Origin of the sequence: Streptomyces sp. NBC_01017 (assembly GCF_045162795.1) — a bacterium.
Taxonomy (GTDB): Bacteria; Actinomycetota; Actinomycetes; order Streptomycetales; family Streptomycetaceae; genus Streptomyces; species Streptomyces machairae.
The window spans coordinates 9,841,365-9,897,708 of record NZ_CP108683.1 but is presented as its reverse complement, the minus strand read 5'-3'; the positions used below and the strand labels follow the sequence as shown (position 1 = coordinate 9,897,708).

Genomic DNA, 56,344 nt, shown 5'->3' with positions numbered 1-56,344 from the left:
GGGACGTCTTCCGCCCCACCGTGCGGGCCGTGCCGCTGGAGCTGCGCGGCTCCATGGACTCGGCAGAGATCTACCACGAGCTGCTCGAACACCGCTGGTACCTGTCCGAGCGGGCGCAGCACGACATCGCCCTGGACATGGTGGTCGAGGACTACATCACGAACATCCTGCCCAAGGCCCGGGAGACGCTGCAGCCGACGACGTCCGACTGAGGTCCGGCTGAGGTCCGACTGAGGTCCGGCTGAGGTCCGGCTGACTCAGTCGTGCGGCACCACGGCCACCGGGCAGTCCGCGAGGTGCAGCATGCCGTGCGCCACCGAGCCGATCCGGGCGCCCACGGCCGTGCGGTGGGCACGGCGCCCCACGACCATCAGCTGGGCCCGCCCGGAGACCGACAGCAGCACCTGCCCGCCGCTGCCCATCTCCACGTGCTCGACGACAGCGACGTCGGGGAACCGCTCCCGCCACGGCCGCAGCGCCTCGCCCAGGGCCTTCTTCTCGTACGGCTCCAGTCCCCCGGCCTCGTCGAGCAGCTTCAGGGAGCCCGGGCTGTAGGCGAACAGCGGCGGCAGGGTCCAGGCCCGCACGGCGCGCACGGTCGCGCCACGCGCCGCGGCCGTCTCGAACGCGAACCGCAGCACGGCGGCGCTGTCCTCGGGGTCGCCCTGCTGACCCACGACGATCTCGCGCCCGGCGGCTTCAGCGGACGGCTCGTCCCCGGCCCGTACCCGCACGACGGGCCGCGTGGCCCCGGCGATCGCCTGCTGCCCGACGGAGCCCAGCAGGAACCCGACGACACGGCCGTGGCCGCGCGAGCCCAGCACCAGTATCTCGGCCTCGCCCGCGGCGGCGATGAGCGTCTCGGCGGGCGGGCCCTGGACGATGTCGGTGGTCACGTCCAGGCCCGGGTGCCGCTCGGTCACCGTGCGGGCCGCCTCGGCCAGTCCCTCGCGCGCCCACTGTGCGTGGGTGTCCTCGTCCCCGGTGTCGATCGCGTCGTGCGGCTGGAACCGCCAGGCGTGCACCACCCGCAGGGGGAGCCCCCGGCGGACGGCTTCGCGGGCGGCCCAGGCCAGCCCGGCGAGGCTCTCCTCCGATCCGTCCACCCCTGCCGTGATCGGGCGCGTCATTCCGGCTGCCTCCTCGTGTCGCGGTCACGTCCGTCGAGCCCAGTCTTCACTACGCTGCGCCCATGGCTTTGGAGTGGGAGCAGGTGAACGTGGACGCGGCCGACGCCGTGGCCCTCGGCCGCTGGTGGGCCGAGGCTCTCGGCTGGGTCGTGCTCAACGACTCGGCCGACGAGTTCGAGATCCGGCCCGAGCGGGACCGGCTGCCCGGCCTGATCTTCGGGCCCGTCCCCGAGGGCAAGACCGTCAAGAACCGCCTCCACCTCGACTTCCGCCCCGACGACCAGGACGCGGAGGTCGCCCGCCTCCTCGCCCTCGGCGCGCGCCACGCGGACGTCGGGCAGAGCGGCGACGAGCCGTGGGTCACGCTGGCGGATCCCGAGGGCAACGAGTTCTGCGTGCTCGGCCCACGACGCACCTGAGCGCGGTCGGCGCCCGCATACCTGAGCGAAGCGGGCGGATCGAACATACGATGGCCGGAAGTCGGCTCGGCGACCGCGCCTCCTGACGCTCGCCGCCGCGCCGTGAACGCGAAGCCCGGGGTGGGAGACGTATGGCACAGGCGTCCGACGCAGCGCGGACCGTCATCCTGACCGTGGACGACGACCCGGGAGTGTCCCGGGCGGTCGCCCGCGATCTGCGGCGGCGCTACGGCGAGTCGCACCGGATCGTGCGCGCGGAGTCCGGCGAGTCCGCGCTGCAGGCGCTGCGCGAACTGAAGCTGCGCGGCGATCTCGTGGCCGTGATCCTGGCCGACTACCGCATGCCCCAGATGAACGGCATCGAGTTCCTCGAACAGGCCCTGGACGTCTACCCCGGCGCCCGCCGCGTGCTGCTGACCGCGTACGCGGACACGAGCGCGGCGATCGACGCGATCAACGTCGTCGATCTCGATCACTACCTGCTCAAGCCGTGGGATCCGCCCGAGGAGAAGCTCTACCCGGTCCTGGACGACCTGCTGGAGGCCTGGCGGCGCAGCGACTACCGCCCGGTGCCCAGCACCAAGGTGGTCGGCCACCGCTGGTCGGCGCGCTCCTCGGAGGTACGGGAGTTCCTGGCCCGCAACCAGGTGCCGTACCGCTGGTACTCCGCCGACGAGCCCGAGGGCAAGCGGCTGCTGGCCGCCGCAGAGCAGGACGGGCAGCGGCTGCCCCTGGTCATCACGCCGGACGGGACGCCCCTGGTGGCGCCCGAGGCACCCGAGCTGGCCTCGAAGGTGGGGCTGGCCACGATGCCGACGGCCGACTTCTACGACCTCGTCGTCATCGGCGGCGGCCCGGCCGGGCTGGGCGCGGCCGTGTACGGGGCGTCCGAGGGGCTGCGGACCGTGCTGGTGGAGCGGTCGGCGACGGGCGGGCAGGCCGGGCAGAGCTCCCGAATCGAGAACTACCTCGGCTTCCCGGACGGCGTGTCGGGGGCGCAGCTCACCGACCGGGCCCGGCGGCAGGCGGCGAGGTTCGGCGCCGAGATCCTCACCGCGCGCGAGGTGACGGGGCTGGAGGTCAGCGGGGCCGCCCGGATCGTACGGTTCTCGGACGGCTCGGCGGTCGCCGCGCACAGCGTGATCCTGGCGACGGGCGTGTCGTACCGGCAGCTGGCGGCGCCCGGCTGCGACGACCTGACCGGGCGCGGGCTGTACTACGGGTCGGCGCTCACGGAGGCGCCCGCCTGCCAGGGCCAGGACGTGTACATCGTCGGCGGCGCCAACTCCGCGGGGCAGGCGGCGATGTACCTGGCGCGGGGCGCCAAATCGGTGACGCTGCTGGTCCGCGGCGAGTCCCTGTCGGCGTCCATGTCGCACTACCTGGTCCAGCAGATCGAAGAGGCACCGAACATCTCGGTGCGCCCCCGGACCGTCGTCGAGTCCGCGCACGGCTCCGACCATCTGGAGCAGCTGACGCTGCGCGACGCGGACAGCGGGCGCACCGAACTGGTTGATGCCCAGTGGATGTTCGTGTTCATCGGCGCGGCCCCGCTGACCGACTGGCTGGACGAGACGGTGCTGCGGGACCAACGCGGGTTCATCCTCGCCGGGCCCGACCTGGCCTCCGACGGGCGGCCGCCGGCCGGCTGGGAGCTGGACCGGCCGCCGTACCACCTGGAGACCAACGTGCCCGGCGTGTTCGTGGCGGGCGACGCGCGCTCGGAGTCCGCCAAGCGCGTCGCGTCCGCCGTCGGGGAGGGAGCCATGGCCGTCATGCTCGTCCACCGCTATCTGGAGCAGTCATGAGCGGGCAGTCGATGCCGTGCAACGCCCAGGAGATCGGGTCCCTGTTCCTGTTCGAGAAGCTCACCCCCGAGCAGCTCGGCAGGCTGTGCGACGAGGGGCGGGTGGAGCAGTACGAGCCCGGCCCCGTGTACACCGAGGGTGACCCCTCGACCTGCTTCTACGTGATGATCGAGGGCACGGTCGTGCTGTCCCGCCGGGTCGCCGGGGACGACGTGGAGGTGACGCGGACCTCGCAGCGCGGGGTGTACGCGGGGTCCATGCAGGCGTATCTGGGTGACCGGGTGCGGCAGGTCTACAACAACTCCATGCGCGTCACGGAGCCGACGCGGTTCTTCGTGCTGCCCGCGGACACCTTCGCGGAGATCATGCAGGAGTGGTTCCCGATGGCGGTGCATCTGCTGGAGGGGCTCTTCTTCGGTTCGAAGAGCACGCAGCAGGCCATCGGGCAGCGCGAACGGCTGCTGGCGCTCGGCTCGTTGTCCGCCGGGCTCACGCACGAGCTCAACAACCCCGCGGCGGCGGCCGTACGGGCGACCGCCACGTTGCGCGAACGCGTGGGCAAGATGCGGCACAAGCTCGCCATCATCGCTCAGGGTTCGTACTCCCCCGAGGTCATCGCCAACCTCATCGAGATCCAGGAACGCACCGCCGAGCGGGTCGCCAAGGCCCCCACGCTGAGTCCGCTGGAGGCCGCCGACCGGGAGGACGCGCTCACCGACTGGCTCGACGACCAGGGCATCCAGGACGGCTGGCGGATCGCGCCCACCTTCGTCCAGGCCGGCCTCGACGTGGACTGGCTGGACCAGGTCGCGACGGCGGTCGACGAGGAGATCCTGCCGAGCGCGATCGGATGGCTCAACTACACCGTCGAGACCGAGCTGCTGATGGACGAGATCAACGACTCGACCACCCGCATCTCGCATCTCGTCGACGCCGCCAAGCAGTACTCACAGCTCGACCGCGCGCCCTTCCAGAACGCCGACGTGCACGAACTCCTCGACAGCACCCTGCTGATGCTGTCGGGCAAGATCGGCCCGCAGATCAAGGTCGTCAAGGAGTACGACCGTTCGCTCCCGAGGGTCCCGGCGTACCCGGCGGAGCTCAACCAGGTGTGGACGAACCTCATCGACAACGCCGTCTCGGCCATCAACAGCGCGGGCGGCGAAGGGACGTTGACGGTGCGGACGGCTCCGGATCACGACCGGCTGCTGGTGGAGTTCCGTGACACGGGCGTCGGCATCCCGGCGGAGAACCGGGGGCGCATCTTCGATCCGTTCTTCACGACGAAGCCCGTGGGTGAGGGCACCGGGCTCGGGCTCGACATCTCCTGGCGGATCGTGACCAACAAGCATCACGGCACGATCCAGGTGCAGTCCGAACCGGGCGACACCCGCTTCCAGGTCCTGCTTCCACTCACGTCCGAGGAGGCTTCATGAACGACGTCAAGGGCATCGATCCGAACGTGCCGCCGAGCGGCAGTGGGTGCCCGGAGTGCGACGAGGCCGGCGGGTGGTGGTTCCATCTGCGGCGGTGTGCGCAGTGCGGGCATGTGGGGTGCTGTGACAGTTCGCCCGCGAAGCATGCGACGGCGCATTTCCGGGATACCGGACACCCTTTCGTGCAGAGCTTCGAGCCGGGTGAGAGCTGGTACTGGAACTACGGCACGAACGAGATGTACGAGTCGGGGCCCGAGCTCGCGGCACCGGACAGCCATCCGGCCGAGCAGCCCACCCCGGGGCCCGCGGGGCGGGTCCCTGCCGATTGGGCGAACACGTTGCGCGCCTGAGGGCCACGAGCTCTGTCAGAGGTGAGTGACAGGATGTATCCGTGTCGCAGACCTCTTTCACCACGCCGCTCATCGGGCGAGAGGGCGAGTTCGCTCGCCTCTCCACGGCGCTGGAGCGTGCCCGGGACGGTGAGGCCCGGGCCGTCCTGATCGCCGGGGACGCCGGGGTCGGCAAGACGCGGGTGCTGGACGAGGTCGCGGGGCGGGCGGCTCGGGACGGGATGATCGTCCTCACCGGGCACTGTGTCGATCTCGGTGATGTCGGGCTGCCGTATCTGCCGTTCACCGAGGTGCTGGGCGTGCTCGCCGGTGACGAGCGGCTCGCGGAGGTCCTCGCCGCGCATCCGGTGGTCGGACGGCTGCTGGGCGGCGACACGGACGCCGTGAGCGACCGGCTGCGCCTGTTCGAGGGCGTCGCCGGGCTGCTGGCCGATCTGGCGGACGTCGCGCCGCTGCTGCTGGTGCTGGAGGACCTTCACTGGGCCGACCAGTCGTCGAGGGATCTGCTGCGGTTCCTGCTGAGTCGGGGCATCCTGCAGCGGCCGGCGGGTGGGGCGCCCGCCCATCGGCTGGCCGTGTTCGCGTCGTACCGCGCGGATGACCTGCACCGGCGTCATCCGCTGCGCCCGCTGCTGGCCGAACTGGTGCGGCTGCCCGCCGTGGAGCGGCTGGAGCTGCGCCCGATGGCCGACACCGAGGTGGCCCGGCTGGTGCGCGCCGTCCAGGAGCGGCCGCTGCCGGACACTACGGTCCGGCGGATCGTCGAGCGGGCCGAGGGCAACGCCTTCTACGCCGAGGAACTGGTCGCGGCGACGGACACCGAGGCCGGCGGGGTGCCCAGTGGGCTGGCCGATGTCCTCCTCATCCGGTTCGAGCAGCTGTCCGACACCGCCCAGCAGGTGCTGCGGACGGCCGCCGTGGCGGGGCGGCGCGTCGAACACGACCTGTTGCGGGGTGCCGTGGGCATTCCGGAGGAGGAGCTGGAGTCGGCGCTGCGTGAGGCCATCGGGCGCCAGTTGCTCGTGGCAGGGGAAGGCGACACGTACGCCTTCCGGCACGCGCTCGCGCGTGAGGCGGTGTACGCGGATCTGCTCCCTGGTGAACGGGCCCGGCTGCACGGTGCGTTCGCCCGGCTGCTCGCCGGACGCGGCCGTCCCGACGAGACGGCGGCCGAGCGCGCCCACCACTACCGCGAGAGCCACGATCTGGCCGAGGCCCTGGCCGCCTCGCTGGAGGCCGCCGACCACGCGCACCGGGTCGGCGCGCCCGCCGAGGAGCTACGGCACCTGGAGAGCGCCCTGGACCTGTGGTCGTCGGTGGAGCCGTCCGCGCGGCCGTCGGGCGACGGCACCGACCGGGTGACGCTCACACTGCGCGCGTCGGCCGCCGCCGCGCACGCCGGTGAGTCGCACCGCGCGGTCTCCCTCACCCGCTCCGTGCTCGCGGCCCCCGGCCAGGACACCGACACCGAACTCGCCGCCCGGGTCCGCTACACGCTCGCCGGGAACCTGCTCGGCGTCGACAGCCTGACGGCGGCCTTCGCCTACAGCAGCGAGGCGCTCGCCCTGATCCCGGCGGAGCCCCCCTCGCGGACGTGGGTGTGGGCGGCGGCCACGCACGTCCTTGCGGCCCGCCAGGTCGGGGAGAACGAGACCGCCCTGCGGGTCGCCCGCGAGGCCCTGCGCACCGCCGAGAAACTCCAGGTGACGGACGCCCGGGCGGACCTGCTCATCTCGTTGGCCGTTCTCGAGGCCGGTGGCCGGCGCACACCGCAGGGGCGTGCACGGCTGCGCGAGGCCCGGGATCTGGCGCGGCGTTCGGGCAACGCCCCGGTGGAGATGCGCGCCCTGTTCAGCCTCGCCGTCGGCTGCTTCGAGTCCGGGGACCTCGACGAGTCGCTGCCCTGGCTGACGGAAGGGCTGGACCGGGCCCGGCGTGCCGGGTTGCTGTCCTCGCTGTATCCGCTGGAGATGCGGTACCTGCGGCTGCTCGTGCTGTACACGCTGGGCCGCTGGGACGAGTGCGTGAGCGTGGCGGCGGCCGACGCCGGCGTGCTGCCGGCGGCGGGCGGATACACGACCGGTCCCGCGCTGTACGTAGCTCTGGCGCGCGGTGACTTCGCGGCCGTCGAGGATGCCCGCGCGCTGCTGGCGGGGCCCTTCGACTGGATGGGCACGCTCATCGCGGGTATCGCGCTCACCGACGCCGCCGCGTGGCGCGGTGACGCGGAGGCGGCGGTGGAGCGGATGCGGTCCTCGGTCGCGGCGCTCACCGACGACGCCGGGGCGCTCCCCGATGCCACGGTCCGGCTGGCCGCCCTCGCGCTGTCCGCGGTCGCCGACCGGGCGGCGGAGCTGCGCCTGACCGGCGACGAACCGGGGCTGCGCCGCTGGGCGGCCACGGCGACCGAACTGGTCGAGCTGGCGCGGGGCACGGCGGCACGCGGCGGGGACAGCAGGCCTCAGGGTCCGGAAGGCATGGCGTGGCTGGCCCGCGCGGAGGCGGAGTGGGCGCGGACGGTGTCCGGGCCTGACGTGCGGGCGTGGGCGAAGGCGGTGGCGGCGTTCGACTACGGCGACGAGTACGAGCGGGCGCGCTGTCGGGTGCGGCACGCCGAGGCCCTGCTGGCGTCGGACGAGCGCGAGGCGGCGGCCACCGAGGCCCGGACGGCACGGGAGACGGCGAAGCGGCTCGGTGCGACGCTGCTGCTGGAGCGGGTGGACGCCCTGATCCGCCGGGGCCGCCTCGCGGACACCTCCGCCGACCGCTCCTCCCTGCTCACGGCCCGCGAGCAGGACGTGCTGCGGCTCCTCGCCCTCGGCCGCAGCAACCGGCAGATAGGCGAGGAGCTGTACATCACCGGCAAGACGGCGAGCGTCCACGTCTCCAACATCCTCGCCAAGCTGGGCGCAGCGAGCCGTACGGAGGCCGTGGCGATCGCCTATCGGGAGGGTCTGATCACCCGCGAGGAGGCGGTGGGCTGACGCCCCGTCGTGCACGTCAGCCTGTGGTGTCGCAGTCCAGGGCGGTCAGGTCGACGGCGTCGGCCATCGCCTGCATGCCCTTGTCGTTGGGGTGGATGTGGTCGCCGCCGTCGAGGGCGGGCAGCATCCGAGCGGGGTCGTAGGGGCTGCGCAGGATGCGGTCGAAGTCGGTGACGGCGTCGAACTCGCCGCTGGTGCGGATGAACTCGTTGACCTCCTGGCGCACTGCCTCACCGGCCGGGTCCCATTCGAGCCAGCCCTTGTAGGGGCCGACGGTCGCGCCGACGACGCACTTGCCGGCCGCGTGCGCCCGGTCGATGATCTCGCGGTAGCCCTCGATCAGGTCGTCGGCCGTGACGCCCGTATGGGCCTTGATGTCGTTCACGCCCTGGAAGAGGAACACGGTCCGCACGCCCGGCTGGGACAGGACGTCCCGCTCCAGCCGGTTCAGCGCGCTCTCGCCGGGGCCGTCCGCGAGGACCTTGTTCCCGGAGATCCCCTCGTTGGCCACGCCCTTCACCGCCGTGTCCGAGCGTTGCAGTCGCCGGGCGAGGTAGTCGGGCCAGCGGCGGTTGAGGTCGGTGGTGGACTGCCAGCCGTCGGTGATGGAGTCGCCGAGGGCGGCCACCGCTCCGGTGCCGGCGCGGGCGCGCACGGAGACGGCGTCGAGATAGAACCAGGAGCCGGTCGGGACGGTCCAGGCGGCGCCGCCCTCCTCGGCGGTGTGGTCGCCCTGGGTCGCGTAGGACGACTGCATGGCCATCCAGTGGCCGGTCGCCGGGCCGCCCGCGTCCGGGCTGTGCAGGCTGACGACGAGGTTGGTCGCGGCGGGCAGCCTGCCGGGCAGCGGGTCGCTCCACACGGTCTCGCCGGCCGGCACGGTGACCGTGCGCTTCCCGCCGAAGGCCAGCCGCCGGTTGCTGCCGGACCGCAGCTCGGCGCCCTGTTTCTGGATGCCCGCGTACACGCTGTCGAAGGTCATCGGCCGGTCCCCGAAGGCGTTGGACAGCCTGATCCGCGTGTCGGTGCCGCCCACGCTGGTGTGCACGACGAGCCGGTAGCTGCGGCCGGCGACGCCGTCCGCCATGCGGTCGGCGCTCGCCGCCCAGGTGACGACGCCGCTCGCGTCGGCGGTCGCCTCTGCGGGCGGCGACTGGCAGGCGACGACCGTCAGCAGGACGGCGGCCAGCGGGAGCCCGGCCCTCACTTGGCGAAGTCCTTCAGCGTGACCGACGCGCCGGTTCGCAGGGTGACCGTGCGGGACACATCGCCGTACGCGACCGTCGTGGTGCGGCCGCCGACGCTGTGGATCCGGGCCTCGGTCGGGCGTCCGTCGCGCCAGCTCAGGTCGACCTCGAAACCGCCCCGCACGGGGACGCCCCTCACATGGCCCGAGTCGGCCCAGGCGTCGGGGAGCGCCGGCAGGAGCTCGACGTGGCCCGGCCGCGAGTACAGCAGCATCTCCACCATCGCGGCCGGCGTGCCGAAGTTGGCGTCGATCTGGAAGATGCCCCGGCCGCGCTCCACCTCGTAGATGTCGAAGAGGTTGAACGCGGTGCCGTTGCTGCCGTCGGTCGAGGGGCGGAGGTTGTTGACCACCAGCTGGTAGGCGTTCTCCGCGTTCTTCAGGCGGGCCCAGCACAGGCTGCGCCAGGCGTTGGCCCAGCCGAAGCTCTCCATGCCGCGCGCGGTGAGCAGGGCGGTGGCGCCCGCGACGATGTCGGCCGGGGTGGAGCCGTCGGGGCGGATGCGGTCGCCGGGGAACAGGTTGATCAGCGGGGACAGGTGGCGGTGGGTCGTCTCACCCAGGTTGTCGGGCGACATCCACTCCTCCAGCCAGCCGGTGGTCGGGCTGACCTGCGGCAGGTACAGCTTTCTGCGCAGTGAGGCGATCGTATCCGCGTAGTCGGTGTCCCGCCCGAGAGCGGCGGCCGCGGTGCAGTAGTTCCCGAACAGTGTCCACACGACTTCCTGAGCATAGGTGATGCCCTTGGCGTCCTGTGGGCCGTGCTCGGGAGACCAGTCGCTGTCGTCCACGAGCACCTCCTTCGACGTGCCGGGGAGGGTGACGGTGAGCAGCCGCGCCTCCCAGAACTCGCACGCGCCCTTGAGGAGGGGGTAGATCTTCTTCAGGTACTCGCGTGACCCGGTGTACTCGTAGTGCTCCCACAACGTGGTGCACAGCCAGGCGTTGCCCGCCGGGTGCCACCACCAGCCGCTGCCGCCGTAGGGGTTGGTGGAGAAGGCGACGGCCCAGCCGGCGTTCTTGCCGCTGGAGTTGCGGTAGCGGTTGCGCGGGTCGTTGAACAGGCGACGGGTGGTGTCGTTCCAGGAGGGGAGCTGGGCGACGCAGTAGTCCGTGAAGGCGTCGAAGCAGGGGGAAAGGCCCGTGCGGTCGGCCATCCAGTAGTTCATCTGGATGTTGATGTCGGTGTGGTAGTCGCCCATCCAGTCCGGGTCGTTGCCGTCCAGCCACAGGCCCTGGAGGCCCATCGGCAGGCTGTCGCGCGAGCCGGTGATCATGAGGTAGCGGCCGTACTGGAGGTAGGCCGCTTCCAGTTCCGGGTCGGGTTCGGGATCGCGGCTGCGGGCGTGCAGGCGCTCCCAGGTGTCGAGTTCGCGCTGGGCGTCCGTGGACGTGCCGAGGGAGAGGCCGAGCCGTCCGTACAGGGCGCGGTAGTCGGCGACATGGGTGCGGCGCAGGGCGTCGGCGGACTCCGCGACGGCGGCGCGGACCTTCGTACGGGCCAGGCGCTCCGGGTCGAGGGAGGGAGCACGGAAGCCGGCTGCGGCGTCGGGCGCATAGTTCGTGCCCGCAGTGACCACCACAGTGAGGTCCTTGCAGCCGGCGAAGTCGATACGGGTGCCGTTGACGGTGACCCTGCCGCCGCTGCCGCGGGCCTTGACGGCGGCGCCGTAGCGCAGGCCGTTGGGGAGGGCCGCGCCGAACGACTCTGCGGCGGTCGGCTTCTCGCCGTGGGTGCCGGTGAGGGTGATGGAGCCGGTGTAGCGGCCGCCGCCGCTCTGGGTGAAGCGCAGGACGATGACGTCGTCGGGGTGGCTGGCGTACATCTCGCGCCGGTAGGTGACGCCGGAGCGGACGTAGGAGCTGGTGACCAGGCCCTGGGCGAGGTCGAGGGTGCGGCGGTAGCCGGAGACGGCGCCGAGGTCGTGGGCGGGGATGTCGACGGTGAGCCTGGCGAGCAGCGTGAAGGAGCCGAAGTCGGAGCGGCCGTAGGGGAACTGGCCGTCCTGGTCCAGGGTGTCGTTGAGGCCGCCGGTCCACATGGTGGCGTCGGTGATCAGGAGGAGCTCGCGGCCGGGGTCGTTGCTCGCGAGGGCTCCGATGCGGCCGTTGCCGAGGGGCAGGCCCTGTTCGATGAGTGAGCCCTCGTCGCCCGGTGCCTGCCACCACAGCCGCTCGCGAGCGGCGTCGGCGGGGAGCGGGACTTCGGCGGGGCGGACAGGAGCGGCGGAGGCGGTGAACGTGGGCAGCGTGCCGAGGGCGGCGGTGAGGCCCGCGGTGGTGGCGAGGGAGAGGAGAGTTCTTCGGCTCGGCTCGTTCGGGCTGGTGTTCATGCGGGGCTCCGGATGCGTCTGGGCCGGGGCCCGGCGCGCTGCCGGGCCCCGACGGAGGGAGGTCAGAGAGACTTCTGCACGTCGATCCGGTCGATGTCCGGCGCGTAGCCGGTCCCGCTGTCGAACGTGATCGTGTTGGCCCCGGCCTTCAGCTTCACCGCCACGTGGACGCTGTTCACCGTGCCCCAGTCGCCCGTGGACGCGAACTTGTGCGAGGTGCCGCCGCCTCCGTTGGCCGAGACGGAGATCGAACGGGCGTCACCGCTGACGTAGGCGACCTTGATCTGGTAGGTGCCGGCCTTGGGGACCACCACGTCGTCGAGAGTCAGCTTGCCGCCGGTGTAGAGGTTGCCGACCTTGCGGCCGTCGGAGCAGGCGGAGCAGTCGGCTACGGAGGCGTTGCCGCTCAGGGTGCCCGCCTCGGCCTCGTAGGCGGTCCAGGCGAGGTCGGTGCCGCGCGGGGTGACGGTGAACAGGCGGGAGCCGTGCGCGGGGAGTGCCTGGGTGATCTTGTCGGTGTAGGAGCCGAGGTTCTCCTTGTTCCACACGTCGCGCACCGAGGCCTTGCCCTTGAAGCCCAGGGTCGGCCAGTTGGCGGTCACCGAGGCGGGCGCGTCGGACAGGTTGAACAGCGCGACGGTGTAGGTGCCGTCCGGGTTCTTCGCGGCCCACACCTGCTGCGGGTCGGAGGCGGTGACGGGCTCGGCGGGCGGGGCGCTGCTCTGGTTGAGCGCGATGACCTCGCGGTTGGTCAGCAGCGACAGGCCGTAGGAGTCGAGCTCGGTGAGGTCGTCGCCGGTGAAGAGCGGGGACTTGGCTATCGCCCAGAGGGTGGCGTAGCTCTGCCGCTCGGCCTTGGTGAGGCCGTCCATCTCGCCGTTGCCGACGTTCAGGGAGTCGAGGTCGTTCCAGCCGCCGGGGCCTGCGTGGGCGGTCCAGGCCGGGGCGTCGTCCCAGCGGTCGTCGACCGAGTTCTCCCAGGTGACCAGGGTGTTGCAGTAGCACTCGACGTCGGTGTCGATGCGCCAGCCGTTGGAGTACTTCTTCCAGTCCTCGACGTGTCCGTAGTCGAGGGACCAGGACAGCTCCAGGTGGATCGGGCGGCCGGCGGTCTTGATGGCCTTCTGCCAGGCGGCGACGTCGGCGACGTTGTTGTAGTTGTCGCCGCTCTTGAAGGAGCCGGGGCCCACGCCGTCGAGCTTCAGGAAGTCGTAGCCCCAGTCGGCGAACATCTGGGCCTGGGAGTCGATGTACTTCTGCGCGCAGGGGTTCGAGAAGTCGATCTTGTAGGCGCTGTCCCAGCCGTTGGTGGTGCGCAGGTCGTCGTAGACGATGTCGCCGGTCGTGCAGCCCGCGGCGTTCCAGATCGGGTTCTTGCCGTCGTTGTACGCCCCTTTCTCCAGGCCGACCGGGAGGTAGATGCCGGGCTTGAGGCCCTTGGCGTGGATGCGGTCGGCGACGGCCTTCATGCCGCTGGGGAAGCGCACCGGGTCGGCCTTCTGCCGGCCGTACTCGTCGAACTGCGACTTCCAGGACCAGTCCATCCACCAGCCGGCGTCGATGTTGACGTACTCGTAGCCGTACTTCTTCAGCTTGGCGGCCATGGCGTCGGTCTGCTTGATGACGTTCGCCTCGGACAGGTAGCTGTAGTCGCCCTTCGGGTTGAGGTCCGGGTACTTCGACGACTGCATGGTCCAGCTCGTCCAGCCCATGTAGGGCTTGGCGGCCACGGTGGTGGCCGGGGCGGCCGGGGGCGCGGGGGTCTCGGCCTGCGCGGCGGGGACGGCGGCCGTGACACCGGCGGTGAGGGCCAGGACCACCACGGCTCTCAGGGCGCGTGCGGGCATGACGGAGTACGAGGATGACCTCATGGGTCGTACCTCCCTGGGTTGGTTCAGCGGTTCTGGCGCTGGTCGTCGGCTCTGATGAAGGACTGGATCGCGGTGGCCGCGGCCCCGCGCGCCCACTCCTCGAAGGGCAGCGGGCGGGTCTGTACGTCGCACCGGGCGGCGGAGCCGAAGGCGGCCGCGCCGAAGGCGTCGCGGATCTGTTCGGCGAACAGGTCGTAGGCGGCGAGTCCCTCGCCGGAGATGATCACCCGCTCGGGGCCGAGCAGGTTGGCCACGGTGGCGATGCCGCGTCCGATCGCCTCGCCGGCGCGCGCGTAGGCCTCGCGCGCTCCGGCGACACCGCGGTGGGCGAGGGCCACGGCTTCTGCGGTGTCGGCGACGTCGACGCCGGTGGTCTCGCGGATCCGCCGGACGATCGCGGCGTCCCCCGCGATGGCCTCCACGCAGCCGCGGTTGCCGCAGTGGCAGGGCGGGCCGGCCGGGTCGACGGTCACGTGCCCGATCTCCCCGGCCACGCCGTGCGCACCGGCGACGACGCGGCCGTGCACCACGAGGCCGCAGCCGATGCCGGCGCCGACGGTCACCACGGCGAAGTCGGAGAGCCCCACGCCGGCGCCGAACCACTGCTCGGCGACGGTCAGGGCCCGTACGTCGTTGTCGACGGTGACCGGCAATCCGGTGGTCGCGGAGGCGAGTTCGGCGAGGGGCACGTCCCGCCACTCCAGGAACGGGGAGTAGCGGACGGCTCCGGCGCCGCGGTCCACGTCACCGGAGACGGCGATTCCGAGGCCGAGGACCGGGACGCCCGAGCCGCCCGCCTCGGCGAGCAGTTCGCCCGCCAGTTCGGCGACCGAAGCCAGCACGCGCTTGGGCTCCCGGTCCGGGAGCGGGGCGTGGCGGGCGACGCGGATGCGGCAGCACAGGTCGGTGAGGACGGCGATGACCTCGTCGCCGGTCACCTTGACGCCGATGAACAGCGCCCGTCCCCCGTCGACCCGCACCGGGTTGGCGGGGCGGCCGAGTGCGGGCCGGGCCGGCTCGTCCGCGTCCTCCACGAGGTAGCCGGCCTCGATGAGGGGCCGGACCGCCTTGGTGACGGCGGCCGGGGACAGTCCCGCCCGCCGGGCCACCTCAAGGCGGGTGAGCGGCCCATGGCTCAGGACCGTGGTGAAGATCTGCGAGGCGGCCGGCGTGTTCGCCGGGAACGTCTCGGCACGGCGGATCGAGGACATGACCGGAACCTAGATGGCTTATTTTCCGCCGTCAATAAAAGAAGCAGGATTCCCTGACGAACACTGCAGGACTCCCACCCGGTGATCCCTGCCTGTCCAACTGTGCGTCGTCTGTGGCGATCTGACGGGATGCGAGAGGGTTGCCCCGCACGAAGCTGATCGTTCTCGTATGAGCAGCACATCGACAGAAACGTGAGGAATCCGGATGGTCTCAGCAACGGTGGTCAGAGGTACGGCGGTGGCGGCGGCCGTGATGTCTCTCCTGGCGGTTCCCGCCCACGCCGCGCCCGGGCGACCCGGCGCCGCCGCGGTCGACGCCAAGGCAGCCGCCCTGCCCGCCCCGGACGTCGACGGCATCTGGAACGTCCTGCGCACGGCGCGGCGGCAGGGCGCACCCGGCGCGATCGCGCGCCTCGACGACGGCGGCACGGCCCACTGGGCGGCCGTGGGCGTCGCCGACCGCAAGTCGGGCCGGGCCATCAACAACGCCGACCGGTTCCGCATCGGCAGCGTCACGAAGACCTTCTCGGCCGTCGTCCTGCTGCAACTGGCCGAGGAGAAGCGGCTCAAGCTGGACGCCCCGGTCAACCGCTATCTGCCGGGGCTCCTGCCCGACGACGGCATCACGGTCCGGCATGTACTCAGCCACCGCAGCGGCCTGTACGACTACACCAACGAGATGTTCGCGCGGACGGTTCCCGGCTTCGAGGCGGTCCGTACGAAGGTGTTCACCTACCGGCAGCTGGTGAACCGGTCCCTGAGCAAGGCACGGACCACGAAGCCGGGCGGCGCGTACTCCTACTCCAACACCAACTTCGTCGTCGCCGGGATGCTCATCGAGAAGCTGACCGGGCACTCCGTGGGCACCGAGTACCGGAACCGGATCATCGAGCCGCTGAAGCTGCGCGACACCTTCTACGTGCACCCCGGCAAGAAGATCCCCGGCCGGCACACCCGCGGCTATCTCACGCCGGACACGGCCGGCGCGGCGCTCGTCGACGCCACCGAGCAGACGGCGTCGTGGGCGCAGAGCGCGGGCGCGGTCATCTCCAGCACGCGCGACCTCAACACGTTCCTGTCGGCCCTGCTCGGCGGCCGGCTCACCTCCCGGGCACAGCTGGCCCAGATGCAGCGCTGGGTACCGGCGGGCGGCGTGCAGTCGTACGGGCTCGGGCTGCGGCGCCGCGATCTGTCGTGCGGGGTCTCCGTGTACGGCCACACGGGCGCCGTGCAGGGCTACTACACGTACGCGTTCGCCTCCAAGGACGGCAGGCGCAGCCTCGCCGCGCTCGCCAACACCTCCAACAACGGCACGGTCCTCAACTCCATGATGGGCACCCTGGAGTCCGCGTTCTGCGGCAAGCAGACGAAGCCGCAAAAGCGTGCCGCCGTGGTCGAACGGCACGAGGACATCGAACCCGGGATCCGGCTCCCGCTGGGCCCGAACGCGGGCTGAGGGCGAGGACGGGGCGGGAACCCGCGAGATCCGGTGGACGTTTCCACGACAACACCACCGGCATCCCCACCGGATCTCGAACGACCCACCAGGACAGCCCGATGAGCGAGTTGGTTCCCGGGGGCAATCTGCCCCTCCCGGGCGGCAGCGTGACCGTCCGGGTGCCCGGCCCCTTCGACGTGTCCGCGCTGGTCACCGACGACAGCGGCAAGGTCCGCGGCGATGCCGACTTCGTGTTCTACAACCAGCCGTCCACGGCGGGCGCCCGGCTCCGGGGCGACACCCTGACCGTCGACCCGCCGCGCCTGCGCCCCGGGGCCACCCGGGTCACGGTGGTCGTCAGCCCCGCCGACCCGGGCACTCCCCTGGGCCGCCTGCCGGCCCCCGTGGTCCACGTCAGCGGTCCGGGCGGCCGCGCGATCGCCCGGTTCGCCCCGCCGCGCCCACGGCAGGAGACCTTGCTGCTGCTCGCGGAGATCTACCGGCGCGGCGACGGCTGGAAGCTGCGGGCGCTGGGGCAGGGGTACGCGGACGGGCTGGCGGGGCTGGCGCGCGACTTCGGGGTGGACGTCGTCGAGGACGCGACGCCGACCCCGGTCGCCACGGCACCCGCAGCGATCACTCCGGCCGGACCGGCGGCCCGGTCCGCGATGCACACCCTGTCCGCCGTCGCCGCCCCGCACGCCCCCTCCCCCGATCGCGACGGCTTCCTGGGCCTGGTCAACTCCGCGCGCGCCAGTGCCGGTTCACCGCCCGTCACCGTCGACGCCCGCCTGGCCTCCGCCGCGCAGGCCCACGCCTCCGCCATGGCAGCGGCGGGGCAGCTCGGCGTCGAGGGCCGCGACGGCGTCTCCGTGTACCAGCGCATCACCGGCGCCGGGTATGCGTATCTCACCGTCGGCGAGCACCTGGTCTCCGGCCCGCGCACCCCCGCCGAGTTCGTCGCCTACTGCCTGCGCACCGAACAGCCCCGCCGCACCCTGCACGACCCGGCCTTCACCCACGCCGCGCTGGCGCACGTCACGGGCGGCCGCTCGGGCGACACGTACTGGACGGCGCTCTGGGCCAGGCCGTTGGCCCCCGGCGACCTGTCCCGCACCGTGACCGAGGTCGTCGACCTCACCAACCGGGAGCGGGCCCGGGCCGGGCTGCGTCCCCTCGCCGTCGATCCCGCGCTCAGCACCGCGGCGCAGGCCTACAGCGTCGACATGGCGGCCCGTGCCTTCTACTCCCACACCTCGCCCGAGGGAAGCCAACCCTGGGACCGGGCGGCCGCCGCGGGCTCCCGCATGCGCTCGATCGGCGAGAACATCGCGTGCGGCCAGCGCTCCGCGGCCGAGGTCGTGGAGGGCTGGATGAACAGCCCGGGCCATCGCGCCAACATCCTCAAGCGTGACTTCACCCACATAGGAATCGGCTTCGCGGGCGGCGGGCCGGCCGGCACGTACTGGACCCAGCTCTTCGGCGCCTGACGGTCCGGGGAATCCGACACGCCGCGATCTAGGCAGAACGGGAGCCTCCGGGACAGGATGCCCGCATGAAGGGTGACCTCTTTTCCAACGAGCACATGGTCCAGCCCGCCACGGCGCCGGGCATGACGATCGAGAACGCCAAATGCATCAAGTACGCGGTGAACGGCGAGATGCACGCCCGCCAGGGCGCGATGGTCGCCTACCGCGGCAACCTCCAGTTCGAGCGCAAGGGTCAGGGCGTGGGCGGCATGCTCAAGCGGGCGGTGACCGGTGAGGGGCTGCCGCTGATGGCGGTGCGCGGGCAGGGCGAGGCCTGGTTCGCGCACGAGGCGCAGAACTGCTTCGTCGTCGACGTCGACCCCGGCGACGAGTTCACGGTCAACGGCCGCAACGTCCTGTGTTTCGACGCCTCGTTGTCGTACCGGATAGCGACGGTGAAGGGTGCCGGCATCACCGGCGGCGGCCTGTTCAACAGCGTCTTCACGGGGCAGGGCAGGCTGGGCCTGGTGTGTGAGGGCAATCCGCTGGTCATCCCGGTCTCGCCGCAGTACCCGGTGTACGTCGACACGGACGCCGTCGTCGGGTGGACCGCGGGCCTGGACACCTCGCTGCACCGCTCGCAGTCCCTGGGCTCGATGCTGCGCGGCGGTTCCGGGGAGGCCGTGCAGCTGATGCTGCAGGGCCAGGGCCATGTCGTCGTACGGCCGAGCGAGGCGACCCCGCAGAAGTCCCAGCAGCACTGATCCCGCCCCCGTGAGGTGATCTGCGCCTCACGAGCAACCCCGTCCGCCTTGCCGACGTCTTGATCGACAACAAGTGAAGCCCTGGCCGCCCTTTCCGGCCAGGGCCGGTTTTCAACGCTCTATACACGCCATGTATACCGATTGTGTATACGCACTGCGTATACACAGAGAGTAGAGATGGCGTGTATATCGATCGAGAGGCATCGATGTACGGCAAGGCATTCGCCCCGGAGTACCAGGGAGCCCTGACCAAGCTGTCCGTGAACTCCTCGCTGACCGACGTACTGGCCGCCGGCACCGAGCAGTTGAGAGCGGCCGAGCAGGCCGGGCAGCACGGCGAGGCGGCACGTTCAGGGCTCGCGGTCGCCGAGGCGCACCGCCGGCTGGGGCAGATCGGGGACGCGGACCGGGCGTGGAAGGCGAGCTACCGCGCCGCCCGGGAGGCCGGCGACACCCCGGCGATGGCCTGGGCGCTGTGGAGCGGCGGCACGCTGGCGCGACAGCGCGGGGCGTTCCCCCTGGCCCGGCGGCTGCTTCAGCTCGCGGCGGACTTCGGCGAGCGCGGCGGCGACATCGTCGTACGCGGCTACTCCCTGGCCGGGCTCGCCGAGACCGGCCGCATCCAGGGCGACTACGACGCCGTCCACCGGCTGCACGAGCAGTTGCTGGCCGAGGCGCGGCGGCGAGGCGAGGCGCGGCACACCGTGTGGGCCCTTGAGGGCATCGCCCAGATCCACCGCAACACCGGCTCGTACGACACCGCGTACGACCTGTTCGAGGAGGCGGCCGAGATCGCCGCGGGCGCCGAGGACCGGCGTGGCCACGCCTGGGCGCTGCGCGGACTCGCCGACGTCGTCTCCGTGCGCGACGGCGACACGCCACGGGCACTGGCCCTGCTGTCCGAGGCGGAGACCACGTGCCGGGCGATGAAGCTGTCCAGCGCGCTGGCCTACAACCACAAGATGCGCGGCAACGTCCTCTACCGCGCCGGGCGTTACGCCGAGGCCCGGGACCTGTACGAGCAGGCGCTCGCCGAGTTCCGTGCCATGAGCGAGCCGCGCGGCCAGGCGCTGTCCCGGCTGGGGCTGGCCAAGTCGCGGGCCCAGCTGGGGCGCGACCGTGCCGAGACCGCCGCCGAACTGGCCGAGCTGGCCGGTGTGCTGGAGCGGATCGGGCTGCGGCACGCCCGGGAGATGGTGGCGCGGGCGCAGAAGGAGTTCGGCGTCGGCGAGGATGCCATGGCCGGCGCCGGGGCGGGGGTCGTACGGTGACGGCGTCCCCTTCCGCTCTCCGGGCTCCGTCCGGCATCCAGGAGCACCCCTCCTCCCTTCAGGCCCCGCCCGACGCCCGCCAAGTCCTCGACCGCTGCCGCGCCTTGGTGCGGCCCGCACTGCGGGAGGCCGTGGAGCGGACACATCCGTGGGTCGGTGAGATGGCCGCATACTCCTTCGGCTGGTGCGAGGTGGGCGGCGCGCCCGCCGCAGCCTCCGGCGGGAAGGGTGTACGGCAGGCGCTGGCCGTGCTCGGGGCCGAGGCGGCCGGCGCGGCCGGGCGGCTCGCGGTGCCCGGGGCGGTCGCGGTGGAGCTGGTGCACGCCTTCTCCCTGCTGCACGACGACATCATGGACGGCGACACGTCCCGGCGCCGCCGCCCCACCGTGTGGAAGGCGTACGGCACGGGACCCGCCGTCCTCGCGGGTGACGCGCTGTTCGCGCTCGCCGTCGAGACGCTGGCCGCCGCACCGGCGGGCCCGCGGGCCGTACGGCTGCTGTCCGCGGCGTTGCAGGACCTGGTGCGCGGGCAGGCGGACGACCTGCTGTTCGCCACGCGTCCGTGGACGGGGCCGGAGCGCGTGCGGCCCGATGAGTACCGGACGATGGCCGAGCACAAGACGGGTGCCCTGCTGGGCTGTGCGGCCGCGCTGGGCGCCCTGCTCGGCGGTGCGCCGCCCGCGACCGTCGCCGCCCTCGACCGGGCGGGGCGGCATCTGGGCATCGCCTTCCAGGTGGTCGACGATCTGCTGGGCGTCTGGGGCGACCCGGCCGTCACCGGCAAACCGGTGTACGGCGATCTGCGGGAGCGCAAGAAGACGTTCCCCCTGCTGGCCGCGCTCGACTCGCCCGCCGGCGGCCCCCTCGCCGCGCTCCTGGAGTCGTCCGCCGACCCCGCCGAGGTGGCCTCGCTGATCGAGGAGGCGGGCGGCCGCTCGGCCGCGCTCGCGGAGGCGCGACGCCATGTGACCGCCGTGGAGGCCGCTCTGGCCGACGTACCACTCCAGGCCGGCCCCGCCGCGGAGCTGCGGTCGCTGCTCGACTTCCTGGTGCGACGCGACCTGTGAGGGCCCGGCTCGCGGCGGGCGGTGATCGCCCGACCATCATCGCGCCCGCGGCGAGCCCACGCTGACCGGCGTCATGTGACCGCCGCGCAGCCCCTCAGGCCGACGTACCACCGCAGGCCGATCCCTCCGGGGAACTGCGGTCGCTGCTCGACTTCCTGGTGCGACGCGACCTGTGAGGGCCCGGCTCGCGGCGGGCGGTGATCGCCCGACACCGTGGCGCCCGTGGCGAGCCCGAGTTGACCGGCGCCGCCTCCCGCGTCAGGGTGCCAACGGCGTGGACCCCGCCCCACGCCGGAAAGGTGACTGCCTTGATCGGGATCTCCGACGTCGAAGCCGCGGCCGACCTCATCGCCGGCCACGTCGTCCACACGCCGACCGTGCCCAGCCCCGGCCTGTCGGCCCTGCTCGGCGTCCCGGTGACGGCCAAGCTCGAACTGCTGCAGCGCACCGGCTCGTTCAAGGCCCGCGGGGCGACGGCGAAGCTGCTGTCGCTGACGGGGGCCCAGCGCGCGGCCGGGGTCGTGGCGGTCAGCGGCGGCAACCACGGAATCGCCCTCGCGATGACGGCCGCGGTCCTCGATGTGAAGGCGACCGTCGTGATGCCGCGTTCGGCGCCGGCCCGCGCCGTGGAGATCGCCCGCGGCGCCGGAGCGTCCGTGCGGCTGACGGACGACATGGACGGAGCGTTCTCTCTCGTCACACGGCTGCGGGACGAGGGGCTGACGCTCGTCCACCCCTTCGACGACCCGTTGGTGATCGCCGGCCAGGGCACCGTCGGGCTGGAGTTCGCCGACGACGCCGGTGACCTCACGGACGTGATCGTCAGCGTCGGGGGCGGCGGACTCGTCTCCGGCGTCGCGGTCGCGCTGCGGGCCCGCCGTCCGGACGTACGGATCTGGGGCGTGGAGACCGAGGGAGCCGAGGCGATGTCCGAAGCGCTTGCGGCGGGCGGGCCGGTGCCGGTGGCGCTGTCGTCGATCGTCTCCACGCTGTGCGCGCCGGCCGCGTCCCGGCTGACGTACGACCATGTGTCCGCCTTGGTCCACGAGGTGCTCGTGGTCCCGGACCGGGAGGCGGTGCGGGGCGTGCTCGACCTCGCCGAGCACGCCAAGCTGTGGACCGAGCCGGCCGCCGGCTGTCTGCTGCCCGCGGCCCGGCGCGTCCTGGAGCGGGTCGAAGACGGCGCGCGGCTCGGGCTGGTGGTGTGCGGGGGCAACGCGACAACCGGGGATGTGCTGCGCTGGACGGCGGATTTCGGTGTTCACTGAAACGCCGTCTCGAATTCCTTACTTTTTCGTCAGGTTACTCACGCGTAAGAACCAAAGGAAAGGAACGGCGCTTTAGTTGAGGTTTTCGTTGAACGCTTCCTGTCCCGTCTCTCGTACTTCCTGTGAGAAATGAGAATCAGGGGTTCAGCGAGGGATGACCATGGTCAAGGCGCGCGTCTCCACATCCGAGTTGGTCGCCGGGAGGTACCGGCTCGTCGATGTCGTGCACAGCGAGACGAACCGCGTCAGTTACTACGGCGAGGACATCGAGACCGAACGCCCGTTCCTCCTCACGCAGATCGGGCTCCCCGACGCACCGAGCCCGGACGACAGGCGCCGGGCAACCTCGCGCATCCTGCGCACGTCCGAGCAGATGGGGCTGCTGCGCCCGGGCGCGGTCGCCACGGTCGTGGACGCCGTCGAGGAGGCCGGGAACCTGTGGATCGTCACCGAGTGGATCGACGGCACGCCCCTCGGTGAACTCCTCACCCAGCAGGGCACGTTCAACTATGTGCGGGCCGCGCGCATCGGCCTCGAACTGCTCGACGTCCTGGAGGCGGCGCACGTCGCCGGTATCACGCACGGCGAACTGAGCCCCGGCCAGGTGTTCGTGCGCGGCGACGGCACCGTGGTGGTCACCGGCTTCGGACTGGCCGGCGCGACCCTTGCGCCCCGGGTCGCCGCGCCGTCGTACGCCTCACCGGAGCAGGCCCGCGACGAGCGCATCGGACCGGCGTCCGACCTGTGGGCGCTCGGCGCGATCCTCTACGCCATGGTCGAGGGGCGCCCGCCGTACCGCGAACGGGACCGGCCCGAGGCGACGTTGAAGGGCGTGGACCGGCTTCCGCTGCGCGCCCCGGTGCGTGCCGGGCCGCTCACCCAGGCGGTGCAGGGACTGCTGCGCAAGGACTCCAGGGAGCGGCTGAGCAGACCCGTGGTCCGCGAGGCGTTCGTGCGTGTCCTCAACGAGGATCCCGAGACGCCCATGCCGGCCGAGCCGCGCCCCCGGCTGCGCGGTCTGTACGTCGTCGGACCGGGCTGGGGCAGGCGCGCCATGATCGCCGGCACCGCGCTCGCCGTCGTCACGGTAGCCGCGGCCGTCCTGGTGGTGACCAGCGACCGGTCGGACGACTCGGACCCCTCGGCAGCCGGTACGGCACCCAGTCCGTCGGCCTCTGCCAAGGAGCCCGCCACTCCGGCTCCGACCGCGTCCCCCACGAAGGAACCCACGGCCTCCCCCACGAAGAGCGCGCCGGAGAGCGCATCGCCCACCGCGTCCCCCTCGGGCACCGCGCTGCCCTCCGGATTCCGGACGTACACCTCACCGGAGGGCTTCTCCGTCGCCCTGCCCCAGGACTGGAAACCCCTGAGCACCACGCGTGCCTCGGACCTGGCGTACCGGGTCGTGTTCGCCGCGGAAGGCGATCCGCGTACGCTCGCGGTCACCTACAGCGAACGCGTCGGCCCGGACCCCGTCGCCGTGTGGCGCGACGATGTCGAGCCCCAACTGAAGCAGTCCGCCACCGACTACGAACGCATCGGCGACATCGAGGCGACCACGTACCAGGGTTACAAGGCCGCCGACATCCAGTGGCTCGCCGACGTGGACGACACGCGGGTGCGCACTTTCGGCCGCGGCTTCCTCATCGGCGACCACGTCGGGTACTCGTTGCGCTGGACGACCCCGGCGGGCGACTGGAACGACGCCGACAACCAGGGGGCCCTGGACACCGTCCTGCGGACCTTCCAGGTGCCCGAAGCCTGATCAGGCCCGCACGCGGGGTGCGCACATCGCCCGCAGCGGCAGGCGGTGCAGCGGTTCGGTCCGCCAACGCGCCGTGAACGTCCGGTCCTTGAGCGAACACGTCACGTCCAGGTGGTGCGGGGTCTCCAGGAAGGCGATGTCCACGACGAGGGTGTCCGCGTCGGTCCAGCCGCCGCTGACCGCGGTGGGCACCGGCCCCTCGGTGACGGTCCAGCCGGGCTCCCCGAGCCGCAGCCGAAACGGGTGGCCGTCCTCGGTGAGCGTCAGGGCCCAGCCGTCCCCGTCCGGCGTGAGGTCGATCGCGCTCAGCCTGGCCGGGTTCCCGCCGACATCGCCGTTCGGGGTGAAGGCCGCGGCGGACCAGGCCTCGGCCCGCTGGGGCGGTGCGGGCTCACCGGCAGCGGGCGGCAGCGCGAGGCCCGCCAGCCGCTCGGCCAGGGCCGCGTCCGCCGCCTCGCCTCCCGTCAGGGGCGCGGGGCGGAACGCGGGCAGCAGATGCTCCCAGACCAGGTTCAGCAGAGCCTGCATGTTCCAGGTGTCCGCGGTCGTCGCGATCACGGCGTCCTGCTCGGGCAGCACCAGACAGAACTGACCGAACGCGCCGTCGCCGCGGTAGCCGTGCCGGGACATCCAGAACTTGAAGCCGTATCCCCGCTGCCAGTCGTCCCCGGGCATGAATCCGGAGTTCGAGATCTGCGGGCGCGTGGCCTCGGCCACCCACCATTCGGGGAGCAGCCGCCGGCCGTCCCACACCCCGCCCCGCAGATACAGCAGGCCCAGCCTGGCGATCGCGTCGGTGGTGGCGTGCAGTCCGCTGAAGCCGAGCTCCGGGCCGCCGCGGTAGCGCAGCCACGCGACCTCGCCGATGCCGAGCGGGTCCAGTAGACGCGGCCGGAGATACTCGGTCAGCGACTGGCCGCTCGCACGCTGGACGATGGCGGAGAGCGTGTAGGTGGCGGGCTGGTTGTAGGCGAAGAACGTGCCCGGATCGCGGGGCGGCGGCACCAGCAGGAACCCGCGGACGAGGTCCTCACGGTCCCGTGCCCGCGCATCGTCGAATGCGTCGGTCTCGTGCCCACTGGCCATGGACGCCACATGCCGTACGAGCATCGCGCGGCTGCGCGGATCGGTGATGTCGGCGTCGAGCTCGGGGAAGTACGAGATCACCGGGTCATCGAGCCGAATCAGCCCCTCGCCGGCGGCGATCCCGGCGGCGGTCGCGGTGAAGCTCTTGCTGATCGAGTAGAGCAGGTGCGGGCGTTCGGAGGTGTACGGCGCCCACCAGCCGGCGGCGACGAGGCGGTCGTGGCGCAGGATCATCAGGCTGTGCGGCTCGATGTCGGGGGCGGCGTCGAGAGCGTCGAGGAAGGCGAGGACACCGGAGGCGTCGACGCCCTGGGCGGCGGGCGTGCTCGAAGGCAGCGGGCGAACACTCATGCGAGCATCCTCTCCGATACCGGGGCGATGACAGAGCCATTCGCGCCCCGGACTCTGCACCCCGCCCCGTCCGTCCCGTCGATCCCGTTTTCACCACCCGTGTCCGGGGACTCGGGCCGCATGGTGCAGATCGGATACACGATGATGACCGAGCAGGCCGCCCCTCGTGACCTGGTGGACCACCTGGTCCGCGCCGAGGAAGCCGGCTTCGACTTCTCTGTGACCTCGGACCACTACTTTCCGTGGCTGCGTTCTCAGGGTCACTCTCCGTACGCGTGGAGTCTCCTGGGCGCGGCCGCCCAGGCCACGTCGCGGATTCCGCTGATGACCTACGTGACATGTCCGACGTTCCGTTACCACCCGGCGGTGGTCGCGCAGAAGGCGGCCACGATGCAACTGCTGTCCGAGGGCCGGTTCCGGCTGGGGCTCGGCTCCGGGGAGAACCTCAACGAACATGTCGTGGGCGGTGGTTGGCCGTCCGTGGACGTACGGCACGAGATGTTCGAGGAGGCGGTGGAGATCATCCGGGCGCTCTTCGAGGGCGGCCATGTGAACCGTCGCGGCACGCACTTCGACGTGGAGTCGGCCCGCCTGTGGGACCTGCCGGACCAGCCGCCCCCCATCGGCATCGCCGTCTCCGGTGAGCAGTCCTGCGAGCTCGCGGGCCGGCTCGGCGACCTGGTGATCGCCACGGAACCCAAGGCCGACCTGCTCGCGGCGTTCGACCGGCACGGCGGCGCGGGCAAGCCGCGCGTGGGGCAACTGCCCGTGTGCTACGATCCCGACCGGGACACCGCGATCAAGCGCGCCCACTCCCAGTTCCGCTGGTTCGGCAGCGGCTGGAAGGTCAACGCCGAACTGCCGCACCCGGACTCCTTCGAGGCGGCAACCCAGTTCGTCACGCCGGACGACGTCGCCGACGCGATCCCGTGCGGCGACGACGTGGATGCCTTCGTCGAAGCCGTCCGTCCCTTCGCCGCGGCCGGCTTCACCGAGGTCGCCCTCGTGCAGATCGGGGGCGAGGAGCAACGGCCGTACATCGACTGGGCGGAGTCGACGCTGCTGCCCGCGCTGCGGGACGCGCTCGGCTGAGGCACACGATATGCGCTTCGCACGTCACCGCACGCGCACCGGACCGGACGGCATCGGGGACCGCGAGAGCGTCGCCCGCGGGTGTCATAGGCTGCCGGTCGGCACCTGAGCCTTCCCGGCGGTGCCTTCCGAGCAGCACCAACAGGAGAGTCATCCGTGACACTGGCGTTCGTCCCGCCCGAGACGTCCCCCGCGCCCCAGCCCCCGTTGTCCGATCTCGTCGCGCGGGACGCGCGTGAGTTCGGCGTCTACGCGCGGACCGGAGGGTGGGCCTTCGGCCTGATGGTGGCGCGCAGCGTACGGCCCGGCGGGCAGAGCGCGGGCGAGACGCCGAAGGTGTCCGCGAAGGAGTTCGCCGAACTCGCCGGGTGCTCCGCCGACCGCGTCATGCGCTACTACAAGGCCTGGGACCGCGCCGCCGACGACGGTCTGGTGCCGCACTTCGAGACGCTCACGCCGGGCCAGGAAGTGGAGCTGCCCGACTCCGACGTGTGGCTCACCTACTACGTCTCCCGCAACAGCGCCACCTCGGAGCGGGGCACCGCCATCACCGAGGCCGCCGAGGCCGAGGGCATCCGCCCGACGAAGGCGCTGGAGGTCGCCGAGAACCCCACCGCGCTGCGCGCCGCGATCCTCGCCGACCCCTCGACCGCCCGCGCCGCCCGCCAGGCACTTCTCGACCGGGTCCGCGAGGACCCCGATCTGCAGGCCGAGTTGGCGCGGGACGTCGTCCGTACCGACGACCTGAAGAAGGCCGTCGCCACCGAGAGCCGGGCGGCCGACCGGATCGGCTACGTCCGCCAGATCGCGGAGTCCGGCCAGATCAAGACTCCGGCCGGGCAGACCGTGGACGCGCCCGTCGACCTGCGCCAGGAGGCCGAGCGGCACCTGTCGCTCATCGACGAGCTGGAGGACGAGCAGGACACCGGCGAGTGGGCCACCGAGGCCTACGACACCATGAAGTCCCTCGTCGCCGAGACCGTGGAGGCCGATCCCGAGCTGCGCGTGCAGGAGCGGCGAACGAAGTTCTACAGCAGCCTGCAGCGGGCGACGAAGGTCTTCGAGGAGCTGACCTTCGACGATGTGCAGGAGTTCGTCGAGGACGACATGGTCCAGCAGTTGGAGGAGCTCCAGCAGGCCATCAGCACGTGCATCACCGCCCTGCGCGGAGCCCGGTCAGGCCCCGGGCGGGAGCAGTAGCCGCTCACCTCTGCGGGGCGCCGCCGCTTCACTCCGTGTGGCGGCGGCGTGCCCACAGCGGCAACGCGAACCAGCACAGCAGGTACCAGACGACCACGCCCGTGACCAGCCAGGGAACGTAGTCGTCGTGGGTGGCGACCCGCAGGATGAGCAGGAGCGAGGACGCCGTCGTGGCGAGGAGCAGGAGCAGGCCGACCAGGGTCAGCCGGGAGGCCCACTGCACGGCATGCTGTTTGATGCGTCGCCCCGACACCAGACGGTGCAGGGAGACCGGTCCGATCAGGGCTCCGGTGGCGGTGGCACCCAGCACGACCGTCACGATGTAGATCGTCTGGTCGGTGTCGCTCAGCGTGTCGTACTTCGTCGTGAAGACGACGGTGAGCAGAAAGCCGAACAGGATCTGGACGCCCATCTGGGCCACCCGGACCTCTTGGAGGAGGTCGGTCCACATGCGGTCGGCCCGCTCGTCCTCGGTCTCGTCGCGGCCCGTCCGTCTTTCCTTCTCGGTCATGCGTGCCGGGTATCCCCGGCGTTGAACTCTCAAACGGTGAAGATCCGGGAGCAGTGGGTTACCGCTCCCGGACAGCACGCGTCTACCAGCGGTTTTCCACCTGGTCCTGGATCCGCCGGTCGTAGAGGTCCCGGATCGCGGCGAGCGTGTCCCCGGACAGCTCCGGCAGTGCGGCGGCGGCCGCGTTGGCGCGGGCCTGCTCGGGTGTGCGGGCGCCGGGGATCACGGTGGTCACACCGGGCTGCTGGATGATCCAGCGCAGCGCCAGCTGGGCCGGCGTGCAGCCCACCGGTGCGAGCTCGGCGAACTCGGCGGCGGCCTCGACGCCGGTGGCGTAGTCGACCCCCGAGAAGGTCTCGCCCTGGTCGAAGGACTCGCCGTGCCGGTTGTAGGTGCGGTGGTCGTTCGCTGCGAAGACGGTGTCCTTGGTGTACTTGCCCGACAGCAGGCCGGAGGCCAGCGGAACCCGGGCGATGATGCCGACGCCGGCCTCGTGCGCGGCGGGCAGCACCTCGCGCAGGGGCTTCATGCGGAACGGGTTGAGGATGATCTGCACGCTCGCGACACCCGGGCGGGCGATCGCGGTCAGCGCCTCCTCACAGGTCTCCACGCTGACGCCGTAGCGGGCGATGCGCTCCTCCGCGACCAGGGTGTCGAGGGCGTCGAACACCTCGTCCGTCGAGTACACGGGGGTCGGCGGGCAGTGCAGCTGGACCAGGTCGAGGCGGTCGACACCGAGGTTGCGCCGCGAACGGTCGTTCCAGGCGCGGAAGTTGTCGAGGACGTAGTTCTCGGGGATCTGGTCGACCCGGCGGCCCATCTTGGTCGCCACGAAGATGTCCAGCTCGGGCCTGGCGCGCAGGAACGTGGCGATGGTCTGCTCGCTGCGCCCGTCGCCGTACACGTCGGCCGTGTCGAAGAAGGTCACTCCCGACTCGACCGCTGCCTCCAGCACCGCCAGGGCTTCCTTGTCGTCGACGTCTCCCCAGTCGGCGCCCAGCTGCCACGTACCGAGACCGACGACGGATGCCCGCTGACCCGACCTACCGATTACACGCTCGTCCATGACGTCAGTGTGTCACTCGTCATCCATGTGCGCGGAACAGGCCCCTCCGCCTCGTCACCTGTGAATCCATCACTCACACGGGTGAATCAATTCGACAGGCGAGCGGTGCCTGTCAATGCGGTCCCTAGCGTGAGCCCGTGACCGACGACTTCAGCCGCAGGGGCTTCCTGCGCACGGCAGCCGCCCTGACCGCCGTACCGACCCTGCTGCCGGCGGATCCGGCCGCCGCGGCACAGGAGTTGCCCGACTTCCCGGCCGATGTGGCGCTCCACCGCTCGGCGTACCGCAACTGGGTGGGCGAGATCACCGCCGACGGCCTGTGGGCCTGCACACCGGCCCGCCCGGAGCAGGTGGTCGCCGTCGTCAACTGGGCCTGGCGGCACGGCTGGAGCGTCCGCGCCCGGGGCGCCTCGCACGGCTGGTCACCGCTGACGATCACGCAGGGCACCCCGGCGGACGCCCCGGTCCTCCTCGTCGACACCGCCACCCATCTCACCGGCCTGTCCGTGGAGTCGCCGACGACCGTGCGCGCCGGCACCGGAGTCACCCTGGAGGCCCTGCTCACCCGCCTCGAGGAACACGGTCTCGGCATCACCGCCGTGCCCGCGCCCGGCAACCTCACCCTGGGCGGCGCCCTGGCCGTCGACGCGCACGGCACCGCCGTACCGGCGCGGGGCGAACAGCGGCTGCCCGGGCACACGTACGGTTCGCTGAGCAATCTCGTGCTGTCGCTGACAGCCGTCGTCTGGGACGACGCCAGGGGCGCCTACGTGCTGCGGACGTACGGCCGTGACGAGGCGGACTGTGCCGCCCTGCTGGCCCATCTCGGGCGCTCCCTGGTGACCGAGGTCGTGCTGCGCGTGGGCGCGAACACCAACCTTCGCTGCGTCAGCCGTACGGACATCCCGGCGCGCGAGCTCTTCGCCGCGCCCGGCACCGACGGACGCACCCTCGCGAGTCACCTGGACCGGGCCGGGCGGGTCGAGGCGATCTGGTTCGCCTTCACCGAGTTCCCGTGGCTGAAGGTGTGGAGCGTCTCCCCCACCCGGCCGCCGGTCTCGCGGCGCGTGACGAGGCCGTACAACTACCCGTTCTCCGACAGCGTCCCGACGCCGGTCGCGGACCTGGTGGGGCACATCGCGTCGGACGGGGCCTGGTATCTGGCGCCGGTGCTCGGCAACGCGCAGTACGACGTGGCCGCGCTCGGACTGGTGGCGACGCTGTCGGCGGACATCTGGGGGCCGTCGAAGAACACGCTGCTGTATCTGCGGCCGACGACGCTGAGGATCGCCACGAACGGCTACGCGGTGCTCACCGACAGAGCGCAAGTACAGCGCGTCGTCGCCGAGTTCACGGCCTTCTACCGGGAACGGCTCGCGGCGTACGCCGACCGGGGGCAGTTCCCCGTCAACGGGTCGGTGGAGATCCGGGTGACCGGCCTCGACGATCCGGCCGACGCCGGCCTGGACGGGGCGCGGACCCCGCTGCTGTCGGCACTCCGTCCGCGCGACGACCGTCCCGAGTGGGACACCGCCGTCTGGCTGAACATCCTGACGCTGCCCGGGACGCCGTACGCGGAGGCCTTCCTGAGCCAGATCGAGCGGTTTCTGCTGCGCACCTTCGACGGCGAGTACGCCATGACCCGCGTGGAGTGGTCGAAGGGCTGGGCCTATACGAAGGAGGCCGCGTGGAGCGACGGGGAGGTGCTGGGCACGGTCGTGCCGGGCACCTTCGGGGAGGGCGTGTGGGGCGAGGCTTCCGGCGTCCTGGACCGCCTCGACCCGCACGGCGTGTTCGGCAACGCGTTCCTCGACCGGCTGTTCCGGTGAGGCACGGCTAGGTACGGGATGCCAGGGCCCTGGCGTGCACGGTGCGTGCGACCTTCGGTCCGAGCCAGCGCTTGAGGCGGCGCATGGCCTCCAGTTGCCCGGCGGCCCGGTCGATCTTGTAGTACAGCTGCGGCGGCAGATGCGGCAGCAGGGGTGAGTGGCGCTGGCCGAGCAGGGCGAACATCTGGTCCGGGGGCAGCTGGAGGTAGCGGGGCAGGTTCTCGTACCACTGGGCGCTGTAGCGGGCCGCGCTCTGAATGGACAACAGGGCCTGCTTGCGCTCCCGTTCGTAGTGGGCGAGCGCCTCTGGGACAGGGTGCTCGTGCAGCGCGTCGGCGAGGGCGATGGCGTCCTCCAGGGCGAGGGTGGTGCCGGCACCGATGGAGTAGTGGGTGGTGTGGGCGGCGTCGCCGAGCAGGACGAGGTTGTCGCGGTGCCAGGTGCGGTTGGCGAAGGTGCGGAAGGGCCGCCACTGGTCGCTTCCGTCGGGGCCTGAGCGGCCGATGAGAGGGTGGCCGTCGAGGACGCCGGCGAAGAGCTTCTCCAGCAGGGCCAGTCCGTCGGCCTCGCTCGCGGTGTCGAAGCCCAGGCCGGTCCAGGTCTCGGGGGCGCATTCGACGACGCAGGTGCTGGCATCCGAGCCTGAGCCCTTGCCGTAGCCGTACCCGTAACACCAGATCCAGCCGTGGGCGGTCTCGACGAAGGCGAAGGTGAACGCGTCGAAGACCTTGCTGGTGCCGAGCCAGAGGTAGCGGTTGCGGCCGGCTCTGGCCTGGGTACCGAAGTGGTCGGCGTACTGGGTGCGCAGGGAGCTGTGGACGCCGTCACCCGCGACGATCAGGTCGGCGGCGGGAAGGTTCTCCGGCGTGATCTCGTGCTCGTAGTCCAGGCGTACGCCCAGTGCCCGGGCGCGTTCGGCGAGGATCTCCAGCAGCCGGTGGCGGCCGATGCCGTGCCCCGAGTCGCTGGGCCGACGGGCCGTCACGTCCCGGACGTGGGCGACGCCTTCGTCCCAGCGGACCGAGCTCTCCTCGATGGCGCGAGCGGACACGGGGTCGCGCTCGTACAGCTTGACGAGCAGTCCGCGCCAGTACGTGACGCCCCAGCCGTAGGTGGAGCCCTCCGGATTGCGCTCGTGGACGGTGATGTCGTGCGACGGGTCCCGCAGCTTCAGCAGGATCGAGAGATAGAGGCCGGCGGGCCCGCCACCGACACAGGCGATCTTCACACATACCCCTTGAAAATACTCAAATCGGCCATATCTGCTCGGCAGAGTAGCAGGGCGGGCACCCCATCCCGCGGCATTGCGGATCGCGCCACTTTCCGCGCGTGAGGTGGGCCACGCGCGCCGGCTCCGCCGGCGAAGGACCTTCCGGAACGCGATCTACCGGGGGAGGAATTTCCCGTTCCGGGTCATCACGGCCACCACCGCGGCAAGATCACCTTCATTCAACCTTGCACGACATGTAGTTACTTGTCCGGATCGGGGCCAACCACTGTCGAGCGATTTCTTCCGCTCTCGTCCGGCCCGATAGGCATGCGGAGTCGTCAACCGAACGAACTCAGGAGGTCCGTATGCCGGAACTCAGCCGTCGCCGTGCGCTCACCGCCGCGGCCGCCCTCGCCACCGTGGCCGGTGTCCAGACGGTCACCGCCCCCACCGCCACCACCGCGTCCGCCACTCCGGCCGGGTCCACCGCGTCGACCGGGTCCACCGGCGGGCACGACCACCACGCCCCGACCCCGACCCCGACGCCCTTCGACGAGGTCTACAAGGGCCGACGGATACAGGGCGGGCCGGCCTCGGGCGGCGGTCACGAGCACCACGGCGGCGGATACGCCGTGCTCGTCGACGGGGTGGAACTGCATGTGATGCGCAACGCCGACGGCAGCTGGATCAGCGTCGTCAGCCACTACGACCCGGTGCCCACGCCCCGCGCCGCGGCCGGCGCCGCCGTGGACGAACTCCAGGGCGCCGCGCTCCTCCCCTTCCCCACCGGCTGACCCGCCGACTGAAGTACCGGCCGACCTCCGACTGTCGGCCGTCGATCCGCCGACTGCCGCGCCCCACCCGCACTTTGGAGCACCAGCGACCATGACCGTCCGCAAGAACCAGGCCCTGCTCACCGCCGACGAGAAGCGGCGATTCGTCTCCGCGCTCCTGGAGCTGAAGCGCAGCGGCCGCTACGACGAGTTCGTCACGACCCACAACGCCTTCATCGTCGGCGACACCGACAACGGCGAGCGCACCGGACACCGTTCACCGTCCTTTCTGCCCTGGCACCGCAGATTCCTGCTCGAGTTCGAGCGCGCGCTGCAGGAGGTGGACGCCTCGGTCGCGCTGCCGTACTGGGACTGGAGCAGCGACCGGTCGATACGGTCCTCGTTGTGGGCGCCCGACTTCCTCGGCGGCACCGGGCGCAGCCGCGACGGACAGGTGATGGACGGGCCGTTCGCGGCGTCGACCGGCAACTGGCAGATCAATGTGCGCGTCGACGGGCGTACGTTTCTGCGCCGGGCGCTCGGCGCCGGCGTCCGCGAGCTGCCGACCCGGGCCGAGGTGGAATCCGTCCTCGCCATGCCGACGTACGACATGGCGCCCTGGAACAGCGGTTCCGACGGCTTCCGCAACCACCTGGAGGGCTGGCGCGGCGTCAATCTGCACAACCGGGTGCATGTGTGGGTCGGCGGGCAGATGGCGACCGGCGCGTCGCCCAACGACCCGGTGTTCTGGCTGCACCACGCCTACATCGACAAGCTGTGGGCGGACTGGCAGCGCCGGCACCCCGGCTCCGCCTATCTGCCGGCCGCCGGGACGCCGAACGTGATCGACCTGGGCGACACGATGAAGCCCTGGAACGACGTACGCCCCGCGGACCTGCTGGACCACACCGCGCACTACACGTTCGACGCGGCCTGAGCCCCGCAGGGCTCGTGGTCATGCCTCGGCGGTCCGGCACTCCGGGTGGCCCCAGCCCTGCGTGTTCTTCGCGATGGACTCGCCCGCCGCGTAGCCGCGACCGCAGAGGCAGCGGCCGGGGAACTTGGCCTTGATGGTGCGCGAGGAGCTGCCGTTCTTCCGGGGCGCGGCAGCCTTGCGGCGCGGGGCCGCCTTGGCCTTGGGGGTGTCCGGGGAGGGCGGCGGCTCCGGTGAGCCGAGCCCGCTGCCCGCGGATTCCTGCACGGTGGCGGCCTGGCTGGCGGCGCGGTCGGCGAAGTCGTTCAGGGGGTCGCCGTCGACCTGGTGGGCGGGGACGTAGCGGAACTCGACCGTGCGGCCGTCGAGGAGTTCGTCGATGCGTACGACCAGTTCCTGGTTGGCTACCGGCTTTCCGGCGGCCGTCTTCCAGCCGTTGCGCTTCCAGCCCGGCAGCCAGGTGGTGACGGCCTTCATGGCGTACTGCGAGTCCATGCGGATCTCCAGCGGTACGCCCGGGTCGGTCGCGGTGAGCAGCTGTTCCAGGGCGGTGAGCTCCGCGACATTATTGGTGGCCTTGCCGAGCGGTCCCGCCTCCCAGCGGGCCGGGGTCTGAGTCTCGTCGGCGACGACCCAGGCCCAGCCCGCCGGTCCGGGGTTTCCCTTCGAAGCCCCGTCGCACGCGGCCACTACACGTTCAAGCATGTGCCCGATCATGCCATGGGCGGGCCGGGTGCCCGGAATCGCGGAGTCGGTCAGGAGACGTCGCTGAGCTTGGGCATGTCGCCCTCGGTCGTACCGGTGTCGATCACCGAGAAGTTCGCGCCCTGCGGGTCGCTCAGCGCCGCGAACCGGCCGAAGGGGCTGGTCATCGGGCCGAAGCGCAGCACACCGCCGAGCTTGGTGGCCTTGGCGACGGCGTCGTCGCAGTCGGGGACGTTGAAGTAGACGTTGATCCACGGCGGGATGTCGGGCGGGAAGTCGGACGTCATCTTCATCCGGCCCAGGGCCATGGTGTCCGCGCCGAGGGTGTAGAGGCGGAAGTCCATCTCGCCGTCTTCCATCTGCTGCTGCCCATAGCCGAATACGGCGGGGAAGAAGGCGTCGGACTTCTCCGGCTCGCGGGTGAAGATCTCCGACCAGCAGAAGGCACCGTGCTGATCCATCTCCGTCTCGAAGCCCTTGTGGGTGCCGGGCTGCCAGACACCGAAGACGACACCGCCGGGGTCCCGGGCCAGGCACATGCTGCCGAACTCGCCGACCGCCATCGGCTCCATCAGGATCTCGCCACCGTTCTCACGGATCTTGGCGGCGCTCGCGCCTGCGTCGGAGGAGGCGAAGTAGAGGCACCACTGCGACTGGCCCTCCTGACCGGGCATCGGCGGCACCACCGCGGCGGCCGCCTTGCCGTTCGCGTAGGCCTGGGTGTAGTTGCCGAACTCCGTCGACTCCTCGCCGAAGGTCCAGCCCAGGACGTCGCCGTAGAAGCTCTTCGCTCCCTCGACGTCACTGAACATCGCGTCGGCCCAGATCGGCGTTCCATCAGGTTTCACGGCCATGGTTGCGGCCCTCTCCCGGATCGGTGAGTTGTCCGGATTCTTACGCTAGTCACCCGGCCCTCCGGCCGCGCGCCGAATGCCCTGTTCCGCTCCAGACTGGGGGTGGACGGCAGCCGGTCGACGAACGGGACACGGTATGGCGGACGGGACGATGCGCGCGTGGTCGGTGGTCGAGCCGGGGCCGGTCGAGTCGGGGTCCCTGCGGCCGGTCGAGAAGCCGGTGCCGGTGCCGGGGGACGACGAGCTGCTCGTGCGCGTGCGGGCGTGCGGTGTGTGCCGCACGGATCTGCACGTCGCCGAGGGTGATCTGGAGGTGCACCGGCCGGGTGTGACGCCGGGGCACGAGGTCGTCGGCGTGGTCGCGGGGTTCGGGGCGGCCGTGAGCGGCTTCGGTATAGGGGAGCGGGTGGGGGTGGCCTGGCTGCGGCGGACGGACGGTTCGTGCGGGTACTGCGCGCGGGGCGCCGAGAACCTGTGCCCGGCTTCGGCGTACACCGGCTGGGACGCCGACGGCGGGTACGCCGAGTACACGACCGTGCCGGCCGCGTTCGCCTACCGGCTGCCCGACGGCCTGGACGACGTGGCGGGCGCGCCGCTGCTGTGCGCCGGGATCATCGGGTATCGCGCCCTGCGACGCGCCGCGCTGCCACCGGGCGGGCGGCTCGGGCTGTACGGCTTCGGGGGCAGTGCCCATCTGTGCGCGCAGGTGGCGATGGCCGAGGGCGCCACCGTGCACGTCCTCACGCGCGGGGCGGCCGCGCGGCAGCTGGCGCTCGATCTGGGCGCCGCCTCGGCGCGCGACGCGCAGGAGATGCCGCCCGAGCCGCTGGACAGCGCGATCCTGTTCGCGCCGGTCGGCGAGCTGGTCCCGGTCGCGCTGCGCGCCCTCGACCGGGGCGGCACCCTGGCCGTCGCGGGCATCCACCTCTCCGACGTCCCGGCACTGCACTACGAGACCGAGCTGTTCTACGAGAAGCAGCTGCGCAGCGTCACCTCCAACACGCGCGCGGACGGCCGTGAGTTCCTGGCACTCGCCGCCGAGCACTCCGTGCGCGCCACGACGCACACGTATCCGCTCTCCCGGGCCGACGAGGCACTGCGGGATCTCAAGGCCGGGCGCTTCGACGGAGCGGCCGTACTGGTGAACGACGTCTCCTGAGCCTCGTGGCCGCGCGCCGGACGGGACACGAAGTGCGAGAGCTCGCAGGTCGCGCGCCCCACGCGCCCGCACGTCGAGCCGAACGCGACCGGCGTGCGGGCACATGCGTGTGTGCCCTCTGCTTCCAGGGAGAGTTTGCACCACTCAGGTGATCAAACCGCCCCCTTCACGCCGTACCGACCCCACCACCTGCGCTGTTTGGCTTGTCCCTGCGGCGCGTGCGGCTCACCAGTGCCACTGGGCAGCCCTCATCACGCGCCCGCGGTTGCCGTCGTCACCGACCACTTCGCTCACGCCCGATCACCCTCTAGGGAGATACGTGTCCGTACCCGACAGCGCCACGGAACCCGCCACCGACGACTCCGCCTCCTCCGCCGACGGACAACTCACCAGTCTCGGCACCCATGCGGCGCGCCAGCTCACCACGACCACCAAGTCCGAACCGCAGATGCAGGCCATCTCCTCGCGATGGCTGCTGAAGATGCTGCCGTGGGTGGACGTCAAGGGCGGTACCTACCGGGTCAACCGGCGCCTCCAGCTGCGCGTGGGCCGTGGCCGGGTGCAGTTCGAGCAGAACGGCGCCGACGACATCAAGGTCATCCCGCAGACGCTCACCGAACTGCCCGCCCTGCGCGGCTACTCCGACATCGATGTCCTCAAGGAGATCGCGACCCGTTTCCGGGTGCGCGAGGTCCGGGCCGGCCAGGTGCTCGTCGCGGGCGGGCAGTCGGTCACGGAGGCCTATCTCGTCGTGCACGGCCGCTTCACCCGCTTCACCGAGGGCAAGTACGGCGAGGAGGAGATCCTCGGGGTCGTCACCGACGGCGACCAGCTCGGCGACGAGGCCATCGGCCAGTCCGACCCGCTGTGGCTGAGCTCGGTGCGTGCGGAGACGTCGGGTGTCCTGCTGGCACTCCCCTGGAACGTGGTCGCGGAGTTCGTCGACCGGGTGCCGTCCCTCGCGGCGCATCTGGAGGCGTACGGCGAACGCCAGAAGCTGCCCATGAACCGCAAGGGCGAGGCCGACGTTCCGGTGCAGGCCGGCCACATCGGCGAGCCGACGATCGGCGGTGGCTTCGTCGACTACGAACTCGCGCCGCGCGAGTACGAGTTGTCCCTCACCCAGACCGTGCTGCGCGTGCACACCCGGGTGGCCGACCTCTTCAACGACCCGATGAACCAGACCGAGCAGCAACTGCGCCTCACCATCGAGGAGATCCGCGAACGGCAGGAGTGGGAGCTGGTCAACAACCGGGAGTTCGGGCTGCTGGCCAACGCCGACCACGGGCAGCGCGTCAGCACCTTCACGGGGCCGCCGACCCCCGACGACATGGACGAACTGCTGTCGATGCGCCGCAAGACCAAGCTGTTCATCGCCCATCCGAAGGCGATCTCGGCCTTCTTCCGGCAGTGCAACCGGCGTGGTCTGGTGCCGGGCACGGCGAATGTCGACGGGCACGAGATCCCCGCCTGGCGGGGTGTGCCGATCTTCCCGTGCAACAAGATCCCGATCAGCCCGCAGCACACCAGCAGCATCATCGCGCTGCGCACCGGGGAGGGCGACCAGGGCGCCATCGGTCTGTATCAGACGGGCATTCCGGAGGAGTACCAGCCGGGCCTGAACGTGCGGTTCATGGGCATCGACGCCAACTCGATCATGCGCTACCTGGTCACCGCCTACTACTCGATGGCGATCCTCGTCCCCGACGCGGTCGGGATCCTGGAGAACGCCCAGATCGGCCGGACGGCCGAGTGACCGCGTGGAGCACCCGATGAGCGCGTCCTCCCCCGTCTCCGGCTTCGCACTGCCGGGACCGCCGAACATCGCGAGCTCGTTCGGCACCCAGCGGCGCACCGGGGCGATTCCCGGGCTCCGGTACCGGCAGGTGGCCCCCGCCGACCCCGTGAAGGCCGCGGAGGTCGACCGCAGGCTGGAGGAGTGGGCCCGGCATCTCGATCTGTTCCCCGAGGCGTGGAAGGGCGACTTCTCGGGGTTCCAGTTCGGGCGGGCCGTGGTGCTCCAGCATCCTCAGGCGCTCGATCTGGAACGTCTGACGGCCGCGGGCGAGTTGCTGCTCGCCGAGAACGTCGTCGACTCCTGCTACTGCGAGGAGGACGAGGGCCGGGGCGGAGCGCGCCGGGGCCTCGGGGGCCGGCTGATCATGGCCCAGTCGGCGCTCGACCCGTACCACGGCATCCCCGAGCTGGAGGAGCAGTGGCGGCACGGCGTGCGGGCCGACGGTCCGCTGCGCTCGTACCACTTCGCCCTCCAGGACTACGCCGCCTTCGCCACTCCGAGCCAGACCGACCGCTTCGTCCACGACATCGCCCGGCTGCACCTGGGCTATCTCGCCGAGGCCGCCTGGGCGGAGACCCGGTATGTCCCGCAGGTCTGGGAGTACCTGGTGATGCGGCAGTTCAACAACTTCCGCCCCTGTCTGTCGATCGTGGACGCCGTGGACGGCTACGAACTGCCCGAGGTGGTCTACGCCCGCCCCGAGATCCAGCGGATCACGGCGCTCGCCTGCAACGCCACCACGATCGTCAACGACCTGTACTCCTTCACCAAGGAGCTGGCGAGCGACCCCGACCATCTGAACCTGCCACAGGTCATCGCCGCGAACGAGCACTGCGGTCTGAAGGCCGCCTACCTCAAGGCCGTCGAGATCCACAACCGGATCATGGAGGCGTTCGAGGAGGAGTCGGCCCTGCTGTCCGCCACCTCACCGCTCGTCGAGCGGTACGCCCGGGGCCTGTCCGACTGGGTGGCCGGCAACCACGAGTGGCACTCCACCAACACCCACCGCTACCACCTGCCCAACTACTGGTAAAGCGCGATCGAATGACAGAGCGTCACAAGTACCAGCACGAGGAGTCACCGTTGACCATCGCCCCCGACGCCGGCACCAAGGCAGCATCGGTGCCGACCCAGTCCACGTACCAGACCCGCGTCGCGGACTACTGGAACGCCGAGGAGAACCCGGTCAACCTCGAACTCGGAAAGCTCGACGACCTCTACCACCATCACTACGGCATCGGAGCCGCCGACCGCTCCGTGCTCGACGAACGCGACCCGGACCTGCGGCGGGAGCGCATCACCACCGAACTGCACCGGCTGGAGCACGCCCAGGCCGAACTGCTCGCCGACCGGCTCGGCCCCCTCTCCCCCACCGACCGCGTCTTCGATGCCGGTTGCGGGCGCGGCGGCGGCAGCGTTACGGCGCATCTGCGGTACGGCTGCCACGCCGACGGCGTCACCATCTCGCAGAAGCAGGCGGAGTTCGCGAACGCCCAGGCCCGCAAGCGGGGCATCGACGGCCGGGTGCGCTACCACCACCGCAACATGCTCGACACCGGGCTACAGACCGGGGCGTATGCGGCCTCGTGGAACAACGAGTCGACCATGTACGTCGAGCTCGACCTGCTGTTCGCCGAGCACGCCCGGCTGCTGCGCCGCGGCGGCCGCTACGTGACCATCACCGGCTGCTACAACGACACCTACGGCCGCGCCTCGCGCGAGGTGTCCCTGATCAACGCCCACTACATCTGCGACATCCACCCACGCTCGGAGTACTTCCGCGCCATGGCCCGAAACCGGCTCGTCCCGGTCCATGTGGAGGACCTCACCGAGGCGACCATGCCCTACTGGGAGCTGCGCCGTGAGGCCGAGCACCTGGTGACGGGCATCGAGGACACGTTCCTGAACGCGTACCGCAACGGCAGTTTCCAGTACCTGCTGATCGCGGCGGACCGCGTCTGACCGACCGTCGGGTGCGCGTCGGCCATGGGTGGGCCATGGCCGACGCGTGCCTTCCGCCTTGGGCCCGGCTGTGCTTGCCTGGGGAACCGTTTTCGGTGCCCGGGGCGGGAGTTGCCGTATGCGCAGGCCGTGGATCGTGGGGCTACTGCTGGCCGCCGTGCTGCTCGGCGCGTGCGGGGATCCGGCGTCCGAGCCGGAGGCGGCGCCGCCTCCGGACGCACCGCAGGCGTCGGTGACCACGCAACAGCGGGCGCCGGCCTCCCCGAGCGCGAGCACCGGCACCGGCACCGGCACCGATGAGAAAGCCCCTGCGAAGGCGCCCACCGTGCTGTACCTGGGCGACTCCCTCGCCATGGAGGCGCAGGACGTGCTCGGGCAGGAGTTGCGCCGCGAGCTGGGGGCGACGTACACGAGCGCCCCCTATTCGGGTACGACCCTGTGCGACTACCTGGAGGGCACCGGCGAGCGGTCCCTCGTGCCGGTCGCGGACAAGGCGGCCGCCCTGGTGCGCAGGCTGCGGCCGGACTTCGTGGTGCTGCAGTTCTGGGGGAACGCGTGGGGCTACACCCCGTGCATGGACGGGATCACCCATGACGCCTCGCCCGGGAAGTACTTCAAGCGGTACGAGGCCGACCTGAAGCGGCTCACCGACCAGATCGCCGCGGCCGGTGAGACACGGATCGTCTGGGTGCTGCAGGGCCCGGATCCGATCACTCCCGACCGGGTCCGGCGCGTCAACGCCCTGTACGAGGTGCGGGCCGGCGCCTCGGGCGGCCTGCTCGCCGACGCGGCCAAGGCGCTGAGCGCGGCCGGGGCCCGTCACGCCTGGGTCCAGTACCTGCCGTGCACGGCGTACGAGCGCGCGCACGCCGAGTACTGCACCCAGCCGGACCGCGACCGGACCGCCCTGCACCGTGACGACGACTACCTGCACTTCTGTCTGGCACCGACGACCTCGAAGCCGAGGCCGTGCCCGGTCCGCTCGCCCGGGATCCTGCGGATCGCCCGGGAGGTCACCCGGGTGATCGGCACGCACGCCGCCGGTTGACGGCGGGCCGGTTCACTACCCGACGTAGGCCTTCTCCAGAGCGGCGATGTCGAACTTGCCCATCTCCATGAAGGCCTTGGTCACGCGGGCCGCCTTCGCCGGGTCCGGGTCGGTGACCATGGCGTCGAGACTGTCCGGGACTACCTGCCAGGACAGCCCGAACCTGTCCTTGAGCCAGCCGCACGGGCCGGGCTCGCCGCCGCCCTCGGTGAGCTTCTCCCAGTAGTAGTCGATCTCCTCCTGGTTCTCGCAGAAGATCATGAAGGAGGTCGCCTCGGTGAACTTGAACTGGGGGCCGCCGTTGAGCGCGAGGAACTTGTGGCCGTTGGCCGTGAACTCGACGGTCATGACGGAGCCGGCCGGCTGCATCGCGCCCTCGGGGTAGCGCGCGACCTTGCCGATGCCGGAGTTCTTGAACACGGAGACGTAGAAGTTGGCGGCCTCCTCGGCCTGGCCGTCGTACCAGAGACACGTGGTGAATCCGTCGGTTGCCATGGGTACCTCCTGGGCGTGCGGAACGCTGTCACCTGTACCGACCGATCCTCGCCCCGGAACTCATCGGTCGCGCGGCCGGATAATCCACGTGGCCGTTACACCGTTCGGAACTAGCATCGCCGTCATGACGCCTTCTCCCGCCGTCAACGGCATCCATCCCTTCCGTATCGACATTCCGCAGAGCGACCTGGACGACCTGCACGACCGCCTGGACCGCATCCGGTGGCCCGACGAGCTGCCCGGGGTCGGATGGGCCTACGGCGTGCCGTCGGAGTACCTGCACGAGCTGGTGCGGCACTGGCGACACGAGTACGACTGGCGGGCGGCGGAGGCACGGCTGAACGAGTGGCCGCAGTTCACGACCGAGATCGACGGCGCGCATGTGCACTTCGCGCACATCCGCTCGCCCGAGCCCGACGCCACCCCGCTGATCGTCACGCACGGCTGGCCGGGTTCGATCGTGGAATTCCTGGACATCGTCGGTCCGTTGACGGACCCGGCGGCGCACGGGGGTGATCCCGCCGACGCCTTCCACGTGGTCCTGCCGAGCATTCCCGGATTCGGGTTCTCCGGCCCGACCCGCGAGACCGGCTGGGAGGCGCGTCGCATCGCCGACGCGTGGGTCGAGCTGATGACACGCCTCGGCTACGAGCGGTTCGGCGCCCAGGGCGGCGACTGGGGCGCGGGGATCTCCCGCGAGCTGGGCCGCGTCCACCCCGACCGGGTCATCGGCATCCACCTCAATCTCCTGCCCGGCGCGCAGGCGTCCACCGAGCCGACTGACGAGGAGCTGGCGGCGCTGAGCCCCGAGGAGCGGGAGCGGACGCTCACCTCCTGGCGGCGGTGGGCCCAGTGGCTCCGGGGATCGACGGGCTACTTCCACGTGCAGTCCACCCGGCCGCAGACCCTGTCGTACGCCCTCACGGATTCGCCGGTCGGCCAACTCGCCTGGATCGTCGAGAAGTTCCAGGAGTGGACCGACTCCGAGCAGCTGCCCGAGGAGGCCGTCGACCGTGACCAGATGCTCACCAACGTGATGCTGTACTGGCTGACGGGCACGGCGGGATCGTCCGCCCGGGTGTACTACGAGCGCGCCCATGCCCAGGGTGACCGGGTGGCCGCACAGCACGAGCCCTCGACCGCCCCGACCGCGGTGGCGTCCTTCTTCGGCGACCCGCAGATCCCCCTGCGGCACAAGGCGGAGCGGACGGAGAACATCGTGCGCTGGACGGAGTTCGGCCGGGGCGGGCACTTCGCGGCGATGGAGGAGCCGGACCTGCTGGTGGGGGACGTACGGGCGTTCTTCCGGCAGATGCGTGAGAAGGGCGAGGGCTGACGCGGCAGAGACCTGGACCGCCGCTCTGCCGGTAGCGAATCTGCCGCGGGCAGAGAAACCGCATTCCGGCGTCGTCCGAGGTCAAGAGTGGAGTCGAAGGCATCCCTGCCACCACGAGGAGAACCGATGACTCCACTCACCACGCTCGCGCCGCGGGCCGAGGAGGGCGACACCGCGCCCACCCGCTTCGACGACCAGTTGGCCGCCCAGCTCCTCGGCCAGCGCATCGTCCTGCTGGGCACCCAGGTCGACGAGGTCTCCGCGAACCGGGTCTGCGCGCAGCTGCTGATCCTGTCCGCGGAGGACCCGCGCACCGACATCAGCCTGTACATCAACAGCCCGGGCGGCTCCGTGCACGCGGGCTTGGCCATTTACGACACGATGCGGCTGATCCCGAACGACGTCGCGACGCTCGCCATGGGCTTCGCGGCCAGCATGGGCCAGTTCCTGCTGAGCGTCGGCAGCGCGGGCAAGCGGTACGCGCTGCCGAACGCGCGGATCATGATGCACCAGCCGTCGGCGGGCATCGGCGGCACCACCGCCGACATCGAGATCCAGGCGGAGAACCTGGAGTTCACGAAGAAGACCATCGAACGGATCACCGCCGAGCACACCGGCCAGAGCCCGGAGACCATCTCCCGGGACGGTGACCGCGACCGCTGGTTCACGGCCGAGGAGGCCAGGGAGTACGGCATGGTGGACCAGGTCGTGGAGTCCCTCGCGGACGTCCGCCCGGCCGCCTCCAAGCGACGGATGGGGCTGTGACATGGGCAACTACACGATTCCGTACGTCGTCGAGCGGACCGCGCACGGCGAGCGGTCCTCCGACGTGTTCAGCCGGCTGCTGTCGGAGCGGATCATCTTCCTCGGTACGGAGATCGACGACGGCGTCGCCAACGTCGTCATCGCGCAACTCCTGCATCTGGAGTCTTCGGCTCCGGAGAACGAGATCGCGATCTACCTCAACTCCCCCGGCGGCTCGTTCACTTCGCTGATGGCGATCTACGACACGATGACCTACGTGCAGGCACCGATCTCGACCTTCTGCGTCGGCCAGGCCGCTTCCACCGCGGCCGTTCTGCTGGCCGGAGGGGATCCGGGGCGGCGGTTCGTGCTCGAGCACGCGCGCGTGCTGCTCGGCCAGCCCGCCACCGGCGGCAGCCGGGGCATGGTGTCCGACCTCGCCCTCCAGGCCAAGGAGATGGTCCGGATCCGCTCGCAGGTCGAGGAGGTGCTGGCGCGGCACACCCACCACGACATCGCGACCCTGCGGGCGGACATGGACCGCGACAAGGTGTTCACCGCCGAGGAGGCCGTGGCGTACGGCCTCGCCGACGAGGTGGTGAGCCGGCGCCTCGCGCGGGTCTGAGGCGCCGGCGCGACCTCACGCCGCGAGGCACATCCCGTCGTACCGTGAACCGGCCCTGGTGCGGCTGCCGGTGGGGGCGCGGCGGGCGGTGAGCCGGAGGAGCTCGCCCTGCGCCTGTGACAGCAGGTCGCCGAGGCCGAGTCCGAGGGCGTGGGCGGCGGCCGCCAGGACCTCCGAGGAGGCCTCCTTGCGGCCGCGCTCCACCTCCGAGAGGTACGGCATGGAGATCCGGGCGGCGTCGGCCACGTCCTTCAAGGTGCGTTCCTGGGCGAGGCGCTCGCGGCGCAGGACGTCGCCGACCAGGTCGCGCCACAGGGGTTCCTTGGCTGCCGGGGCGGGCGGTGTGGCGGCGGGCGCGGGTGCCGGGGTGGCAGGGCGTTCGGACGCGGGGCGGGTCGTTCCCGGGCGCGCGGCCGGCGGGCGCAGGGGAATGACGCGGGCTTCGTTCGGCGCTTGTTTGCTCACTTTCCCAGCCTATGAGCGTGCGACGGCAGGGGAAGGGACCGGCGTTCTGCCCTGGGGGAAATCGCGGCTACGAACCGGCACCGAATTCCCGGCCGCCGGTCACTCGTCGGCCAGCCGCAGCACCGCCCGCACCAGCTTGCCGACCGGCACCCGTTCCACGGCGACTTCGGCGGCCAGCGCATGGACGATCTCCAGTCCGTGCCGGCCGACCCGCTGCGGATCCTTGGGATAGCGGCGCGGCAGGGCGGCGCTGCTGTCGTACACGCAGACCGTCACCGCGTCGTCGGTGCCCTCCAGATCCAGGATGTACGGGCCGTTGCTGTGCCGGTCGGCGTTGGTGACCAGTTCGCTGACCACCAACAGCACCTTGTCCTCGGCCGGCTGCCCGATCGTGGCGCACCACTCGGTCCTGAGCCGCCCGAGGAACAGCGCTGCGAAGGACCGCGCCTCGGCGATGCATCCCGGTTCACCGCTGTAGTGCGCCGCCCGCCGAAGCGGTTCCACGGGCACGTCGAAACCAGTCGGAATCACTGCCCCGTCCACGTGCTCGATCATGCGTTTCTCTCTCGGAAGCCGGCCCCGGCCGGACGCTGCTGCACCAGTCCTGTTACCCAGAGCGGGGCCGCGCAGTCCCCGTGCAGGTCGCGCCGTACGTCACAGCGGCGGCGACTGCGACGCGCCCTCCGCGGGCGCCGACCGGGACGTCGTGGTCGTGTCCTCGTCCGGCGGCGGGGCGGGGGGCTCGGGCGACTCGGGCTCGGTCGTCGGGGGTTCGGGGGCCGAGGTCTCCGGAGCGGGCGATTCCGGGGTCGATGGCGGCGGACTGGACGGGGAACTCGGGGACGTCGGCGTCGACACGCTCACCGATGGGGAGGGCTTCACCGGTCGGTCGGTCTTCTTGTCCTTGTCGCCGTCGTCGCCGCGCTCGCGGGCGACCCACTCGTCGCGCTCGTCGTCGAAGATGACGAACACGTTGATGACCGTCGTCGAGGGCACGACCACGACGACGTTCGAGGAGCGGTAGGACGGCCAGGAGTCTCCCGTCCGTTCGAGCGTGCCCTGCTGGGCGACCGGCGGGGTCAGCGGGTTGCCGCAGGCGCAGCGCACCCGGGGCACCCCGCGGTCGTCGACCAGCACCGCCGTGCCGCTCTGGAGGACGGCCTGGTAGCGGGTGGCGGCGCCGTCGCGGTAGCCGTGATTGGTGACACGGGTGTCCAAGCGCAACTGGACGGGGGTGAGCGCGCGCAGATATGCGGGGACGTCGTCGGCGTCGACGCGCGCGACCGACGCGAACGCCCTGTTCCTGTCCGGGGCCGCCCGGAGGTAGTCGATCTGCTTCTCGACGTCGCACGCGGCGGTGTCGCGGGTGCCGCCGTACAGGCCGGGCGCGCCGCCCTCCACCCCGCGTACCGCGTTCGACGGCGCCGACTCGGTGGCCTGGGTGGGGGTGGCGGGCGGGGCGGAGCTGTCCGTGGCCGTGGACTCGGTGAACGGGTCGGGTCCCGTCTTGCCGGCGGCCTGGAGGAAGACCTCCCCGTCGGCGCTCGTGCCGGTGCCGCCGTCGCCGCCGTCACCACGGGAGAGGACGACGGCGAGGATCACGGCGGCCACGACCACGACGGCGATCGCCGCGACGCGGGGCGCGGACCGCCACCAAGGGCGCCGCGGCTCGGGGCCGGGTGCTCCGGTGCCGCCGGTCGGTGGGGGCTGCGAGGGCGGCTCGGAGGGTGGCTGGGAAGGACCCGACAGGGGGCCCGAGGGCGGTCCTGTGGGGCGGCCGGACGACGGAGGTTCGACGCTCACGAAGCCTTCTTCCCAGCGTGACAGGTGGCGCTTCCGCCGCGCACTCGCCGCGCACCATTGTCACTTTTGTCGCTTCTCTACGGTGGTCCCATTCTGTGCTCCGGTGCCGCGCCGCCCGCAAGCCGACGCGGACGGCCCTCCTGGCGGGCGTGGTGCCGAGGCGCTGCTTAGCGTGGGCAGGGTGAGTTCGCCGACCCCCTCCCGAACGGCCGTGGCCGCCCATGGCTGGGTGCAGGCCTTCCTCGCGGTCCTGGCCGGGCTGGTGGCGATGGGGGTGGTCGCCACGCTCGGGCTGTGGGCGGCCGGGGCCGCAGACCTCCCGGACAACGCCTTCCCCCGCGTCGTCGCGGCGACCGTCGTCACGGCGGTCGGCGGCACGATCGAGCTCTCGGGCAACGCCGGAGGGCTGGCCGAGTCCGACGCCGGGCTGACTGTGATCCCGCTGTCCGTCACGCTCGCCGGTGCGCTCGTCCTGGCCGCCGGTTTCCTGCGTCCGCTGCGGCACCGGGCGGTCGCCGGAGCTGGGGAGCTGGCCGGCTGGGCCGTAAGGATCGCCGCGCTGTGGCTCGTCGCGCTCCTGGCGCTGGCCCTCGCCGCCAGCCAGACGTTCTCCCTCTCCCTGCGCGACCTCGGGGAGGACGCGCTCGGCGACCTCGGGGACCTGTTCGGCATCTCGCCCGAGGTCGGCTTCACCACCCACATCCCGGCGACCCTGTTCTTCGGGCTGCTGTGGCTGGCGGGCGTGCTGGTGCTGGCCCTGCTGGTCTCGCGCGGGGCTCCGCTGCCGGGCCGGCTGCTGCGCTTCCAGGAGTCGGTGCGGCCGGCCGCGTACGCCATGGTGGCGCTGCTGCTCGCATACGTCGTGCTGGGTGTCGTCATCGGCCTGGTCGTGGCGGCGACGCGCGGACACGCGGCCGAGACGTTCGCGGTGATCCTGCTCGGTCTGCCGAACCTGGTGTGGCTCGCCCTGACGATCGGGCTCGGCGCGACCTGGAACGGTCGGGTGGACGGGCCGTTCGGGCTGCCCATGCCGCAGGTGCTCGACGAGGTGCTGCGCGGCCGCGAGGCGGCCGAGCTGAATCTGGGCACGCTCGCCGAGCACGACGGCCGGGTGTGGTGGCTGGTCGCCGTCGACGCGGTCCTGCTGCTGGCTGCCGCGTTCGTGATGGCGAGGCGTTCACCCGCCCGGATACGCGCCTGGCAGCATTCCGTGCACATGGCGGTCGCGCTGGCGCTGACGGTGCTGATGATCTGCCTCGTCGGCCGGACGTCCGCGCACTACGGCCTGTCGGTGCTGGGCATCGGTGACCTCGGCGGGGATCTGGGCGGCGAACTGTTCCTGCGGCCCGAGGTGTGGGGCGCCATCGGCCTGGCACTGCTGTGGGGGCTGGTCACCGGGCTCCTCGGTGGGCTGCCGGCGAAGCGGGTGCGGCACAGGGGCGAGGTGCCGCCGCGCGTGGAGGGATGATCGGCCTCACCGGTGCCGGTCACCGCCGGAAGACCGGCTCGGCCCAGCGGGGCGGTGGTTTCGGCTCGTCCCTCGCGGACTCCTTCGCCCGCTCCACGACCCTCAGGTCCACCTCCGTCGGCGCGTGCCCCTGCGCCGCACCGCCCGCGACCGCGGCGCGCAGGTCGGCGACGAAGGCGAGACAGGAGTCCTGCCGGTCGTCGGGGCTCTTGGCCAGCGCCTTGGCGAACACGGCGTCGACGGCCGGGGCGAGGTCCGGGCGCGCCTCGGTCAGGGGCGGTGGCTGGTCGTACTGGTGGGCCCACAGCAGGGCCATGTCGTTGTCTCGGCGCAGCGGCGGGTGGCCGGCCAGGCACTCGTAGACCACACAGGCGAAGCCGTAGACGTCACAGCGGGCGTCGACCGGTTTGCCCGAGATCTGCTCCGGGGCCACGTAGTCGAGGGTGCCGACGAACTGGCCGACGGTCGTGAAGCCGGTCAGGGACAGCGACTTCTTCGTCAGGCCGAAGTCGGTGAGGTACACGTGCTCGGGGTGATCACTGTCGGTGCCGCGCGCGACGAGGATGTTGCCGGGTTTCACGTCCCGGTGGACCAGGCCGTGATCGTGCGCCGCGTCGAGGGCGGAGGCGACCTGGGCGGCGATGCGCAGGGCCGTCGGGGGCGTCAACGGGCCCTGGCGGTCGAGGAGATGGCGCAGGTCGCTGCCGGAGACGTAGCGCATGGCGATGTACAGGACGCCGTCCGTCTCGCCCGCCTCGAAGACCGGCACGATGTGCGGATGGTCGATCGCGGCGGCGGCCCGGGACTCGTGGGTGAAGCGGCGCCGGAAGGTGTCGTTGCGGGAGAGTTCGGGGGCGAGGAGCTTGAGGGCGACGGTGCGGTCGAGGCGGAGGTCGAGGGCACGGTAGACGACCGCCATGCCGCCGCGCCCGATCTCGCGCTCGATGCGGTAGCCCGCGATCTCCCGGCCGATCAGTTCGGAGGGGCGGCCGGAGAAGAGGCTCGTGTCACGGACCATCGGGCGTCACGACCTGCGTCGGGGCGTGGCCGGGGTCCGTGGCGGCGCGGGGGCCCTCGTCCGTGGCGTATGTGCTCAGCCGGGTGCCGTCCGCGTACACCCACCGGCCGTGCTCGGCGTCGTAGAGCCACATGGACTCCCCGTCGACGACGACCCCGATGCGCAGCCCCGATGTGCGGACGCGGAAGGACTCGCCGTCCAGGCCGCCGGCCGCGAGGTCGTCGACCGCGGACCGGTACCCGGCCAGCACCCGCTCGACTCGGGCGAGCAGCGGGCGCGGGTCCGCGGCAGTGGTGAGCGGTCCGGCGTCGGCGGTGGGCGGGTCCTGCGGGACGGCGACCAGGTGGCGGCCGTCGACCCAGGCCGACCAGCCGTTGGCGCACAGGATGTGCCCCCAGTCGCCCTGCCGTTCGAGGAGCTGGACCGGCAGGAACGCATCCAGGGGCACGGTGGGCCGGCCGGGGTCGGGTGCCTCCCAGGCGGGCATGCCGTGCTGGGGGACGACGTGGGTGGGCCGGAAGCCGGGGGACGTCATGGGCGCTCGCCTACTTCCGCATGACGACGGGTTCGCGGCGGCGCAGCAGCCGGGAGACGACGTAGCCGAAGACCGCGGAGAGCACGACGAGCATGGCCACGTTGAGCAGCCACACGCCGGCCGCGTGCTTGAACAGCGGGTCCCCGGTCAGGTCGCCGGGGACCAGCCGGGACAGCTCCAAGGTGCCGGCCATCGCGCCGAGCGCCCACCGTGAGGGCACCACCCAGGAGAGCTGCTCCAGGCCGGGTACGCCGTGGAGCTTGAGCAGGGCTCCGCAGAAGACGACCTGGACGATGGCGAGCAGCACCAGCAGCGGCATCGTCACCTCCTCCTTGTGCACCAGGGCGGAGACGACCAGGCCGAGCATCATCGCCGTGAAGGCCAGCAGGGCGACGGCGACGGTGATCTCGACGAGCGGCGGCATCAACACGCCTTCGCCGCCGGGGGCGTTGAGGTCCACGCCGAGCAGGGCCACCAGTGTCAGTACGACCGCCTGGAGCACGGTGATCGTCCCCAGGACCACCACCTTGGACATCAGGTACGCCGATCTGGACAGGCCGACGGCGCGCTCCCGCCGGTAGATGACACGCTCCTTGACGAGCTCGCGCACGGCGTTCGCGGCGCCCGTCAGGACACCGCCGACGCACAGGATGAGCAGCGCGTTCATCGCCGTCTCCTGGGTCAGCCTGCTGCCGGCCAGGGCGCGTGCCATCGCGCCCATCACGAACGGCAGGGCGATCATGATCGCGAGGAAGGTGCGGTCGGCGGCGAGCGCGGTGGTGTAGCGGCGGATCAGCGTGCCGAGCTGGGCGCCGCGGCTGCGCGGCCTGGGCGGCCGGGCGATCACGACCGGGCCGGTGCGGGGCTGCCGGGGCTGGCCGGTCGCGTCGGCAATGTACTGCCGGTGGTGGAGCGAGCTGCGGTAGTCGCCCGCCCAGTCCCGCTCCTGGTCGCGTTCGAACGCCTCGAAGGCCTCCGGCCAGTGCTCGAACCCGAAGAAGAGCAGGGCCTCCTCGGGCGGGCCGTAGTAGGCGATGCGTCCGCCGGGGGCGAGGACGAGGAGCCGGTCGCAGATGTCGAGGCTGAGCACGCTGTGGGTGACGACGATGACGGTGCGGCCGTCGTCGGCCAGACCGCGCAGCATGTTCATCACCGAGCGGTCCATGCCGGGGTCGAGCCCGGAGGTCGGCTCGTCGAGGAACAGCAGCGACGGCTTGGTCAGCAGTTCAAGGGCGACGCTGACGCGCTTGCGCTGCCCGCCGGAGAGGCTGTGCACGGGCTGCCCGGCGCGCTGCTCCAGACCCAGCTCGTGGATGACCTCGTCGACCCGGGCCCGGCGCTCGGCCTTGGCGGTGTCCTGGGGGAAGCGCAGCTCGGCGGCGTAGGACAGGGCGCTGCGGACGGTGAGTTGTGCGTGCAGGATGTCGTCCTGCGGGACCAGGCCGATGCGCTGGCGCAGCTCGGCGTAGTCGCGGTAGAGGTCGCGGCCGTCGTAGAGCACGGTGCCGTGGTCGGCGGGGCGCTGGCCGGTGAGGGCGTTGAGAAGCGTGGACTTTCCGGCGCCGCTCGGGCCGACTACGGCGAGAAGGCACTTCTCCTCCACCGGGAAGGAGACATGGTCCAGGAGGGTCTTGCGGCCGTGGTCGACGGCGACCGCGAGGTCCTGCACCTCCAGGGAGACCTCGCCGGTGTCGACGTACTCCTGCAGCTGGTCCCCGACCAGGCAGAACGCGGAGTGGCCGATGCCGACGATGTCGCCGGGGCCGATCGGGGCGGTGGTGACCGGACTGCCGTTGAGGTAGGTGCGGTTGTGGCTGCCCAGGTCGGCGATCTCGTACGTCCCGTCGGCCAGGGCGTGCAGTTCGGCGTGGTGGCGGGAGACGACCAGGTCGTCGATGACCAGGTCGTTGTCGGCGGCGCGGCCGATGCGGACGGTGCGGGTGGGCAGGGGCCTCACGGAGGTGGGCCGGCGGAAGGTGCCGGTGCGGCCGGGCATGGCGATCGCCGAGGGGTGTTCCGGCGCGGCCGGCGGGCCCGGGCGGTCCAGCAGCACCGCGCGGGGGCCGTCGGACGGGTTGCCGAAGCGGATGACGGTGCCGGGCCCCACGTCCCACTCGCGGATGCGGTGACCTTCGGTGTAGGTGCCGTTCGTGCTGTTCTCGTCCGCGAGGGTCCAGTGGTCGGCGCCGGGCCGCAGTACCGCGTGGTGCCAGGAGACGCGGGCGTCGTCGATGACGACGTCGCTGAGCGGGTCGCGTCCGACGCGGTAGTCACGGCCGGGGGTCATCACGGTGGAGCCCGACTCGGTCTCCAGGACCAGTACGGGCGCAGTCGGTGCGACCGGCCGCTCCGCCATGCGAGGATTCTATCGATCTGCCCAGATATGCGCCGCCCGCGCCCGCTGCGTCCGCCCGCGCTCGGGGCGAGTTCCTTCGGCAGCGGCGGAGGTTCAGGCGACGGGTACGACCAGCGCCGCGGTGGTCCGCTGCATCCGCAGGGCGTCGATCGACTCGGCGAGCAGTTCGTACTCGGTGGTCTCGTCGCTCACGGCGATCCGTACCAGTCGTCCGGCCGCCAACTCGTCGGCGACCAGGTCTTGTTGATCGTCGTCGCCGCACCATGCGCGCAGCACGGCCGGCACGTCGGGCACATTGTCCGCGACCGGGACGAGCGCATTCGCAGGGAAGTGCTCGGCGTCCGGTCGCGGGTCTAATCGCTGGGCGATCCACGAGGCCCGGTCACGTAACCACCACAGCGCGAGGGCCAGGGTGGGTGCCCGGTAGGTTCCCAGGGGTACACCGATCCGTCGGCCGCCACAGACGCCGTATGCGGTGACATGGCACAGGAACTCGTCGTGCACGTGACCTCCCCCGTGTTGCCGTGTTCGCCTGTCGGCGGACCTCGCTTTCCCTGCGGCTCGTGAGCGGTGCGTAAGGGGGCCGTCGCCCCATGTGAGGCACCCTCGTAGTTGAGTATGTTCACTACTGAAACACTGTCACCATGACTTTCCGGCCAGTCTCCTGGCATATTCACAGCCGGTGTTGGCCGAAACACGGCGGGTACACGTCAACCCCGTGCGTGACCGGGCATTACCTCGGAAGTAATCGAGCTTTCCGGCGCCGGCGGGCATCGTTGCGGTACCGGGTCACCGCGAGCGGGATCCGGATTCCCACCAGTGACGACCTCGTTGGAGGCTGATCGCCCATGTCCGCGTCCGTGCCCGTGACCACCGACCGCTACGAGATCGCCGTCGCCCGCTACTTCGAGGCCTGGAACACCCGCGAGCCCGACGCGCTGGCCCGGGCGGTCGCCGTCGCCTGGTCCCCGCAGGGCGGCTACACCGACCCGCTCGCGGACGTCCGGGGCCACGAGGGGATCGTGGCCGTCGTCGCGGCGGCGCACGCGCAGTTCCCCGGCTTCGTCTTCCGGCGGACCGGCTCCGTCGACGGCCACCACGACACGGCACGCTTCTCCTGGGAGCTGGTGAGCGAGGCCGACGAGGCGGCGCCGGTCGCCGGGTCCGATGTGATCACCCTGGACATCGAGGGACGGATCCTGTCCGTCCTCGGGTTTCTGGACCGGGTGCCGGCCGGGGCGTGAGTTCGGCGATGAGTTCGAGCGCTCGCGGTGGTCTCTTCAGTACGTGACCACCGCGAGCGGAGGAACCACCATGACCACCACCGCCAAGCTGGACGAGGAGTTCACGGCCGTCCTGCGCAAGAGTCCGAGTGAGGGCGGCTGGACCTATCTCGTCTGGCCGAGGAGCGTCGAGTTCTTCGGCACCCGCGGGCTCGTCAAGGTCCGCGGCACGATCGACGGGCAGCCGTTCCGCAGTTCGTTCATGGCCATGGGCGACGGCACGCACAAGCTGCCCGTGAAGGCCGACATCCGCAAGGTCATCGGCAAGGCGGAGGGCGACACCGTGACCGTGCGCCTGGAGGAGCGGATCAGCTCCTGACCGCCTCCCGGTAACGCCGGGGGGCGACGCCCACGGCCCGCTTGAAGGCGTTGCTGAAGGCACTTTCGGAGGTGTAGCCCACGGAACGGGCGAGTGCCGCGACCGACGCCGTGTCCTGCCTGAGGGCGCGGGCGGCCAGGCTCATGCGCCAGTTCAGCAGATACGTCAGGGGCGGCACCCCGGCCGCCTGCTTGAACCGTACGGCGAAGGTGGTCCGGGACATCGCGGCCGCCCGGGCGAGGTCCTCCAGCTGCCAGGGGTGGCCCGGATCGCCGTGCATCAGCCGCAGGGCCGGGGCGAGCCGTTCGTCGGCCAGGGCACGCAGCCAGCCCGGCGGCAGCCCCTCGGACTCGACGAGGCAGACCCGCAGCACCTGTACGAACATCAGCTGGGCCAGCTGGTCGGAGGCGAACTCGACACCGGCCCGGCGTGTCTTCATCTCCTCGGCCAGCTGCCCGATCAGCCAGCGCAGCGCCGACGCCTCGGCCGCGTCGGACCGGACGTGGATCAGCTCCGGCAGCGCCCGGCGCAGCAGTTCGCCGTTGTCCCGGCTCAGGTCGATGTGCCCGGAGACGCAGGAGACGTCCTCGTCCGTGCCGTCACCGAGCCGCGCCGTCCGGGTGACGGGGTCCACGGTGACGTCGGCGGAGTCCAGCGGTTCGACACCGGGCTCGCTGCACATGACGTACGGCTGGCGCCCGTCGGAGACCACCACGTCCCCCTCGGACAGCTTCAACGGTTCGCCGCCGTCCTCGCGGACCAGCAGACAGCTGCCCCGCACCACGGCCACCACCTTCAGCTTGTCGCGCCCGCGCAGCCGGATCGCCCAGGTGCCGCCGGCGGTGAAACCACCGGAGAACACGCTGCGGGCATCGGCGACGGCGAGGGCCTCGGACAGCGGATCTGCGGTCATGCTCGAACTATCACGCAAGTAATGCGGATTCTCAAGCATTCATCGTACGGAGACGCGAACCTACGGTGGTCTGGTCGGCTCACCTTGAGGAGATACGCACCATGACCACCGCACAGCACCCCCTGCCCTCCGGCTTCGGCGCCGCGTCCACCGCCGAGGAGGTGATCAAGGGGGTCGACCTGACCGGCAAGGTGGCGATCGTCACCGGCGGCTACTCCGGCATCGGCCTGGAGACGGCCCGGGTGCTGCGCTCGGCCGGCGCCGAGGTCGTCGTGCCGGCGCGGGACCTGGAGCGGGCACGCGCCGCGCTGCAGGACGTGCCCGGGGCCGAGGTCGAGTACCTGGACCTGCTGGACCCGGCGTCGATCGACGCCTTCGCGGAGAAGTTCCTGGCCTCCGGGCGTCCGCTGCACATCCTGGTCAACAGCGCCGGGATCATGGCGACCCCGCTGACCCGCGACGCGCGCGGGTACGAGGCGCAGTTCGCCACCAACCATCTGGGGCACTTCCAGCTGGTCGCCCGGCTGTGGCCCGCGCTGGTCGCGGCCGACGGCGCGCGGGTCGTGGCCGTGTCCTCGCGGGGCATCCGCTTCGGCAACGTCGACTTCGACGACCTGCACTTCGAGCACCGGCCCTACGAGGCGTTCGCCGCCTATGGCCAGTCCAAGACGGCCAACGCGCTCTTCGCCGTGGAACTGGACCGGCGCGGGCGGGACCAGGGGGTGCGGGCCTTCGCCGTGCACCCGGGCACGATCATCGAGACCGGCCTCGCCAAGCACGTCTCCGCGGAGGTGGTCCGGGCGGCCGGCGTCCTCGACGAGCACGGGCGCCCCGTACGGGACCCGTCCCGCCAGCTGAAGACGGTCGAGCAGGGAGCCGCCACCGGCATCTGGTGCGCCACCAGCCCGCGGCTGACCGGACTGGGCGGGGTCTACTGCGAGAACGGCGACGTCAGCCCCCTGGTGACCGAGGCCGACGAGGCCGAGTGGCGCGCCGGAGCGGAGACGCCGGGCGCGCTGTCCTACGCCGTGGACCCAGAGGCGGCGGCCCGCCTCTGGGAGGTCAGCGAACGCCTTACGGCTTGAGGATCGCCTCGATGCGGGCCAGCTCGTCGGCGTCGAAGTCCAGGTTGCGGGCGGCCGCGACGCTGTCCTCGATCTGCTGCGCGCTGCTCGCACCGACCAGCGCGGACGTCACCCGGCCGCCGCGCAGGACCCAGGCCAGGGCCAGCTGGGCCAGGGTCTGGCTGCGGGACTTGGCGATCTCGTCGAGTGCGCGGAGCTTGCCCAGCAGCTCGTCGGTGATCGCGTCGGCGTTCAGGAACGGGCTGCCGCTCGCCGCCCGCGAGTCCTTCGGAATGCCGTCGAGGTAGCGGGCGGTCAGCCGGCCCTGCGCCAGCGGGGAGAAGACGATCGACCCGACCTGGAGCTCGTCGAGGGCGTCGAGGAGTCCCTCCTCCTCGGGGCGGCGGTTGAGCATCGAGTAGGCCGGCTGGTGGATGAGCAGCGGCGTGCCCAGCTCGCCCAGGATGCGGGCGGCCTCCCGGGTCTGCTCCGCCGAGTAGTTGGAGACGCCG

Annotated in this window: 51 protein-coding genes (2 of these 51 only partly in view); 30 read left to right on the top strand and 21 right to left on the bottom strand. The window is 71.5% G+C overall.

Translation table 11 applies throughout. From position 1 onward, the window contains the following. On the top strand, positions 1 to 212 hold the end of the coding sequence (locus tag OG331_RS45275; protein WP_406208464.1) for a DUF4032 domain-containing protein. The gene continues 1,024 nt to the left of window position 1, outside the view; 212 of the gene's 1,236 nt are visible here — the last part of the coding sequence; its start codon lies beyond the left edge, outside the window; the stop codon is at positions 210 to 212. Between the two features lie 45 nt (positions 213 to 257). Here the strand turns inward: OG331_RS45275 and OG331_RS45270 are convergent, their stop codons facing one another. Continuing rightward, on the bottom strand, positions 258 to 1,130 hold the full coding sequence (locus OG331_RS45270; RefSeq protein ID WP_406208461.1) for a universal stress protein: 873 nt from the start codon (positions 1,128 to 1,130) through the stop codon (positions 258 to 260). A 62-nt stretch (positions 1,131 to 1,192) separates the two neighbouring features. On the opposite strand from OG331_RS45270, the gene OG331_RS45265 reads away from it, so the two are divergent. From OG331_RS45265 to OG331_RS45245, 5 genes are all read left to right on the top strand, one after another. Beyond that, positions 1,193 to 1,549, top strand: coding sequence for a VOC family protein (locus OG331_RS45265; protein WP_406208458.1), 357 nt, complete (start codon positions 1,193 to 1,195; stop codon positions 1,547 to 1,549). A gap of 131 nt (positions 1,550 to 1,680) precedes the next feature. After that, a complete protein-coding gene (locus OG331_RS45260; protein WP_406208456.1) occupies positions 1,681 to 3,357 on the top strand; it encodes an FAD-dependent oxidoreductase in 1,677 nt (558 codons plus the stop codon). Continuing rightward, positions 3,354 to 4,793, top strand: a complete 1,440-nt coding sequence (locus OG331_RS45255; RefSeq protein WP_406208453.1) for an ATP-binding protein — start codon at positions 3,354 to 3,356, stop codon at positions 4,791 to 4,793. Before OG331_RS45260 ends, OG331_RS45255 begins: the two co-directional genes overlap by 4 nt. Further along, a complete protein-coding gene (locus OG331_RS45250; protein ID WP_406208450.1) occupies positions 4,790 to 5,143 on the top strand; it encodes a UBP-type zinc finger domain-containing protein in 354 nt (117 codons plus the stop codon). The genes OG331_RS45255 and OG331_RS45250 overlap by 4 nt, the downstream gene beginning before the upstream one ends. A gap of 41 nt (positions 5,144 to 5,184) precedes the next feature. Further along, positions 5,185 to 8,127, top strand: a complete 2,943-nt coding sequence (locus tag OG331_RS45245) for an AAA family ATPase (protein WP_406208448.1) — start codon at positions 5,185 to 5,187, stop codon at positions 8,125 to 8,127. Positions 8,128 to 8,143: 16 nt separating this feature from the next. Here OG331_RS45245 and OG331_RS45240 read toward each other — a convergent pair whose 3' ends face one another. From OG331_RS45240 to OG331_RS45225, 4 genes are all read right to left on the bottom strand, one after another. Then, the gene (locus OG331_RS45240; RefSeq protein WP_406208445.1) at positions 8,144 to 9,334 is read right to left on the bottom strand and encodes an SGNH/GDSL hydrolase family protein; all 1,191 of its coding nucleotides are present in this window, start codon (positions 9,332 to 9,334) and stop codon (positions 8,144 to 8,146) included. Further along, entirely contained in the window at positions 9,331 to 11,706 is a 2,376-nt protein-coding gene (locus OG331_RS45235; RefSeq protein ID WP_406208442.1) for a glycosyl hydrolase family 95 catalytic domain-containing protein, read from the bottom strand. Before OG331_RS45235 ends, OG331_RS45240 begins: the two co-directional genes overlap by 4 nt. Positions 11,707 to 11,768: 62 nt before the next feature. After that, positions 11,769 to 13,577 (bottom strand): alpha-galactosidase D, encoded by a 1,809-nt coding sequence (locus OG331_RS45230; protein WP_406208440.1) that lies wholly within the window; start codon positions 13,575 to 13,577, stop codon positions 11,769 to 11,771. A gap of 23 nt (positions 13,578 to 13,600) precedes the next feature. Further along, positions 13,601 to 14,788 carry an ROK family protein gene (locus tag OG331_RS45225; RefSeq protein ID WP_406208437.1) on the bottom strand — a complete coding sequence of 396 codons (1,188 nt, stop codon included), beginning with the start codon at positions 14,786 to 14,788 and terminating at the stop codon, positions 13,601 to 13,603. 205 nt (positions 14,789 to 14,993) lie between these two features. Here OG331_RS45225 and OG331_RS45220 point away from each other — a divergent pair, with 205 nt between their 5' ends. From OG331_RS45220 to OG331_RS45190, 7 genes are all read left to right on the top strand, one after another. Beyond that, entirely contained in the window at positions 14,994 to 16,244 is a 1,251-nt protein-coding gene (locus OG331_RS45220; protein WP_406208435.1) for a serine hydrolase domain-containing protein, read from the top strand. Between the two features lie 101 nt (positions 16,245 to 16,345). After that, positions 16,346 to 17,716, top strand: coding sequence for a CAP domain-containing protein (locus OG331_RS45215; protein WP_406208432.1), 1,371 nt, complete (start codon positions 16,346 to 16,348; stop codon positions 17,714 to 17,716). Positions 17,717 to 17,781: 65 nt separating this feature from the next. Further along, positions 17,782 to 18,459, top strand: coding sequence for an AIM24 family protein (locus tag OG331_RS45210; protein WP_328883815.1), 678 nt, complete (start codon positions 17,782 to 17,784; stop codon positions 18,457 to 18,459). Positions 18,460 to 18,665: 206 nt separating this feature from the next. Next, entirely contained in the window at positions 18,666 to 19,730 is a 1,065-nt protein-coding gene (locus OG331_RS45205) for a tetratricopeptide repeat protein (RefSeq protein WP_406210737.1), read from the top strand. Beyond that, positions 19,727 to 20,797, top strand: coding sequence for a polyprenyl synthetase family protein (locus OG331_RS45200; RefSeq protein WP_406208429.1), 1,071 nt, complete (start codon positions 19,727 to 19,729; stop codon positions 20,795 to 20,797). The genes OG331_RS45205 and OG331_RS45200 overlap by 4 nt, the downstream gene beginning before the upstream one ends. Before the next feature lie 308 nt (positions 20,798 to 21,105). Then, the gene (locus OG331_RS45195; protein ID WP_406208427.1) at positions 21,106 to 22,065 is read left to right on the top strand and encodes a threonine/serine dehydratase; all 960 of its coding nucleotides are present in this window, start codon (positions 21,106 to 21,108) and stop codon (positions 22,063 to 22,065) included. Between the two features lie 154 nt (positions 22,066 to 22,219). Further along, positions 22,220 to 23,830, top strand: a complete 1,611-nt coding sequence (locus OG331_RS45190) for a serine/threonine protein kinase (protein WP_406208424.1) — start codon at positions 22,220 to 22,222, stop codon at positions 23,828 to 23,830. Here the strand turns inward: OG331_RS45190 and OG331_RS45185 are convergent, their stop codons facing one another. Further along, complete coding sequence (locus OG331_RS45185) at positions 23,831 to 25,267, bottom strand: serine hydrolase domain-containing protein (protein WP_406208421.1); 1,437 nt, start codon at positions 25,265 to 25,267, stop codon at positions 23,831 to 23,833. 120 nt (positions 25,268 to 25,387) lie between these two features. Here OG331_RS45185 and OG331_RS45180 point away from each other — a divergent pair, with 120 nt between their 5' ends. Next, complete coding sequence (locus OG331_RS45180; protein ID WP_406208419.1) at positions 25,388 to 26,359, top strand: LLM class F420-dependent oxidoreductase; 972 nt, start codon at positions 25,388 to 25,390, stop codon at positions 26,357 to 26,359. A 156-nt stretch (positions 26,360 to 26,515) separates the two neighbouring features. Continuing rightward, positions 26,516 to 27,559: a hypothetical protein gene (locus tag OG331_RS45175; protein WP_406208417.1), complete on the top strand. Its 1,044-nt coding sequence runs from the start codon at positions 26,516 to 26,518 to the stop codon at positions 27,557 to 27,559. Positions 27,560 to 27,587: 28 nt separating this feature from the next. Here OG331_RS45175 and OG331_RS45170 read toward each other — a convergent pair whose 3' ends face one another. Both OG331_RS45170 and OG331_RS45165 read right to left on the bottom strand, forming a co-directional pair. Continuing rightward, the gene (locus OG331_RS45170; RefSeq protein ID WP_406208415.1) at positions 27,588 to 28,070 is read right to left on the bottom strand and encodes a DUF6328 family protein; all 483 of its coding nucleotides are present in this window, start codon (positions 28,068 to 28,070) and stop codon (positions 27,588 to 27,590) included. An 82-nt stretch (positions 28,071 to 28,152) separates the two neighbouring features. Then, positions 28,153 to 29,136 (bottom strand): aldo/keto reductase, encoded by a 984-nt coding sequence (locus OG331_RS45165; protein ID WP_406208412.1) that lies wholly within the window; start codon positions 29,134 to 29,136, stop codon positions 28,153 to 28,155. Positions 29,137 to 29,273: 137 nt separating this feature from the next. Here OG331_RS45165 and OG331_RS45160 point away from each other — a divergent pair, with 137 nt between their 5' ends. Beyond that, positions 29,274 to 30,965 (top strand): cholesterol oxidase substrate-binding domain-containing protein, encoded by a 1,692-nt coding sequence (locus OG331_RS45160; protein ID WP_406208409.1) that lies wholly within the window; start codon positions 29,274 to 29,276, stop codon positions 30,963 to 30,965. Positions 30,966 to 30,972: 7 nt separating this feature from the next. On the opposite strand, the gene OG331_RS45155 is transcribed toward OG331_RS45160, so the two are convergent. After that, a complete protein-coding gene (locus OG331_RS45155) occupies positions 30,973 to 32,193 on the bottom strand; it encodes an FAD-dependent monooxygenase (protein WP_406208407.1) in 1,221 nt (406 codons plus the stop codon). A 347-nt stretch (positions 32,194 to 32,540) separates the two neighbouring features. On the opposite strand from OG331_RS45155, the gene OG331_RS45150 reads away from it, so the two are divergent. Further along, positions 32,541 to 32,969 carry a tyrosinase cofactor gene (locus OG331_RS45150; RefSeq protein WP_406208405.1) on the top strand — a complete coding sequence of 143 codons (429 nt, stop codon included), beginning with the start codon at positions 32,541 to 32,543 and terminating at the stop codon, positions 32,967 to 32,969. Between the two features lie 91 nt (positions 32,970 to 33,060). Continuing rightward, entirely contained in the window at positions 33,061 to 33,885 is an 825-nt protein-coding gene (locus tag OG331_RS45145) for a tyrosinase MelC2 (RefSeq protein ID WP_383232414.1), read from the top strand. An 18-nt stretch (positions 33,886 to 33,903) separates the two neighbouring features. Here the strand turns inward: OG331_RS45145 and OG331_RS45140 are convergent, their stop codons facing one another. Further along, the gene (locus OG331_RS45140; protein WP_406208401.1) at positions 33,904 to 34,599 is read right to left on the bottom strand and encodes a ribonuclease H; all 696 of its coding nucleotides are present in this window, start codon (positions 34,597 to 34,599) and stop codon (positions 33,904 to 33,906) included. A gap of 38 nt (positions 34,600 to 34,637) precedes the next feature. Then, complete coding sequence (locus OG331_RS45135; protein ID WP_406208399.1) at positions 34,638 to 35,441, bottom strand: VOC family protein; 804 nt, start codon at positions 35,439 to 35,441, stop codon at positions 34,638 to 34,640. Between the two features lie 151 nt (positions 35,442 to 35,592). Between OG331_RS45135 and OG331_RS45130 the strand changes: the two genes are divergently transcribed. The 5 genes from OG331_RS45130 (at position 35,593) to OG331_RS45110 (ending at position 41,408) form a co-directional block, all read left to right on the top strand. Continuing rightward, positions 35,593 to 36,600: a zinc-binding alcohol dehydrogenase family protein gene (locus OG331_RS45130; RefSeq protein WP_406210734.1), complete on the top strand. Its 1,008-nt coding sequence runs from the start codon at positions 35,593 to 35,595 to the stop codon at positions 36,598 to 36,600. Between the two features lie 319 nt (positions 36,601 to 36,919). Then, positions 36,920 to 38,356 (top strand): family 2B encapsulin nanocompartment shell protein, encoded by a 1,437-nt coding sequence (locus tag OG331_RS45125; protein ID WP_406208397.1) that lies wholly within the window; start codon positions 36,920 to 36,922, stop codon positions 38,354 to 38,356. 16 nt (positions 38,357 to 38,372) lie between these two features. Beyond that, positions 38,373 to 39,431, top strand: coding sequence for a family 2 encapsulin nanocompartment cargo protein terpene cyclase (locus OG331_RS45120; RefSeq protein ID WP_406208394.1), 1,059 nt, complete (start codon positions 38,373 to 38,375; stop codon positions 39,429 to 39,431). 50 nt (positions 39,432 to 39,481) lie between these two features. Further along, entirely contained in the window at positions 39,482 to 40,360 is an 879-nt protein-coding gene (locus OG331_RS45115) for a geranyl diphosphate 2-C-methyltransferase (protein WP_406210731.1), read from the top strand. Between the two features lie 118 nt (positions 40,361 to 40,478). Then, a complete protein-coding gene (locus OG331_RS45110) occupies positions 40,479 to 41,408 on the top strand; it encodes an SGNH/GDSL hydrolase family protein (protein WP_406208391.1) in 930 nt (309 codons plus the stop codon). Positions 41,409 to 41,423: 15 nt separating this feature from the next. Here the strand turns inward: OG331_RS45110 and OG331_RS45105 are convergent, their stop codons facing one another. Further along, a complete protein-coding gene (locus OG331_RS45105) occupies positions 41,424 to 41,903 on the bottom strand; it encodes a VOC family protein (protein WP_362389205.1) in 480 nt (159 codons plus the stop codon). A 124-nt stretch (positions 41,904 to 42,027) separates the two neighbouring features. On the opposite strand from OG331_RS45105, the gene OG331_RS45100 reads away from it, so the two are divergent. The 3 genes from OG331_RS45100 to OG331_RS45090 all read left to right on the top strand — a co-directional run bounded on the left by OG331_RS45100 (position 42,028) and on the right by OG331_RS45090 (position 44,608). Then, entirely contained in the window at positions 42,028 to 43,239 is a 1,212-nt protein-coding gene (locus OG331_RS45100; protein WP_406208389.1) for an epoxide hydrolase family protein, read from the top strand. A 126-nt stretch (positions 43,240 to 43,365) separates the two neighbouring features. Then, entirely contained in the window at positions 43,366 to 44,004 is a 639-nt protein-coding gene (locus OG331_RS45095; protein ID WP_362389203.1) for an ATP-dependent Clp protease proteolytic subunit, read from the top strand. Position 44,005: 1 nt separating this feature from the next. Further along, positions 44,006 to 44,608: a ClpP family protease gene (locus OG331_RS45090; RefSeq protein ID WP_383232435.1), complete on the top strand. Its 603-nt coding sequence runs from the start codon at positions 44,006 to 44,008 to the stop codon at positions 44,606 to 44,608. 15 nt (positions 44,609 to 44,623) lie between these two features. Here the strand turns inward: OG331_RS45090 and OG331_RS45085 are convergent, their stop codons facing one another. From OG331_RS45085 to OG331_RS45075, 3 genes are all read right to left on the bottom strand, one after another. After that, the gene (locus tag OG331_RS45085) at positions 44,624 to 45,073 is read right to left on the bottom strand and encodes a helix-turn-helix domain-containing protein (protein ID WP_406208384.1); all 450 of its coding nucleotides are present in this window, start codon (positions 45,071 to 45,073) and stop codon (positions 44,624 to 44,626) included. Positions 45,074 to 45,172: 99 nt separating this feature from the next. Next, positions 45,173 to 45,628 (bottom strand): ATP-binding protein, encoded by a 456-nt coding sequence (locus OG331_RS45080; RefSeq protein ID WP_362389201.1) that lies wholly within the window; start codon positions 45,626 to 45,628, stop codon positions 45,173 to 45,175. A 99-nt stretch (positions 45,629 to 45,727) separates the two neighbouring features. After that, a complete protein-coding gene (locus OG331_RS45075; protein ID WP_406208379.1) occupies positions 45,728 to 46,876 on the bottom strand; it encodes a DUF6777 domain-containing protein in 1,149 nt (382 codons plus the stop codon). Between the two features lie 181 nt (positions 46,877 to 47,057). Here OG331_RS45075 and OG331_RS45070 point away from each other — a divergent pair, with 181 nt between their 5' ends. After that, the gene (locus OG331_RS45070) at positions 47,058 to 48,344 is read left to right on the top strand and encodes a streptophobe family protein (protein WP_406208377.1); all 1,287 of its coding nucleotides are present in this window, start codon (positions 47,058 to 47,060) and stop codon (positions 48,342 to 48,344) included. A gap of 19 nt (positions 48,345 to 48,363) precedes the next feature. Here the strand turns inward: OG331_RS45070 and OG331_RS45065 are convergent, their stop codons facing one another. The 4 genes from OG331_RS45065 to OG331_RS45050 all read right to left on the bottom strand — a co-directional run bounded on the left by OG331_RS45065 (position 48,364) and on the right by OG331_RS45050 (position 52,757). Next, positions 48,364 to 49,362 carry a serine/threonine-protein kinase gene (locus tag OG331_RS45065; RefSeq protein WP_383232447.1) on the bottom strand — a complete coding sequence of 333 codons (999 nt, stop codon included), beginning with the start codon at positions 49,360 to 49,362 and terminating at the stop codon, positions 48,364 to 48,366. Further along, the gene (locus OG331_RS45060; RefSeq protein ID WP_406208374.1) at positions 49,352 to 49,897 is read right to left on the bottom strand and encodes a hypothetical protein; all 546 of its coding nucleotides are present in this window, start codon (positions 49,895 to 49,897) and stop codon (positions 49,352 to 49,354) included. The genes OG331_RS45065 and OG331_RS45060 overlap by 11 nt, the downstream gene beginning before the upstream one ends. A gap of 10 nt (positions 49,898 to 49,907) precedes the next feature. Continuing rightward, positions 49,908 to 52,253 carry an FHA domain-containing protein gene (locus tag OG331_RS45055; RefSeq protein ID WP_406208371.1) on the bottom strand — a complete coding sequence of 782 codons (2,346 nt, stop codon included), beginning with the start codon at positions 52,251 to 52,253 and terminating at the stop codon, positions 49,908 to 49,910. Between the two features lie 93 nt (positions 52,254 to 52,346). Beyond that, positions 52,347 to 52,757 (bottom strand): hypothetical protein, encoded by a 411-nt coding sequence (locus OG331_RS45050; protein ID WP_406208368.1) that lies wholly within the window; start codon positions 52,755 to 52,757, stop codon positions 52,347 to 52,349. Positions 52,758 to 53,113: 356 nt separating this feature from the next. On the opposite strand from OG331_RS45050, the gene OG331_RS45045 reads away from it, so the two are divergent. Together OG331_RS45045 and OG331_RS45040 are read left to right on the top strand one after the other, a co-directional pair. After that, positions 53,114 to 53,497, top strand: a complete 384-nt coding sequence (locus OG331_RS45045; protein WP_406210728.1) for a nuclear transport factor 2 family protein — start codon at positions 53,114 to 53,116, stop codon at positions 53,495 to 53,497. 70 nt (positions 53,498 to 53,567) lie between these two features. Further along, the gene (locus OG331_RS45040) at positions 53,568 to 53,855 is read left to right on the top strand and encodes a DUF1905 domain-containing protein (protein ID WP_406208366.1); all 288 of its coding nucleotides are present in this window, start codon (positions 53,568 to 53,570) and stop codon (positions 53,853 to 53,855) included. On the opposite strand, the gene OG331_RS45035 is transcribed toward OG331_RS45040, so the two are convergent. Further along, positions 53,845 to 54,768, bottom strand: a complete 924-nt coding sequence (locus tag OG331_RS45035; RefSeq protein ID WP_406208364.1) for an AraC family transcriptional regulator — start codon at positions 54,766 to 54,768, stop codon at positions 53,845 to 53,847. The genes OG331_RS45040 and OG331_RS45035 overlap by 11 nt on opposite strands. 101 nt (positions 54,769 to 54,869) lie before the next feature. Here OG331_RS45035 and OG331_RS45030 point away from each other — a divergent pair, with 101 nt between their 5' ends. Next, entirely contained in the window at positions 54,870 to 55,853 is a 984-nt protein-coding gene (locus tag OG331_RS45030) for an oxidoreductase (protein ID WP_406208362.1), read from the top strand. Here OG331_RS45030 and mgrA read toward each other — a convergent pair. Next, positions 55,843 to 56,344, bottom strand: partial view of an L-glyceraldehyde 3-phosphate reductase gene (gene mgrA / locus OG331_RS45025; protein ID WP_406208359.1) — the 3' portion only. The gene runs 494 nt beyond the window's last position; 502 of the gene's 996 nt are visible here — the last part of the coding sequence; its start codon lies beyond the right edge, outside the window — the gene reads right to left on this strand; it ends in the stop codon at positions 55,843 to 55,845. The two genes, OG331_RS45030 and mgrA, sit on opposite strands and share 11 nt — an antisense overlap.

Excerpts from the sequence above, each read along its gene's own strand:
- OG331_RS45270 (WP_406208461.1), bottom strand. The coding sequence starts at position 1,130 with ATGACGCGCCCGATCACGGCAGGGGTGGACGGATCGGAGGAGAGCCTC.
- OG331_RS45265 (WP_406208458.1), top strand. The coding sequence starts at position 1,193 with ATGGCTTTGGAGTGGGAGCAGGTGAACGTGGACGCGGCCGACGCCGTG.
- OG331_RS45260 (WP_406208456.1), top strand. The coding sequence starts at position 1,681 with ATGGCACAGGCGTCCGACGCAGCGCGGACCGTCATCCTGACCGTGGAC.
- OG331_RS45255 (WP_406208453.1), top strand. The coding sequence starts at position 3,354 with ATGAGCGGGCAGTCGATGCCGTGCAACGCCCAGGAGATCGGGTCCCTG.
- OG331_RS45250 (WP_406208450.1), top strand. The coding sequence starts at position 4,790 with ATGAACGACGTCAAGGGCATCGATCCGAACGTGCCGCCGAGCGGCAGT.
- OG331_RS45235 (WP_406208442.1), bottom strand. The coding sequence starts at position 11,706 with ATGAACACCAGCCCGAACGAGCCGAGCCGAAGAACTCTCCTCTCCCTC.
- OG331_RS45230 (WP_406208440.1), bottom strand. The coding sequence starts at position 13,577 with ATGAGGTCATCCTCGTACTCCGTCATGCCCGCACGCGCCCTGAGAGCC.
- OG331_RS45225 (WP_406208437.1), bottom strand. The coding sequence starts at position 14,788 with ATGTCCTCGATCCGCCGTGCCGAGACGTTCCCGGCGAACACGCCGGCC.
- OG331_RS45220 (WP_406208435.1), top strand. The coding sequence starts at position 14,994 with ATGGTCTCAGCAACGGTGGTCAGAGGTACGGCGGTGGCGGCGGCCGTG.
- OG331_RS45215 (WP_406208432.1), top strand. The coding sequence starts at position 16,346 with ATGAGCGAGTTGGTTCCCGGGGGCAATCTGCCCCTCCCGGGCGGCAGC.
- OG331_RS45210 (WP_328883815.1), top strand. The coding sequence starts at position 17,782 with ATGAAGGGTGACCTCTTTTCCAACGAGCACATGGTCCAGCCCGCCACG.
- OG331_RS45205 (WP_406210737.1), top strand. The coding sequence starts at position 18,666 with ATGTACGGCAAGGCATTCGCCCCGGAGTACCAGGGAGCCCTGACCAAG.
- OG331_RS45190 (WP_406208424.1), top strand. The coding sequence starts at position 22,220 with ATGACCATGGTCAAGGCGCGCGTCTCCACATCCGAGTTGGTCGCCGGG.
- OG331_RS45185 (WP_406208421.1), bottom strand. The coding sequence starts at position 25,267 with ATGAGTGTTCGCCCGCTGCCTTCGAGCACGCCCGCCGCCCAGGGCGTC.
- OG331_RS45180 (WP_406208419.1), top strand. The coding sequence starts at position 25,388 with ATGGTGCAGATCGGATACACGATGATGACCGAGCAGGCCGCCCCTCGT.
- OG331_RS45170 (WP_406208415.1), bottom strand. The coding sequence starts at position 28,070 with ATGACCGAGAAGGAAAGACGGACGGGCCGCGACGAGACCGAGGACGAG.
- OG331_RS45165 (WP_406208412.1), bottom strand. The coding sequence starts at position 29,136 with ATGGACGAGCGTGTAATCGGTAGGTCGGGTCAGCGGGCATCCGTCGTC.
- OG331_RS45150 (WP_406208405.1), top strand. The coding sequence starts at position 32,541 with ATGCCGGAACTCAGCCGTCGCCGTGCGCTCACCGCCGCGGCCGCCCTC.
- OG331_RS45145 (WP_383232414.1), top strand. The coding sequence starts at position 33,061 with ATGACCGTCCGCAAGAACCAGGCCCTGCTCACCGCCGACGAGAAGCGG.
- OG331_RS45140 (WP_406208401.1), bottom strand. The coding sequence starts at position 34,599 with ATGATCGGGCACATGCTTGAACGTGTAGTGGCCGCGTGCGACGGGGCT.
- OG331_RS45135 (WP_406208399.1), bottom strand. The coding sequence starts at position 35,441 with ATGGCCGTGAAACCTGATGGAACGCCGATCTGGGCCGACGCGATGTTC.
- OG331_RS45130 (WP_406210734.1), top strand. The coding sequence starts at position 35,593 with ATGCGCGCGTGGTCGGTGGTCGAGCCGGGGCCGGTCGAGTCGGGGTCC.
- OG331_RS45120 (WP_406208394.1), top strand. The coding sequence starts at position 38,373 with ATGAGCGCGTCCTCCCCCGTCTCCGGCTTCGCACTGCCGGGACCGCCG.
- OG331_RS45110 (WP_406208391.1), top strand. The coding sequence starts at position 40,479 with ATGCGCAGGCCGTGGATCGTGGGGCTACTGCTGGCCGCCGTGCTGCTC.
- OG331_RS45105 (WP_362389205.1), bottom strand. The coding sequence starts at position 41,903 with ATGGCAACCGACGGATTCACCACGTGTCTCTGGTACGACGGCCAGGCC.
- OG331_RS45100 (WP_406208389.1), top strand. The coding sequence starts at position 42,028 with ATGACGCCTTCTCCCGCCGTCAACGGCATCCATCCCTTCCGTATCGAC.
- OG331_RS45095 (WP_362389203.1), top strand. The coding sequence starts at position 43,366 with ATGACTCCACTCACCACGCTCGCGCCGCGGGCCGAGGAGGGCGACACC.
- OG331_RS45090 (WP_383232435.1), top strand. The coding sequence starts at position 44,006 with ATGGGCAACTACACGATTCCGTACGTCGTCGAGCGGACCGCGCACGGC.
- OG331_RS45080 (WP_362389201.1), bottom strand. The coding sequence starts at position 45,628 with ATGATCGAGCACGTGGACGGGGCAGTGATTCCGACTGGTTTCGACGTG.
- OG331_RS45065 (WP_383232447.1), bottom strand. The coding sequence starts at position 49,362 with ATGGTCCGTGACACGAGCCTCTTCTCCGGCCGCCCCTCCGAACTGATC.
- OG331_RS45060 (WP_406208374.1), bottom strand. The coding sequence starts at position 49,897 with ATGACGTCCCCCGGCTTCCGGCCCACCCACGTCGTCCCCCAGCACGGC.
- OG331_RS45055 (WP_406208371.1), bottom strand. The coding sequence starts at position 52,253 with ATGGCGGAGCGGCCGGTCGCACCGACTGCGCCCGTACTGGTCCTGGAG.
- OG331_RS45040 (WP_406208366.1), top strand. The coding sequence starts at position 53,568 with ATGACCACCACCGCCAAGCTGGACGAGGAGTTCACGGCCGTCCTGCGC.
- OG331_RS45035 (WP_406208364.1), bottom strand. The coding sequence starts at position 54,768 with ATGACCGCAGATCCGCTGTCCGAGGCCCTCGCCGTCGCCGATGCCCGC.
- OG331_RS45030 (WP_406208362.1), top strand. The coding sequence starts at position 54,870 with ATGACCACCGCACAGCACCCCCTGCCCTCCGGCTTCGGCGCCGCGTCC.